Source organism: Brachybacterium subflavum (genome assembly GCF_009299795.1).
In the GTDB taxonomy this organism is placed as follows: domain Bacteria; phylum Actinomycetota; class Actinomycetes; order Actinomycetales; family Dermabacteraceae; genus Brachybacterium; species Brachybacterium subflavum.
Window position 1 is genome coordinate 628091 of sequence record NZ_VIGP01000001.1, and the last position, 54678, is coordinate 682768.

General features: G+C 70.9%; 62 protein-coding genes (2 of these 62 only partly in view). 49 read left to right on the forward strand and 13 right to left on the reverse strand.

Annotated features, from left to right (window positions below):
• From rpsG to tuf, 3 genes are all read left to right on the forward strand, one after another.
• Nucleotides 1-351 carry the 3' portion of a 30S ribosomal protein S7 gene (gene rpsG, locus FHG10_RS02700; RefSeq protein WP_109274669.1) on the forward strand. It extends 120 nt beyond the left edge of the window, so the window shows 351 of its 471 coding nt (coding positions 121-471); its start codon lies beyond the left edge, outside the window; it ends in the stop codon at nt 349-351.
• Between the two features lie 99 nt (nt 352-450).
• Entirely contained in the window at nt 451-2598 is a 2148-nt protein-coding gene (gene fusA / locus FHG10_RS02705; RefSeq protein WP_152351772.1) for an elongation factor G, read from the forward strand.
• Between the two features lie 129 nt (nt 2599-2727).
• The gene (gene tuf, locus FHG10_RS02710) at nt 2728-3915 is read left to right on the forward strand and encodes an elongation factor Tu (RefSeq protein WP_152351773.1); all 1188 of its coding nucleotides are present in this window, start codon (nt 2728-2730) and stop codon (nt 3913-3915) included.
• Between the two features lie 269 nt (nt 3916-4184).
• Here the strand turns inward: tuf and FHG10_RS17880 are convergent, their stop codons facing one another.
• The gene (locus FHG10_RS17880; RefSeq protein WP_193636172.1) at nt 4185-5096 is read right to left on the reverse strand and encodes a general stress protein; all 912 of its coding nucleotides are present in this window, start codon (nt 5094-5096) and stop codon (nt 4185-4187) included.
• Between the two features lie 274 nt (nt 5097-5370).
• On the opposite strand from FHG10_RS17880, the gene ngcE reads away from it, so the two are divergent.
• The 35 genes from ngcE (at nt 5371) to FHG10_RS02890 (ending at nt 29798) form a co-directional block, all read left to right on the forward strand.
• Nucleotides 5371-6828 (forward strand): N-acetylglucosamine/diacetylchitobiose ABC transporter substrate-binding protein, encoded by a 1458-nt coding sequence (gene ngcE, locus FHG10_RS02720; RefSeq protein ID WP_152351774.1) that lies wholly within the window; start codon nt 5371-5373, stop codon nt 6826-6828.
• A complete protein-coding gene (locus FHG10_RS02725) occupies nt 6828-7790 on the forward strand; it encodes a carbohydrate ABC transporter permease (RefSeq protein WP_152351775.1) in 963 nt (320 codons plus the stop codon). Before ngcE ends, FHG10_RS02725 begins: the two co-directional genes overlap by 1 nt.
• Nucleotides 7791-7813: 23 nt before the next feature.
• Entirely contained in the window at nt 7814-8710 is an 897-nt protein-coding gene (locus FHG10_RS02730) for a carbohydrate ABC transporter permease (RefSeq protein ID WP_406565148.1), read from the forward strand.
• Nucleotides 8711-9250: 540 nt separating this feature from the next.
• On the forward strand, nt 9251-9559 hold the full coding sequence (gene rpsJ / locus FHG10_RS02735) for a 30S ribosomal protein S10 (protein WP_050668652.1): 309 nt from the start codon (nt 9251-9253) through the stop codon (nt 9557-9559).
• Between the two features lie 11 nt (nt 9560-9570).
• Nucleotides 9571-10251 (forward strand): 50S ribosomal protein L3, encoded by a 681-nt coding sequence (gene rplC / locus FHG10_RS02740; RefSeq protein ID WP_152351777.1) that lies wholly within the window; start codon nt 9571-9573, stop codon nt 10249-10251.
• Nucleotides 10252-10256: 5 nt separating this feature from the next.
• A complete protein-coding gene (gene rplD, locus FHG10_RS02745) occupies nt 10257-10955 on the forward strand; it encodes a 50S ribosomal protein L4 (RefSeq protein WP_152351778.1) in 699 nt (232 codons plus the stop codon).
• On the forward strand, nt 10952-11254 hold the full coding sequence (gene rplW / locus FHG10_RS02750) for a 50S ribosomal protein L23 (protein WP_152351779.1): 303 nt from the start codon (nt 10952-10954) through the stop codon (nt 11252-11254). Before rplD ends, rplW begins: the two co-directional genes overlap by 4 nt.
• Before the next feature lie 46 nt (nt 11255-11300).
• Nucleotides 11301-12137 (forward strand): 50S ribosomal protein L2, encoded by an 837-nt coding sequence (rplB, locus tag FHG10_RS02755; RefSeq protein ID WP_152351780.1) that lies wholly within the window; start codon nt 11301-11303, stop codon nt 12135-12137.
• A 15-nt stretch (nt 12138-12152) separates the two neighbouring features.
• Nucleotides 12153-12434 carry a 30S ribosomal protein S19 gene (gene rpsS / locus FHG10_RS02760; protein ID WP_152351781.1) on the forward strand — a complete coding sequence of 94 codons (282 nt, stop codon included), beginning with the start codon at nt 12153-12155 and terminating at the stop codon, nt 12432-12434.
• Nucleotides 12435-12478: 44 nt separating this feature from the next.
• A complete protein-coding gene (gene rplV, locus FHG10_RS02765; protein WP_152351782.1) occupies nt 12479-12832 on the forward strand; it encodes a 50S ribosomal protein L22 in 354 nt (117 codons plus the stop codon).
• A 10-nt stretch (nt 12833-12842) separates the two neighbouring features.
• Nucleotides 12843-13676 carry a 30S ribosomal protein S3 gene (gene rpsC, locus FHG10_RS02770; RefSeq protein ID WP_152351783.1) on the forward strand — a complete coding sequence of 278 codons (834 nt, stop codon included), beginning with the start codon at nt 12843-12845 and terminating at the stop codon, nt 13674-13676.
• A gap of 5 nt (nt 13677-13681) precedes the next feature.
• The gene (rplP, locus tag FHG10_RS02775; protein WP_152351784.1) at nt 13682-14101 is read left to right on the forward strand and encodes a 50S ribosomal protein L16; all 420 of its coding nucleotides are present in this window, start codon (nt 13682-13684) and stop codon (nt 14099-14101) included.
• Nucleotides 14101-14331: a 50S ribosomal protein L29 gene (rpmC, locus tag FHG10_RS02780; RefSeq protein ID WP_152351785.1), complete on the forward strand. Its 231-nt coding sequence runs from the start codon at nt 14101-14103 to the stop codon at nt 14329-14331. Before rplP ends, rpmC begins: the two co-directional genes overlap by 1 nt.
• A gap of 20 nt (nt 14332-14351) precedes the next feature.
• Complete coding sequence (rpsQ, locus tag FHG10_RS02785) at nt 14352-14660, forward strand: 30S ribosomal protein S17 (protein ID WP_152351786.1); 309 nt, start codon at nt 14352-14354, stop codon at nt 14658-14660.
• A 387-nt stretch (nt 14661-15047) separates the two neighbouring features.
• A complete protein-coding gene (locus FHG10_RS02790; protein ID WP_227487992.1) occupies nt 15048-16808 on the forward strand; it encodes an MFS transporter in 1761 nt (586 codons plus the stop codon).
• 449 nt (nt 16809-17257) lie between these two features.
• Nucleotides 17258-17626 (forward strand): 50S ribosomal protein L14, encoded by a 369-nt coding sequence (rplN, locus tag FHG10_RS02795; protein WP_152351787.1) that lies wholly within the window; start codon nt 17258-17260, stop codon nt 17624-17626.
• Between the two features lies 1 nt (nt 17627).
• On the forward strand, nt 17628-18014 hold the full coding sequence (gene rplX, locus FHG10_RS02800; protein ID WP_152351788.1) for a 50S ribosomal protein L24: 387 nt from the start codon (nt 17628-17630) through the stop codon (nt 18012-18014).
• Complete coding sequence (rplE, locus tag FHG10_RS02805; protein WP_152351789.1) at nt 18014-18583, forward strand: 50S ribosomal protein L5; 570 nt, start codon at nt 18014-18016, stop codon at nt 18581-18583. Before rplX ends, rplE begins: the two co-directional genes overlap by 1 nt.
• 1 nt (nt 18584) lies before the next feature.
• A complete protein-coding gene (locus tag FHG10_RS02810; RefSeq protein ID WP_152351790.1) occupies nt 18585-18770 on the forward strand; it encodes a type Z 30S ribosomal protein S14 in 186 nt (61 codons plus the stop codon).
• A 76-nt stretch (nt 18771-18846) separates the two neighbouring features.
• Complete coding sequence (gene rpsH / locus FHG10_RS02815; protein WP_152351791.1) at nt 18847-19245, forward strand: 30S ribosomal protein S8; 399 nt, start codon at nt 18847-18849, stop codon at nt 19243-19245.
• Nucleotides 19246-19266: 21 nt separating this feature from the next.
• Entirely contained in the window at nt 19267-19809 is a 543-nt protein-coding gene (gene rplF, locus FHG10_RS02820) for a 50S ribosomal protein L6 (protein WP_152351792.1), read from the forward strand.
• A 2-nt stretch (nt 19810-19811) separates the two neighbouring features.
• Nucleotides 19812-20198, forward strand: a complete 387-nt coding sequence (rplR, locus tag FHG10_RS02825; protein ID WP_152351793.1) for a 50S ribosomal protein L18 — start codon at nt 19812-19814, stop codon at nt 20196-20198.
• A gap of 36 nt (nt 20199-20234) precedes the next feature.
• Entirely contained in the window at nt 20235-20933 is a 699-nt protein-coding gene (gene rpsE, locus FHG10_RS02830) for a 30S ribosomal protein S5 (RefSeq protein WP_152351794.1), read from the forward strand.
• Nucleotides 20930-21112 (forward strand): 50S ribosomal protein L30, encoded by a 183-nt coding sequence (gene rpmD, locus FHG10_RS02835; RefSeq protein ID WP_152351795.1) that lies wholly within the window; start codon nt 20930-20932, stop codon nt 21110-21112. Before rpsE ends, rpmD begins: the two co-directional genes overlap by 4 nt.
• 3 nt (nt 21113-21115) lie before the next feature.
• A complete protein-coding gene (gene rplO, locus FHG10_RS02840) occupies nt 21116-21571 on the forward strand; it encodes a 50S ribosomal protein L15 (RefSeq protein WP_152351796.1) in 456 nt (151 codons plus the stop codon).
• Between the two features lie 107 nt (nt 21572-21678).
• Entirely contained in the window at nt 21679-22980 is a 1302-nt protein-coding gene (gene secY / locus FHG10_RS02845; RefSeq protein ID WP_152351797.1) for a preprotein translocase subunit SecY, read from the forward strand.
• Nucleotides 22977-23612, forward strand: coding sequence for an adenylate kinase (locus FHG10_RS02850; RefSeq protein WP_152351798.1), 636 nt, complete (start codon nt 22977-22979; stop codon nt 23610-23612). The genes secY and FHG10_RS02850 overlap by 4 nt, the downstream gene beginning before the upstream one ends.
• Nucleotides 23613-23640: 28 nt before the next feature.
• Nucleotides 23641-24483: a type I methionyl aminopeptidase gene (map, locus tag FHG10_RS02855; protein ID WP_152351799.1), complete on the forward strand. Its 843-nt coding sequence runs from the start codon at nt 23641-23643 to the stop codon at nt 24481-24483.
• 236 nt (nt 24484-24719) lie between these two features.
• Entirely contained in the window at nt 24720-24941 is a 222-nt protein-coding gene (gene infA, locus FHG10_RS02860) for a translation initiation factor IF-1 (RefSeq protein WP_109274698.1), read from the forward strand.
• Between the two features lie 73 nt (nt 24942-25014).
• Nucleotides 25015-25128 carry a 50S ribosomal protein L36 gene (gene rpmJ / locus FHG10_RS02865; RefSeq protein WP_087105259.1) on the forward strand — a complete coding sequence of 38 codons (114 nt, stop codon included), beginning with the start codon at nt 25015-25017 and terminating at the stop codon, nt 25126-25128.
• Between the two features lie 275 nt (nt 25129-25403).
• Entirely contained in the window at nt 25404-25778 is a 375-nt protein-coding gene (gene rpsM / locus FHG10_RS02870) for a 30S ribosomal protein S13 (protein ID WP_152351800.1), read from the forward strand.
• Between the two features lie 86 nt (nt 25779-25864).
• Nucleotides 25865-26269 carry a 30S ribosomal protein S11 gene (rpsK, locus tag FHG10_RS02875; protein WP_109274700.1) on the forward strand — a complete coding sequence of 135 codons (405 nt, stop codon included), beginning with the start codon at nt 25865-25867 and terminating at the stop codon, nt 26267-26269.
• A gap of 112 nt (nt 26270-26381) precedes the next feature.
• Entirely contained in the window at nt 26382-27377 is a 996-nt protein-coding gene (locus tag FHG10_RS02880) for a DNA-directed RNA polymerase subunit alpha (RefSeq protein WP_152351801.1), read from the forward strand.
• A 33-nt stretch (nt 27378-27410) separates the two neighbouring features.
• Entirely contained in the window at nt 27411-28103 is a 693-nt protein-coding gene (rplQ, locus tag FHG10_RS02885; protein WP_152351802.1) for a 50S ribosomal protein L17, sunset domain variant, read from the forward strand.
• A gap of 177 nt (nt 28104-28280) precedes the next feature.
• Nucleotides 28281-29798, forward strand: coding sequence for a peptidoglycan recognition protein family protein (locus tag FHG10_RS02890; protein WP_152351803.1), 1518 nt, complete (start codon nt 28281-28283; stop codon nt 29796-29798).
• 11 nt (nt 29799-29809) lie between these two features.
• On the opposite strand, the gene rbsK is transcribed toward FHG10_RS02890, so the two are convergent.
• From rbsK to FHG10_RS02910, 4 genes are all read right to left on the reverse strand, one after another.
• Entirely contained in the window at nt 29810-30730 is a 921-nt protein-coding gene (gene rbsK / locus FHG10_RS02895) for a ribokinase (RefSeq protein WP_152351804.1), read from the reverse strand.
• Between the two features lie 200 nt (nt 30731-30930).
• Nucleotides 30931-33285 carry a phosphoribosylformylglycinamidine synthase subunit PurL gene (purL, locus tag FHG10_RS02900; protein ID WP_152351805.1) on the reverse strand — a complete coding sequence of 785 codons (2355 nt, stop codon included), beginning with the start codon at nt 33283-33285 and terminating at the stop codon, nt 30931-30933.
• Between the two features lie 118 nt (nt 33286-33403).
• On the reverse strand, nt 33404-35620 hold the full coding sequence (locus FHG10_RS02905) for an acyl-CoA dehydrogenase family protein (RefSeq protein WP_152351806.1): 2217 nt from the start codon (nt 35618-35620) through the stop codon (nt 33404-33406).
• On the reverse strand, nt 35617-36354 hold the full coding sequence (locus FHG10_RS02910; RefSeq protein ID WP_227487993.1) for a TetR/AcrR family transcriptional regulator: 738 nt from the start codon (nt 36352-36354) through the stop codon (nt 35617-35619). The genes FHG10_RS02905 and FHG10_RS02910 overlap by 4 nt, the downstream gene beginning before the upstream one ends.
• A gap of 121 nt (nt 36355-36475) precedes the next feature.
• On the opposite strand from FHG10_RS02910, the gene FHG10_RS02915 reads away from it, so the two are divergent.
• The 4 genes from FHG10_RS02915 (at nt 36476) to FHG10_RS02930 (ending at nt 41643) form a co-directional block, all read left to right on the forward strand.
• Nucleotides 36476-37873 carry an acetyl-CoA C-acetyltransferase gene (locus tag FHG10_RS02915; protein WP_152351807.1) on the forward strand — a complete coding sequence of 466 codons (1398 nt, stop codon included), beginning with the start codon at nt 36476-36478 and terminating at the stop codon, nt 37871-37873.
• A gap of 28 nt (nt 37874-37901) precedes the next feature.
• Complete coding sequence (locus FHG10_RS02920) at nt 37902-39242, forward strand: 3-oxoacyl-ACP reductase (RefSeq protein WP_152351808.1); 1341 nt, start codon at nt 37902-37904, stop codon at nt 39240-39242.
• Nucleotides 39239-40264, forward strand: a complete 1026-nt coding sequence (locus tag FHG10_RS02925) for a MaoC/PaaZ C-terminal domain-containing protein (protein WP_152351809.1) — start codon at nt 39239-39241, stop codon at nt 40262-40264. The genes FHG10_RS02920 and FHG10_RS02925 overlap by 4 nt, the downstream gene beginning before the upstream one ends.
• Nucleotides 40265-40338: 74 nt before the next feature.
• Nucleotides 40339-41643 (forward strand): class I SAM-dependent methyltransferase, encoded by a 1305-nt coding sequence (locus FHG10_RS02930; RefSeq protein ID WP_152351810.1) that lies wholly within the window; start codon nt 40339-40341, stop codon nt 41641-41643.
• Between the two features lie 58 nt (nt 41644-41701).
• On the opposite strand, the gene FHG10_RS02935 is transcribed toward FHG10_RS02930, so the two are convergent.
• On the reverse strand, nt 41702-42664 hold the full coding sequence (locus tag FHG10_RS02935) for a nucleoside hydrolase (protein ID WP_227487994.1): 963 nt from the start codon (nt 42662-42664) through the stop codon (nt 41702-41704).
• A gap of 198 nt (nt 42665-42862) precedes the next feature.
• Here FHG10_RS02935 and FHG10_RS02940 point away from each other — a divergent pair, with 198 nt between their 5' ends.
• From FHG10_RS02940 to FHG10_RS02950, 3 genes are all read left to right on the forward strand, one after another.
• Nucleotides 42863-43384: a hypothetical protein gene (locus tag FHG10_RS02940; RefSeq protein WP_193636188.1), complete on the forward strand. Its 522-nt coding sequence runs from the start codon at nt 42863-42865 to the stop codon at nt 43382-43384.
• Complete coding sequence (locus FHG10_RS02945; RefSeq protein ID WP_152351812.1) at nt 43381-43698, forward strand: winged helix-turn-helix domain-containing protein; 318 nt, start codon at nt 43381-43383, stop codon at nt 43696-43698. Before FHG10_RS02940 ends, FHG10_RS02945 begins: the two co-directional genes overlap by 4 nt.
• A 140-nt stretch (nt 43699-43838) precedes the next feature.
• Nucleotides 43839-44387, forward strand: coding sequence for a DUF805 domain-containing protein (locus FHG10_RS02950; protein ID WP_152351813.1), 549 nt, complete (start codon nt 43839-43841; stop codon nt 44385-44387).
• A gap of 16 nt (nt 44388-44403) precedes the next feature.
• On the opposite strand, the gene purQ is transcribed toward FHG10_RS02950, so the two are convergent.
• Nucleotides 44404-45129 (reverse strand): phosphoribosylformylglycinamidine synthase subunit PurQ, encoded by a 726-nt coding sequence (purQ, locus tag FHG10_RS02955; RefSeq protein WP_152351814.1) that lies wholly within the window; start codon nt 45127-45129, stop codon nt 44404-44406.
• Nucleotides 45129-45386 carry a phosphoribosylformylglycinamidine synthase subunit PurS gene (gene purS / locus FHG10_RS02960; protein ID WP_152351815.1) on the reverse strand — a complete coding sequence of 86 codons (258 nt, stop codon included), beginning with the start codon at nt 45384-45386 and terminating at the stop codon, nt 45129-45131. The genes purQ and purS overlap by 1 nt, the downstream gene beginning before the upstream one ends.
• 157 nt (nt 45387-45543) lie before the next feature.
• Here purS and FHG10_RS02965 point away from each other — a divergent pair, with 157 nt between their 5' ends.
• Entirely contained in the window at nt 45544-46260 is a 717-nt protein-coding gene (locus tag FHG10_RS02965) for an MBL fold metallo-hydrolase (RefSeq protein ID WP_152351816.1), read from the forward strand.
• A 69-nt stretch (nt 46261-46329) separates the two neighbouring features.
• Here the strand turns inward: FHG10_RS02965 and FHG10_RS17885 are convergent, their stop codons facing one another.
• The 3 genes from FHG10_RS17885 to purD form a co-directional block, all read right to left on the reverse strand.
• Entirely contained in the window at nt 46330-48699 is a 2370-nt protein-coding gene (locus FHG10_RS17885) for an HNH endonuclease (protein WP_193636173.1), read from the reverse strand.
• Between the two features lie 225 nt (nt 48700-48924).
• Nucleotides 48925-49926 carry a phosphoribosylaminoimidazolesuccinocarboxamide synthase gene (locus tag FHG10_RS02975; protein ID WP_152351817.1) on the reverse strand — a complete coding sequence of 334 codons (1002 nt, stop codon included), beginning with the start codon at nt 49924-49926 and terminating at the stop codon, nt 48925-48927.
• Entirely contained in the window at nt 49923-51236 is a 1314-nt protein-coding gene (gene purD / locus FHG10_RS02980; protein ID WP_152351818.1) for a phosphoribosylamine--glycine ligase, read from the reverse strand. Before purD ends, FHG10_RS02975 begins: the two co-directional genes overlap by 4 nt.
• A 108-nt stretch (nt 51237-51344) precedes the next feature.
• Between purD and truA the strand changes: the two genes are divergently transcribed.
• From truA to rpsI, 3 genes are all read left to right on the forward strand, one after another.
• The gene (truA, locus tag FHG10_RS02985) at nt 51345-52199 is read left to right on the forward strand and encodes a tRNA pseudouridine(38-40) synthase TruA (RefSeq protein ID WP_152351819.1); all 855 of its coding nucleotides are present in this window, start codon (nt 51345-51347) and stop codon (nt 52197-52199) included.
• A 393-nt stretch (nt 52200-52592) separates the two neighbouring features.
• Nucleotides 52593-53036 carry a 50S ribosomal protein L13 gene (gene rplM / locus FHG10_RS02990; protein WP_152351820.1) on the forward strand — a complete coding sequence of 148 codons (444 nt, stop codon included), beginning with the start codon at nt 52593-52595 and terminating at the stop codon, nt 53034-53036.
• Between the two features lie 51 nt (nt 53037-53087).
• Entirely contained in the window at nt 53088-53579 is a 492-nt protein-coding gene (rpsI, locus tag FHG10_RS02995) for a 30S ribosomal protein S9 (protein ID WP_152351821.1), read from the forward strand.
• 131 nt (nt 53580-53710) lie between these two features.
• Here rpsI and FHG10_RS03000 read toward each other — a convergent pair whose 3' ends face one another.
• Complete coding sequence (locus FHG10_RS03000) at nt 53711-54436, reverse strand: 4'-phosphopantetheinyl transferase family protein (protein ID WP_193636174.1); 726 nt, start codon at nt 54434-54436, stop codon at nt 53711-53713.
• A protein-coding gene (locus tag FHG10_RS03005; RefSeq protein WP_152351823.1) for an ABC transporter permease crosses the window boundary here: on the reverse strand, nt 54433-54678 show its 3' portion. It continues 552 nt past the right edge of the window; the window shows 246 of its 798 coding nt (coding positions 553-798); the start codon falls outside the window, past its right edge — the gene reads right to left on this strand; it ends in the stop codon at nt 54433-54435. The genes FHG10_RS03000 and FHG10_RS03005 overlap by 4 nt, the downstream gene beginning before the upstream one ends.

The window sequence follows — 54678 nt, forward strand, 5'->3', positions numbered from 1 at the left end:
TCGATCGTCTACGGCGCCCTCGAGGGCTGCCGCGAGAAGAACGGCCAGGACCCGGTCGCGACCCTCAAGAAGGCCCTGGACAACGTCAAGCCCAGCCTCGAGGTGCGTTCGCGCCGCGTCGGCGGTGCGACCTACCAGGTCCCCGTCGAGGTCAAGCCCGGTCGTTCGACGACGCTGGCCCTGCGCTGGCTCGTCAGCTACTCGCGCGCCCGCCGCGAGCACACGATGACCGAGCGGCTCATGAACGAGCTGCTCGACGCGTCCAACGGTCTCGGCGCCGCGGTCAAGCGCCGGGAGGACACGCACAAGATGGCCGAGTCCAACAAGGCCTTCGCGCACTACCGCTGGTGAGACGGCAGGGCCCGCCCGCCGGATCCCCGGATCCGCGGCGGGCGGGCCCCGCCTCCCACCGCACTCCAGACCAGCAGCCCTCCAGAAAGGCCCAAGTCAGTGGCACTCGCAGTGCTCAGCGACCTCACCAAGGTCCGAAACATCGGCATCATGGCCCACATCGATGCCGGTAAGACCACCACGACCGAGCGCATCCTCTACTACACCGGTGTCAACTACAAGATCGGCGAGACGCACGACGGCGCCGGCACGATGGACTGGATGGAGCAGGAGAAGGAGCGCGGCATCACCATCACGTCGGCCGCGACGACCTGCTACTGGCATGACAGCCAGATCAACATCATCGACACCCCCGGTCACGTCGACTTCACCGTCGAGGTGGAGCGCTCGCTGCGCGTCCTCGACGGCGCCGTCGCCGTGTTCGACGGCAAGGAGGGCGTGGAGCCCCAGTCCGAGACGGTGTGGCGCCAGGCCGACAAGTACGACGTGCCCCGCATCTGCTTCGTCAACAAGATGGACAAGCTGGGCGCGGACTTCTTCTTCACCGTGCGCACCATCGTCGAGCGCCTCGGCGCCAAGCCGCTGGTGATGCAGGTCCCGATCGGCGCGGAGAACGACTTCCGCGGCGTCGTCGACCTCGTCGAGATGAAGGCCTACGAGTGGCCGGACACGTTCCCCGAGGACGCCCCCGAGTTCGGCAAGAAGAAGGGCGATGCGGCGCTCGGCCAGTACCAGGCCGAGGTCCCGATCCCCGCGGAGCTCCAGGACACCGTCGACGAGTACCGGGCCAAGCTCGTCGAGGACGTCGCCGAGAGCACCGAGGAGCTCATGGAGGCCTACCTCGAGGAGGGCGACCTCACCGTCGACCAGCTCAAGGCCGGCATCCGCCACCTCACGGTGAACTCCGAGGCCTACCCGGTCTTCGCCGGCTCCGCGTACAAGAACAAGGGCGTGCAGCCCATGCTCGACGCGGTCGTGGACTACCTCCCCTCGCCCCTCGACGTCCCGCCGATGGTCGGCCACGACGTCAAGGACGAGTCCAAGGAGCTCACCCGCCGGCCGTCGACCGACGAGCCCTTCTCGGCTCTGGCCTTCAAGCTCGCGACGCACCCGTTCTTCGGCACGCTCACCTACGTGCGCGTGTACTCCGGTCACGTCAAGAGCGGCGACCAGGTCATGAACTCGACCTCGGGCAAGAAGGAGCGCGTCGGGAAGCTCTTCCAGATGCACTCCAACCAGGAGAACCCCGTGGACGAGGCCTTCGCCGGCCACATCTACGCGTTCATCGGCCTGAAGGACACCACCACCGGCGACACCCTGAGCGATCTGCAGAACCCGATCGCCCTGGAGTCGATGACCTTCCCCGAGCCCGTGATCTCCGTGGCCATCGAGCCCAAGACCAAGGGCGACCAGGAGAAGCTCTCCGCGGCGCTCCAGAAGTTCCTCAAGGAGGACCCGACCTACCAGGTCGAGCTGGACGACGAGACGGGCCAGACCGTCATCCGCGGCATGGGCGAGCTGCACCTCGACATCCTCGTGGATCGCATGCGCCGCGAGTTCAAGGTCGAGGCCAACATCGGCAAGCCGCAGGTCGCGTACCGCGAGACCATCAAGCGGACGGTCGAGAAGTTCGACTACACGCACAAGAAGCAGACCGGCGGCTCCGGCCAGTTCGGCAAGGTGCAGATCACCTACGCGCCCCTCGAGGACGCGGAGGAGGGCGTGTTCTACGAGTTCGAGAACCTCGTCACCGGTGGTCGCATCCCGCGTGAGTACATCCCGTCCATCGACGCGGGCATCCAGGACGCGCTGCAGTCCGGCGTCCTCGCCGGCTACCCGGTCGTGAACGTCCGGGCGCAGCTGATCGACGGTGCGTACCACGACGTCGACTCCTCGGAGATGGCCTTCAAGATCGCCGGCTCCATGGCGACCAAGGAGGCCCTGCGCCTCGCGAACCCGGTCATCCTCGAGCCGCTCATGGCGGTCGAGGTCCGGACTCCCGAGGAGTACATGGGAGATGTCATCGGCGACCTGAACTCGCGTCGCGGGCAGGTCCAGTCGATGGAGGACGCGAGCGGGGTCAAGATCGTCCGTGCTCTCGTCCCGCTGTCGGAGATGTTCGGATACGTCGGCGACCTGCGGTCCAAGACCCAGGGTCGCGCGGTGTACTCGATGCAGTTCGACAGCTACGCGGAGGTCCCGAAGACCATCTCGGACGAGATCGTCGCGAAGACCCGGGGCGAGTGAGGCAGCGGAGGGGAGGCGGGTACACTCGATCCGCCTCTCCTCCGACCCCGCGGCGGAGACCCGCAGGCCGGGCGCCCGCCGTCCCGAACCAGTAGTACCCAGATGAGACAGTCCTAGGAGGACACCACAATGGCCAAGGCCAAGTTCGAGCGGACCAAGCCGCACGTCAACATCGGCACCATCGGTCACGTCGACCACGGCAAGACCACGCTGACCGCTGCGATCTCGAAGGTCCTGTACGACCAGTACCCGGATCTCAACCAGAAGCGGGACTTCGACCAGATCGACAACGCGCCGGAGGAGAAGCAGCGCGGCATCACGATCAACATCTCGCACATCGAGTACGAGACCGAGAAGCGCCACTACGCGCACGTCGACGCCCCCGGCCACGCCGACTACATCAAGAACATGATCACCGGTGCGGCCCAGATGGACGGCGCGATCCTCGTGGTCGCGGCGACCGACGGCCCCATGGCCCAGACCCGCGAGCACGTGCTGCTCGCCCGTCAGGTCGGCGTCCCCTACCTGCTGGTTGCGCTCAACAAGTCCGACATGGTCGACGACGAGGAGATCCTCGAGCTCGTCGAGATGGAGGTCCGTGAGCTGCTCGGCTCCCAGGAGTTCGACGAGGACGCCCCCGTCATCCGCGTGTCCGCTCTCAAGGCCCTCGAGGGCGACGAGAAGTGGGTCAAGTCCGTCCAGGACCTGATGGCGGCGGCCGACGACAACATCCCGGACCCGGTCCGCGATCTCGACAAGCCCTTCCTCATGCCCGTCGAGGACGTCTTCACCATCCAGGGCCGCGGCACCGTCGTGACCGGCAAGGTGGAGCGCGGCAAGCTGCCGATCAACTCCGAGGTCGAGATCGTCGGCATCCGCCCGGCGCAGAAGACCACGGTCACCGGCATCGAGATGTTCCACAAGCAGATGGACGAGGCGTGGGCTGGCGAGAACTGCGGCCTGCTCCTTCGCGGCACCAAGCGCGAGGACGTCGAGCGCGGCCAGGTCGTCGTGAAGCCGGGTTCGATCACCCCGCACACCAACTTCGAGGCGCAGGTCTACATCCTGTCCAAGGACGAGGGCGGCCGTCACAACCCGTTCTACTCGAACTACCGTCCGCAGTTCTACTTCCGCACCACGGACGTCACCGGCGTCATCACGCTGCCCGAGGGCACCGAGATGGTCATGCCCGGCGACAACACCGAGATGTCGGTGGAGCTCATCCAGCCCATCGCCATGGAGGACGGCCTCGGCTTCGCCATCCGCGAGGGCGGCCGCACCGTCGGCTCCGGCCGCGTCACCAAGATCATCAAGTGATGATCGCGGGCGCGAGCCCGCAGATGTGAGCCGATCCCCCGCGGGAGAGCTCGAAGGCCCCGGATCCATCCGCCGCACGGCGGAAGGGCCCGGGGCCTTCGTCATGCCCGGCCGCCTGGTGTCTCCGCAGGCGGAGCTGCGCCCGGAGCCGCCCCCACCTGACGGTCAGCGCACGCGCACGAAGGCCCGCCCACCGCGTGGTGCAGCGGTGGGCGGGCCTTCGTCGTGGGGGAGCGGTGAGCGCGACGCGCCCGGAGGAGCTCAGCGGCTCAGGGGCGCGGATCCCGGTGGGGCGCGTCGGCGCCGTCGTCGGTCTGCTCCGGATCCGCGGTCGGGGCCGACGCGGGCCTGCCGTACTGCGGCCGGGACGGGCTCGCGGCGGAGGCGCTGCGGGTGGGCGCGGGCGCCGCGGGCCTGCCGTACTGCGGGCGATCACCGGCGGACGGGGAGGTGCCGGTGGCGACCGACGCCGCGTCGTCGCTCCGGGTGCCCTCCGCGCCGTACGCGGACGAAGGGGCGGAGGAGTCCCGGAGCTGCTGGGGACCGGTGCCGCCCGCCGATCCGGTGGCGCTCTGCGCACCGTAGTCGCCGTGCGGCGGGCGTGCGGGCTGCGGGGAGCCCGCGGCGGAAGGCACGACGGGCGCGCCGTTCGCGCCGCGACCCGCGCCCTGCGGTGTGGCGGGACCGGGCGGGGTCGCGCCGGCCGCGAGCAGGATGCTGCGGGCGGCCTGTGCGTGGCTGTGCTCGACCATCAGCTCGTACTGCATGGGGATCGTCGCGGTCATCGAGGTGAAGTCGCGGTTCCCGCCCGTCGAGGCGTAGCCGATCGCCGACCAGATGGTGAAGAAGACGACGCCGAACAGCACGCCCGAGATCACCGTCTGCAGCAGATGGCCGGAGAACAGGGCGAGCAGCAGCCCGATGAACAGGCCCATCCAGACGCCGCTCAGCGCACCGTTGCGCAGCACCTTGCCCCAGGTGCGCCGTCCCGTGACCCGCTCCATGAGCTTGAGGTCGGTGCCCACGATCATGGTGTTCTCCACCGGGAACTCGGCATCCGCGAGCGCATCCACCACGGCCTGCACCTCGGCGTAGGTGCTGTACGTGCCGAGCGAGCGCGGATACTCGAGCTTGTAGAGCCGCGCCGTCAGAGGTGAGGGCTGCTGCTGAGGCTGTGTCATGGGTGCGAGCCTAGAGGACGGATCAGGGCGGCACCGAGGTATCGCCTGGACGCCCGCTGGATGCTGACGGAGCGTCGGCGCTCGAGAGCGACCGCAGCAGGCTCCGCCGCACCCGTGCCGTTACGTGTTCGTGACCGACTGGGCGCCGATCCGATCAGATCTACGCATCACCGGCATTATGATCGTGGCACGAGGCACACCGACGACGTCGTCCCGCTGCCTCGTCCCACGGTCCGACGACACCCTGTCCACTCGATGATGAAAGCAGGAGACCATGGACTCCTCCCAGGACTCTTCCGACACGATGACACCTCTCGAGCGTCTCGCGTCCTCGCGGCGCAGCTTCCTCGCGCTCGCGGGCGCGGGCGGCGGAGCGGTCGCGCTCTCCGCCTGCGCCGGCGGCGCTGGGGGAGATGACTCCTCCTCCGGCGGCGATGCGGCCGACGGCGGCGGCGACAAGACCGACGACAACCCGTTCGGCGTGAAGTCCGGGTCGAGCGTGGACGTCGTCATCTTCGACGGCGGCTACGGCGACGATTACGCGAAGGACGCCGGCAAGGCGTTCGAGAAGCTCCACGACGGCATCACCGCGAAGGTGAACTCGACTGTCAACATCCAGCCCGAGCTGCAGCCGCGGTTCGTCGGCGGCAACCCGCCCGACGTGTTCGACAACTCCGGCGCCCAGTCCATGAACATCTCGGCGCTCATCAACCAGGGCGAGCTCGCGGAGATCCAGCCGCTGCTGGATGCCAAGGGCGTGGACGGCACCGCCATCAAGGACACGCTGCTGCCCGGCTCGACCGATCCTGGCACGTATTCGGGCAAGGTCCTCGCGATGAACTACGTGTACACCGTGTACGCCCTGTGGTTCTCCCAGAAGCAGTTCGAGGACAAGGGCTGGTCGGCTCCGAAGACCTGGGACGACATGATGTCGCTCGGCGAGGAGATCAAGAAGGCCAAGGCGTACCCCTTCTCGTACGGCGGTCAGAACGCGTCGAACTACTACCAGGAACTCGCGTTGACGATGGCCATCAAGGAGGGCGGCGACGAGGTTCGCAAGAGCCTCGACTCGCTCGATGCGAAGGCCTTCGAGCAGGATGCCGTGGTCAAGGCCTTCGCCGCTCTCGAAGAGGCCGTGAAGGCGAAGTTCTTCGCACCCGGCGGCGAGGGCATCAAGCACACGCAGGCGCAGACGGACTGGGTCACCGGGAAGTCCGTCCTGTACCCCTCGGGCTCCTGGATCGAGAACGAGCAGCGCGACGTCACCCCGAAGGACTACGCGATGTCGGCCGCTCCGGTGCCGCTGCTGAGCTCGGGCGCCTCCATGCCCTACGAGGCCATCCACGGCACGGCCGGCGAGCCCTTCGTGGTGCCCGCGAAGGCGAAGAACGGAGCGGGCGGCTTGGAGTTCCTGCGTGTCATGCTCTCCAAGGAGCAGGCCACGAACTTCACGAAGCTCACCGGCTCGCCGACGGTCGTGAAGGACGCGGCGCCCTCGGACGAGGACGCCTCGACCGCTCTGCAGGCGACCCTGAAGATGATCAGCGACGCCGGCGAGAACACGTTCACCTTCAACTTCGTCGACTGGTACAACCTGGGTCCCGACACCGTCACCCAGTGGACCGAGTTCCTCTCGGGCGCGATCGGCGCGGATGAGCTGCGCGAGAAGCAGCAGAAGATGATCGACAAGGTCCGCGAGGACGACTCGATCGAGAAGTTCGACGTCAAGTGATGGTCGCTGTCCCCACATCTGCGCCGACCTCGGAGGCCCCGCGCTCCCGGGGTCGGCGTCAGAAGCTCACCCTCGAGCGCGTCATCTTCTTCGCGCTCTTCCTCGGGCTCCCGCTGCTGGTGTACGTGCTGTTCGTGGTCTCGCCCTTCGTGCAGGCGTTCTACTACTCGCTGACCGACTGGCGGGGAGTGAGCGCGGAGCAGACCTTCGTGGGCCTGAAGAACTACGTCACGCTGTTCGAGGACGAGAACTTCCGCAGGGCTCTCTGGCACAACGCGATCCTGCTGGTCGTGCTGCCGCTGGTGACGATCTCGCTCGCCTACGCGCTCGCCGTGCTCGTGACGATCGGCGGGGACAGCCGCGGCGAGGTCAAGGGGATCCGGGGCGCGAGCGTCTACCGCGTCATCAGCTTCTTCCCCTACGTGATCCCGGCTGTGGTCATCGGCATCCTGTTCGCGTTCATCTACGCGCCCGGGGGAGGGCTGCTCAACGGCCTCCTCTCGCTGATCGGCATCGACTCGCAGATCGCGTGGCTCGGCGACCCGCGCTTCGCGATGATCGCGGTGCTCGTCGCTGTGGTCTGGAACATGGTCGGCTTCTACATGGTGCTCTTCGTCGCGGCGATCAAGGCGGTCCCCTCGGAGGTCATCGAGGCCGCCCGCCTGGACGGCTGCGGGAGACTGCGCCTGTCGGTGCAGATCGTGCTGCCCATGATCCGGGAGAACGTCTCCACGGCGCTGGTCTACATGGGGATCATGGCGCTGGACCTCTTCGTCTTCATCAACGTGATGACCCCGAACGGCGGCACCTCCAAGAGCACGGAGGTCGTCGCCCGCTACCTGTACGAGACCGCCTTCCAGAAGTCGAACTTCGGCCTCGCCTCGGCGATGGGTGTGGTGATGGCCGTGTTCACCATGATCATGGCGGTCATCGTGCTGCTGGCAAGCCGGAAGAAGGACTGATGAGCACGACGCAGACGACGCAGATGACGCAGCCGGCACCTCCCGCGGACGCGGGGTCCGGCGTACCCCCGACCCGTCGGCAGAAGAGGTCGACGGGGGACAGGGTCTTCGCGGCCGTCGCCCACACGATCCTCGTGATCTGGGCCCTCATCGTCATCTTGCCCCTGATCTGGACGGTCTTCAGCTCCTTCAAGGACTCCCGCTCGATCCTCGCCTCGCCCTTCTCGCTGCCGGAGACCTGGAACTTCGACAACTTCGTGCGGGCGTGGACCACGGCCGGCATCGGCCGTTATTTCCTGAACACCGTGATCGTGGTGGGCGCCTCGCTGATCCTGGTGATGATGCTGGGGGCCATGTGCGCCTACGTGCTCGCCCGGTTCCAGTTCCCGGGGCGCAGCCTCATCTACTACGGACTCATCGCGGGACTCACCTTTCCGCTGTTCCTCGCCGTGGTGCCGCTGTTCTTCGTGCTGAAGAACATGGGGCTCCAGGGAAACTACGCGGGTCTGATCATCAGCTATGTGGGATTCGCGCTGCCCTTCACGGTCTTCTTCCTGTACGCGTTCTTCCGGCAGCTGCCCGAGGAGATCGGGGAGGCCGCGCAGATCGACGGCGCCGGGGACTTCCGCACGTTCTTCCAGGTGATGCTGCCGATGGCGAAGCCGGGACTCGTCTCGATCGCGATCTTCAACTTCCTGGGGCTGTGGAACCAGTTCCTGCTGCCGATCGTGCTGAACACCGACCCCGACAAGTACGTGCTGGCCCAGGGGCTGGCCAACATGCAGGCCCAGCAGGGCTACCAGACCGACTGGTCGGCCATGTTCGCCTCGGTCACCATCACGATCATCCCCGTGCTCGTCGTGTACGTGATCTTCCAGCGCCAGCTCCAGGGCGGCGTGGGGCCGAGTACGAACAAGTAGGCGCGTCCCGCAGCGCACGTCATGGACGGGCCGACGGTGAGGAGCCATGGCGATATCGCCACCGTTCCTCACCATCGGCCCGTCCGCGACATCGGGCCTCTCCCGCGCACCAGCAGCCGCCCGCACCTTCGCGTCCGGAGCCGCGCGCACCATCGCGCCCGACTGCGCTGCCGGCGTGCTCTCGCACTCGGGCGGATCCGCCCCGCCCTGTGCCGTGTGACTCGCTCCACCTGCCCTGCCCTCGACGGGAGGCATGCGGGATGGCAGACTGGGGGAGTTGTCTGTGCGGGCCGACATGCCCGGTTCCGTTCTCCGCTCCCGCGCTCTGCGCGACGCGGCGAATGATCACCGGATGAGGCCCAGCCCCAGGATGCGAACGGCGCCACCGCGTCGAGAGCGCATCGTGACGAGGGCGAGCACGGACCAGCCGGCAACGGTCACTCGCCCATGGGGCTTCGTCCCCTAGGGAGTGCGACACGCCCGTCCTCGGGTACCGGGGCCGACTGCATGAATGTCCAGACGAGAGAGAGACAGGACGCCATGGCGGGACAGAAGATCCGCATCAGGCTGAAGTCGTACGACCACGAGGTCATCGATAGCTCGGCGCGCAAGATCGTCGACACGGTGAGCCGTGCGGGTGCGACCGTTGTCGGCCCCGTGCCGCTGCCGACCGAGAAGAACGTGTTCTGCGTGATCCGTTCGCCCCACAAGTACAAGGACTCCCGCGAGCACTTCGAGATGCGCACGCACAAGCGTCTGATCGACATCGTCGATCCCACGCCCAAGGCCGTGGACTCGCTGATGCGCCTCGATCTGCCGGCGGACGTCAACATCGAGATCAAGCTCTGAGGCAGGCCGATATGAGCAACGAACTGACAGGGCAGGCTGCCCGCGCCGTCGCCGGCGTGCTCGGCACCAAGCTCGGCATGACGCAGGTCTGGGACGAGAACGGCAAGCTCGTGCCGGTCACCGTCGTCCAGACCGACTCCAACGTCGTCACCCAGGTGCGCTCCGTGGAGAACGACGGCTACGACGCGGTCCAGATCGCGTACGGCCAGATCGATCCCCGCAAGGTGAGCAAGCCGCTCAAGGGCCACTTCGAGAAGGCCGGCGTGACCCCGCGCCGTCACCTCGCGGAGCTGCGCACCTCCGACGCCGCGGACTACACCGTGGGCCAGGAGCTCGACGCCTCCGTGTTCGAGGCCGGCCAGAAGGTCGACATCGTCGGCACCACCAAGGGCAAGGGCACCGCGGGCGTCATGAAGCGCCACGGGTTCGCCGGTGTCAGCGCCTCCCACGGTGCGCACCGCAACCACCGCAAGCCCGGCTCGATCGGCGGCGCCTCCACTCCTGGTCGCGTGTTCAAGGGCCTGCGCATGGCCGGCCGCATGGGCAACGTCCGCACCAGTGTCCAGAACCTGACCGTGCATGCGGTCGACGTCGAGAAGGGCCTCGTGCTCGTCAAGGGTGCCGTCCCCGGCCCCAAGGGCGGTCTCGTGCTGGTCCGCTCGGCCGTCAAGAGCCCCGTGAAGGAGGCCTGAGCCCGATGGCAGAGAACCTGACCGTCGACGTCCTCGACCCGGCCGGGAAGAAGTCCGGCACGGCCGAGCTCCCCGCGTCGATCTTCGACGTGCAGACCAACGTCCCGCTCATCCACCAGGTCGTCGTCGCCCAGCTCGCGGCCGCCCGTCAGGGCACGCACAAGGCGAAGACCCGCGGTGAGGTGGCCGGCGGCGGCAAGAAGCCGTACAAGCAGAAGGGCACCGGCCGCGCTCGTCAGGGCTCGATCCGCGCTCCTCAGTTCGCCGGCGGCGGCATCGTCCACGGGCCGGTCCCGCGCGACTACAGCCAGCGCACCCCCAAGAAGATGAAGGCCGCCGCGCTGCGCGGTGCCCTCTCGGACCGGGCGCGCAACGGCCGCGTCCACGTCCTGAGCTCGCTGCTCGAGGGCGACGCGCCCTCGACGAAGGCCGCCCGCACCGCGCTGGGCCGCATCTCCGAGCGCGAGCACGTCCTCGTCGTGATCCGTCGCGATGACGAGCTGGGCGCCCTGAGCACCCGCAACCTGCCCACGGCGCATGTCCTGTTCGCCGACCAGCTGAACACCTACGACGTCATGCTGAGCGACGACGTCGTGTTCACCTCCGGCGGTCTCGAGGACTTCGTCGCGCGCGCCACCCTGTCCCTGCCCACGTCCTCCTTCGCCGCGGCGAAGAACGCGGGCGTCGAGGAGGAGTCCAAGTGACCACGCTGAACAAGGACCCGCGGGACATCGTCCTGGCCCCGATCGTCTCCGAGAAGAGCTACGGGCTGATGGACGAGGGCAAGTACACCTTCGAGGTGGACCCCCGCGCCAACAAGACCGAGATCAAGATCGCGATCGAGAAGATCTTCGACGTGAAGGTCGCCTCGGTGAACACGATCAACCGCCAGGGCAAGGCGCGCCGCACCCGCTACGGGACCGGCAAGCGCAAGGACACCAAGCGCGCTGTCATCACCCTGACCGACGGAACCATCGACATCTTCGGAGGGTCGGTCGCCTGAGCGACCGATCGCCGAGGATCCGAAGAGAGTCAGAGGGAAACCCACCATGGGAATTCGCAAGCACAAGCCGACCACGCCGGGCCGTCGCGGCTCGAGCGTCGCCGACTTCGTCGAGATCACTCGCAGTGAGCCCGAGAAGTCGCTGGTCCGCCCGCTCTCCAAGAGCGGCGGCCGCAACTCCAACGGCCGCGTCACCTCGCGTCACCGCGGCGGTGGCCACAAGCGCGCGTACCGCGTGATCGACTTCCGCCGCGCCGACAAGGACGGCGTGAACGCCAAGGTCGCCCACATCGAGTACGACCCCAACCGCACCGCTCGCATCGCACTCCTGCACTACGCGGACGGCGACAAGCGCTACATCCTCGCACCCGCGAAGCTCCGTCAGGGCGACTGGGTCGAGAACGGCGCGGGCGCGGACATCAAGCCGGGCAACAACCTGCCCCTGCGCAACATCCCGCTGGGCACCGTGGTGCACGCCATCGAGCTGCGCCCCGGCGGCGGCGCGAAGATCGCCCGCTCGGCCGGCGCCTCCGTGCAGCTGGTCGCCAAGGAGGGCCGCTTCGCGCAGCTGCGCATGCCCTCCGGCGAGATCCGCAACGTCGATGCGGACTGCCGCGCGACCATCGGCGAGGTCGGCAATGCCGAGCAGTCGAACATCAACTGGGGCAAGGCCGGCCGCATGCGCTGGAAGGGCAAGCGCCCGCACGTGCGCGGCGTGGTCATGAACCCGGTCGACCACCCGCACGGCGGCGGCGAGGGCCGCACCTCCGGCGGTCGTCACCCGGTGTCGCCCTGGGGTCAGCCCGAGGGCCGCACCCGGCGTCCGAACAAGGAGAGCGAGAAGCTCATCGTCCGTCGTCGCCGCACGGGCAAGAAGCGCTGATAGGGAGCCAGAAGTATGCCTCGCAGTATTGCCAAGGGCCCGTTCATCGACGACCACCTTCAGAAGAAGGTCGACGTCGCCAACGAGAAGGGCACCAAGAACGTCATCAAGACCTGGTCGCGTCGTTCGGTCATCACACCGGACTTCCTCGGCCACACCTTCGCAGTGCATGACGGCCGCAAGCACGTCACGGTGTTCGTCACCGAGTCGATGGTGGGCCACAAGCTCGGCGAGTTCGCCCCCACGCGGACTTTCAAGGGCCACGAGAAGGACGACCGGAAGGGCCGTCGTCGCTGACGCGAGTCAGTGACGGCAGCACTTCTCTCGAAGAGAGGACAGCAATGGAAGCCAAGGCGCAGGTGCGGTATCTCCGCATGTCGCCCATGAAGGCCCGGCGCGTTGTGGACCTGATTCGTGGCAAGAGCACGGTGGAGGCTCAGGACATCCTGCGGTTCGCACCGCAGGTGGCCTCCGAGCCCGTCCTGAAGCTCGTGCAGTCCGCGATCGCCAACGCCCGGGTGAAGGCCGATCAGGCGGGGGAGCGTTTCGACGAGCAGGATCTCGTCGTCTCCGCCGCGTACGTCGACGAGGGTCCGACCATGAAGCGGTTCCAGCCGCGAGCTCAGGGTCGTGCCTTCCAGATCAAGAAGCGCACCAGCCACGTCACCGTGGTGGTCGCTCCCGTGAACAAGTAAGGAGTCCCGTATGGGCCAGAAGGTCAATCCCAATGGGTTCCGCCTCGGGATCACCACGGAGCACACCAGCCGGTGGTTCGCCGACTCCACCAAGGAGGGGCAGCGGTACCGCGACTACGTGAAGGAAGACGTCGCGATCCGCAAGCTCATGTCCAAGGGTCTCGAGCGTGCCGGCATCTCCAAGGTCGAGATCGAGCGCACCCGTGATCGTGTCCGCGTCGACCTGCACACCGCCCGCCCGGGCATCGTGATCGGGCGCCGCGGTGCGGAGGCCGAGCGCCTCCGCGGCGAGCTCGAGAAGCTCACCGGCAAGCAGATCCAGCTGAACATCCTCGAGGTCAAGAACCCCGAGGCCGACTCGCAGCTGGTCGCGCAGGGCATCGCCGAGCAGCTCGCCGCTCGCGTGTCCTTCCGCCGTGCGATGCGCAAGGGCATGCAGTCCGCGCAGCGCGCCGGCGCCAAGGGCATCCGCGTGGCGGTCTCCGGCCGCCTCGGCGGCGCCGAGATGAGCCGCAGCGAGTTCTACCGCGAGGGTCGCGTGCCTCTGCACACCCTCCGCGCGAACATCGACTACGGCTTCTACGAGGCCCGCACCGCCTTCGGCCGTATCGGCGTGAAGGTGTGGATCTACAAGGGCGACGTCACCGCCAAGGAGCTCGCGGCCCAGCAGGCCGCCTCGCAGGGTCCCCGCTCCGGTCGGGGCCCGCGTGCCGAGCGTCCGCGCGGCCGTCGCAACGAGCGCAACGCCGCCGCCCGTCAGCAGCGTCCCGAGCAGGCCGAGCAGGCCGCTCCCGCCGCCGCCGAGCAGAGCGCTGCGCCCGCTGAGTCCGGAACGGAGGCCTGAGGGACATGCTGATCCCCCGCAGGACCAAGCACCGCAAGCAGCACCACCCCACCCGCAGCGGCATGTCCAAGGGCGGCAACGATCTCGCGTTCGGCGAGTACGGCATCCAGGCGCTCGCGCCGGCGTACGTCACCAACCGCCAGATCGAGGCCGCACGTATCGCCATGACCCGCTACATGAAGCGCGGCGGCAAGGTGTTCATCAACATCTACCCCGATCGACCGCTCACCAAGAAGCCTGCCGAGGTCCGCATGGGCTCGGGCAAGGGCTCCGTGGAGTGGTGGGTCGCCAACGTCAAGCCGGGGCGCGTCATGTTCGAGGTCGCCGGTGTGTCCGATGAGGTGGCTCGTGAGGCGCTGCGCCTGGCAGCTCACAAGCTTCCGATGAAGTGCCGCATCCTGAGCCGAGAGGGTGGTGACATCTGATGGCAGCGACCAAGCTCACCGCCGAGGAGCTCGACAAGCTGGACGACCAGAAGCTGGCCGACGAGCTGTCGAAGGCCAAGGACGAGCTGTTCAAGCTCCGCTTCCAGTCCGCGACCGGCCAGCTGGAGAGCTCCGGCCGCCTGCGGTCCGTCAAGAAGGACATCGCGCGGATCTACACGATCCTGCGTGAGCGCGAGCTGGGGATCCGCCAGGCCCCGACCGCCGAGTGACCGCGAAGCGAGGAGAACACATGAACGACAACGTCCACGAGGACGCAGCCGTCGAGGGGCACCACGCCTCCTCGCACGACCGTCCCTATCGCAAGACCCTGCGCGGGTACGTCGTCTCCGACAAGATGGACAAGACCATCGTCGTCGAGGTCGAGGAGCGCGTGAAGCACTCCCTGTACGGCAAGGTCATGACCAAGACCAAGAAGTTCAAGGCGCACGACGAGGAGAACACCGCCGGCATCGGCGACCAGGTCCTCCTCATGGAGACGCGCCCGCTCTCGGCGTCGAAGCACTGGCGCCTGGTCGAGATCATCGAGAAGGCCAAGTGATCCGTCGATCCTCGTGATCGTCGGCGCCCCGCGCCGCTGAGGCCGGCCGCCCCCACCCGGGGGCGGCCGGCCTCTCGCATGTCCGGGGGCGGCCGCGGACCATCCGCAGCCCCTGCGGAGCACCCCGAGAAGCCGGCGGATGTGAAGCGCGACACGCCGGGTGAGACATTCGCGTATGCACTGGTCAACCCCCGGTTTCGAGCATTGGTCCAGGTCATGGAGCTGACATCGGGCTCGAAACCTGTTTTCCTGGTGCGCCGTGCCCGCCCCTCGGGATCTCCGACGGCTCTTCGCCGGACATCACCCGGGGCACGAGGAAGGAAGCGTCGACCGCTCTCTCGGCAGAGCGACGACCCCTCGGCACCGCAGCCCCACGAAGGCAGGTCCATGTCCTCTTCAGAGCCCTCATCTCTGTCCGGCGCCGAGTCCACGCTCGGTGCCGACCCCCAGCTCGACCCCGAGACCGGTGCGCCGCCCGAGGCCCGGTCGGAGGGCGACCGTCCGGGCGGATCGCGCCGCCCGGGCCGTCGGCTCCTCGGACGCAAGCCTGAGCAGCCGCGCCTCGAGGTCGACGACGTGCTCGTCGTCAAGGGCTCCAAGGTGCGCACCGCGATCGGCGGCACCGTGGTCGGCAACGTCATGGAGTGGTTCGACTTCGGCGTCTACGGCTACATGACGCTGATGCTCTCCGAGCTGTTCTTCCACACGGGCAGCAAGTCGCTCGACACCATCCTCACCCTCCTGGGCTTCGCCGTGAGCTTCCTGGTGCGTCCCTTCGGCGGCCTCGTGCTCGGACCGCTCGGCGACAAGATCGGCCGCCAGAAGGTCCTCTTCTTCACGATGGCGATGATGGCGATCGCGACCGCCCTCATCGGCGTGCTGCCCACCCACGCGCAGATCGGCATCTGGGCCGCCTTCCTCCTCTACGCCCTCAAGCTCGTCCAGGGCTTCTCGACGGGCGGCGAGTACGCGGGCGCCACGACGTACGTCTCGGAGTACGCGCCCGACAAGAAGCGCGGCTTCTACGCCTCCCTGCTCGACGTGGGCTCGTACTTCGGGTTCGCGCTGGGAGCGGGCTCGGTGGCCCTCACCCACCTCATCACCTCGTCGATCTGGGGCCCCGACGCCATGCTGGCCTGGGGGTGGCGCGTGCCGTTCCTCATCGCGATCCCGCTGGGCGCCGTCGCCATCTGGTTCCGTGCCCGCATCCCCGAGACGCCCGCCTTCGAGGCCACCGAGGCCGAGCAGGAGGCCGAGGCCGAGCAGTCCCACGAGGACGCGAGCTCGGTGCACGCCCGCAAGGGTCCGATCGGCATCATCCGCTACCACTGGCGCGAGCTGCTGATCGCGGTCGCGATCGTGGCGGCGACGAACACCGCCGGCTACGCGCTCACGAGCTACATGCCCACCTACCTGGGCACCCAGTTCGGGTACAACGAGATGACGAGCGCCGCGACCACGATCCCCGCGCTGCTCATCCTGTGCGTGATGATCCCGTTCGCCGGGAAGGCGTCCGACCGCTTCGGCCGCCGCGCCGTCTACTTCACGGGCTCCGCGACCGCGGTGCTGCTGATGCTCCCGGCGTTCTGGCTCATGCACCAGAGCTCGTTCCTGGAGATCCAGATCGCCATGGTGATCGTCGCTCTGCCCGTGGCCATGTTCATCGGGCCGTCGGCCGCGGCGCTGCCGGCGCTGTTCCCGACGGCCGCCCGCTACGGCGCGATGGGCATCGCCTACAACATCTCGGTGTCCCTGTTCGGCGGCACCACCCCGGTGATCTCCCAGACGCTGATCAAGTGGACGGGCAACAGCTACATGCCCGCCCTCTGGATCATGTTCTTCGGTCTGGTCGCCGGCATCGCCGTGATCTTCATGCGCGAGAGCGCGAAGCGTCCGCTGCTCGGCTCCTTCCCCTCGGTCGAGTCCGAGGAGGAGGCGCGGGAGCTCGTCGCCCACCAGGACGAGAACCCGCTGCTGGACACCTCGGAGATGCCCATCGTGGTCGATCCCGAGATGGAGGCGGAGATCGAGGCCGCGATGGATGTCCCCGGTGCGGGGCTCCCGTTGGACGCGGACGCGGAACTCGAGGGCGATGACCGCGACGGCAGCGGCGCCCCGGGCGCGGATCGTGTGGGGGCCGGTTCCTGACGCATCCGGTGCCCGACGCCCCGTGAAGGACGCGGGGGAGCGACCCACGCGATCATGGGCCCGGCCGACGAACGCCCGTCGACCGGGCCCATCGGCGTCCCCGCGCCCTGGGCACATGAGCAAGGACACAGAGCCGCCGTCGGCCCTGCCCTTCCACCGGACCCCGCGCAGCGCCTACACTTGAACGGTTGCTGATCTCGTGCACGCCCTCGGGCGCGCACGGAGGATGCGGACCGCAGCGTCCATCCCCCGTCGGAGACCGCGCACCATCGGCTCCTCGTGAGCCCCGGGTGTGTCCGAGTCCGCCGGAGGGTTTTTTGATGCCCGCCGTGCTCCGCACCGCGCTCCGGCCCCGAGGCCGGGGATGCGGGCAACGGTCCATATCCGTTCCGCAAGGCTGGCTCCCCCGTCCCGGGTGGCGAGAACCGGCGAGACGACAGGAGTACTGAGTGATTCAGCAGGAGTCGCGACTGAAGGTCGCCGACAACACGGGTGCGAAGGAGATCCTCTGCATCCGCGTTCTCGGTGGCTCCGGTCGCCGTTACGCAAGCATCGGCGACACCATCGTGGCGACCGTCAAGGACGCCATCCCCGGTGGCAACGTCAAGAAGGGCGATGTCGTCAAGGCCGTCGTCGTGCGCACCACCAAGGAGCGCCGCCGCGCCGACGGTTCCTACATCCGTTTCGATGAGAATGCCGCCGTGATCCTCAAGACGGACGGCGAGCCGCGAGGCACGCGCATCTTCGGCCCCGTGGGCCGCGAGCTGCGCGACAAGCGGTTCATGAAGATCATCTCGCTGGCGCCGGAGGTGCTGTGACATGGCAGGCATGAAGATCAAGAAGGGTGACCTGGTCCAGGTCATCACCGGCCGCACGAGCGATGGCGACAAGGCCGCCAAGCGCGGGCTCGAGCCGGGCGACAAGGGCAAGCAGGGCCGTGTGCTCGAGGTGTTCACCGACACGCAGCGCGTGCTGGTGGAGGGCGTCAACCGCCGCACCCACCACCTGCGTCCGACCCAGCAGGGCGGCGCCGGTGGCATCGAGCAGCGCGAGGCTCCGATCCACGTGTCGAACGTGGCGCTCGTCGACCCCGAGGACAACCGTCCCACCAAGGTCGGCTACCGCGTGGAGACCCTCGAGCTCGAGAACGGCCGCACCAAGCAGGTCCGTGTGCGCTACGCCAAGCGCTCCGGGAAGGACATCTGATGAGCACCGTGACGACCGAGGCGCCCACCCCGCGCCTGAAGAGCACCTACCGTGACGACATCAAGGCCAAGCTCACCGAGCAGTTCGGCTACGAGAACGTCATGCTGGTCCCCGGCCTGACCAAGATCGTCGTGAACATGGGCGTCGGCGACGCCGCTCGCGACTCGAAGGTGATCGACGGCGCGATCCGCGACCTCGCCACCATCACCGGTCAGAAGCCCCAGGTGACCAAGGCCCGCAAGTCCATCGCCCAGTTCAAGCTGCGCGAGGGCATGCCGATCGGCGCCCACGTGACGCTGCGCGGCGACCGCATGTGGGAGTTCCTGGACCGTCTGCTGTCCACCGCGCTGCCCCGCATCCGCGACTTCCGCGGTCTGTCGGCCAAGCAGTTCGACGGCAGCGGCAACTACACCTTCGGTCTCACGGAGCAGGTCATGTTCCATGAGATCGACCAGGACGAGATCGACCGCGTCCGCGGCATGGACATCACGGTCGTGACCACCGCGAAGACCGACGACGAGGGACGCGCCCTGCTCAAGCTGCTCGGCTTCCCCTTCAAGGAGAACTGACATGGCAAAGACAGCGCTGATCAAGAAGCAGGAGCGCAAGCCGAAGTTCGGCGTGCGCGCCTACACCCGGTGCCAGCGGTGCGGTCGTCCGCACTCGGTGTACCGCAAGTTCGGGCTCTGCCGCGTGTGCCTGCGCGAGATGGCTCACCGCGGTGAGCTCCCCGGCGTCACGAAGAGCAGCTGGTAAGGACTATCACCACAGGTCCTGCGAAGAGCGCCACGGCGCCGCGGCAGGAAACCAGGTGAGGAAGAAGCACTAAGACATGACCATGACCGACCCGATCGCGGACATGCTGACGCGTGTCAGGAACGCCTCCGGCGCCTACCACGACTCCGTCACCATGCCGTACTCGAAGCTGAAGAGCGGCATCGCGAACATCCTGAAGTCCGAGGGGTACATCCTCGGCTGGCACGAGGAAGAGGCCGAGGTGGGCAAGAACCTCGTTCTCGAGCTCAAGTACGGCCAGAGCCGCGAGCGCGCCATCTCCGGCGTCCGTCGCATCTCGAAGCCGGGCCTTCGCGTGTACGCCAAGTCCACCAATCTGCCCAAGGTCCTCGGCGGCCTGGGCGTGGCGATCCTGTCCACGTCCTCCGGCCTCCTGACCGACAAGCAGGCTGCCAAGAAGGGTGTGGGTGGGGAAGTCCTCGCCTACATCTGGTGAGCGGGAGAGGAGCACACCGAAATGTCCCGCATCGGATTCCGACCGGTCCCCGTGCCGGCAGCCGTCCAGAACGTCACCATCGATGGCCGCACCGTCACGGCGACGGGTCCTAAGGGCGAGCTCTCGCACACCGTGCCTGAGCCCCTGACCATCGAGCGCAACGACGCCGGCGAGCTCGTCGTGCGCCGTCCCGACGACGAGCAGGAGAACCGTGCGCTGCACGGTCTCACCCGCACGCTCGTCAACAACATCCTCCTCGGCGTGACCGAGGGGTATGAGAAGAAGCTGGAGATCGTGGGCACGGGCTACCGTGTGACCGCGAAGGGCACCGACCTCGAGTTCGCGCTCGGCTTCTCCCACCCCGTCATCGTGAAGGCTCCCCAGGGGATCTCCTTCTCCGTCGAGTCGCCCACCAAGTTCGCGGTGGCCGGCATCGACAAGCAGCAGGTGGGCCAGGTCGCAGCGAAGATCCGCGGTATCCGCCCGCCCGAGCCGTACAAGGGCAAGGGCGTGCGCTACGCGGACGAGGTCGTGCTGCGCAAGGCCGGAAAGGCTGGTAAGTGATCATGGGTTACGCAGAGAAGCACACGACCGGCTCCCGCGGCAGCCGGCTGCGCGCCCGCGGCCGTCGCCACCTGCGCGTGCGCCGCCGCATCGTCGGCTCCGCCGAGCGCCCCCGTCTGGTGGTCACCCGCTCGCAGCGCCACATGTTCGTCCAGGTCGTGGACGACGCCAAGGGCATCACCCTGGCATCGGCCTCCACCATGGAGCAGGACCTGCGCGGGGCCGAGGGCACCAAGTCGGACAAGGCCCGCACCGTCGGGACCCTCGTCGCCGAGCGCGCCAAGGCCGCCGGCATCGACGCGGTCGTCTTCGACCGCGGTGGCAACAAGTACCACGGCCGCGTGGCCGCCGTCGCGGACGGCGCTCGCGAGGCCGGCCTGGCACTGTGATCGCCCCCCGGACACAGGACGAGAAGAGGAACTGATATGGCTGCACAGCAGCGGAACAGCGGTCCCGCGGCCTCCGGCCGTCGGGGCGAGAACTCCAACAACGATTCGCGCAGCGGCGGCAACGACCGCGGGCGCGGTGGGCGTCGCGGCGAGGGCCGCGGCCGCCAGCAGGACGCGGAGAAGTCCGCGTTCCTCGAGCGCGTGGTGAACATCAACCGCGTCTCGAAGGTCGTCAAGGGCGGCCGCCGCTTCTCCTTCACCGCTCTCGTGGTGGTGGGCGATGGCGACGGCACCGTCGGCGTCGGCTACGGCAAGGCCAAGGAGGTCCCCTCGGCGATCTCCAAGGGTGTCGAGGAGGCGAAGAAGAACTTCTTCCGCGTCCCCCGCATCCAGGGCACCGTCGTGCACCAGGTCCAGGGCCACGACGCCGCGGGCACCGTCCTGCTGCGTCCCGCCGCCCCCGGCACCGGTGTGATCGCCGGCGGCCCGGTCCGCGCCGTCCTCGAGTGCGCGGGAGTGAACGACGTGCTCTCGAAGTCGCTCGGGTCGAGCAACCAGATCAACATCGTGCGTGCGACCATCGACGCGCTCAAGCAGCTCGAGGAGCCGGAGGCCGTCGCGGCCCGTCGCGGTCTCCCGGTCGAGGACGTCGTCCCCGCCCCGCTGCTGCGCGCCCAGGCCGCAGGCCGCGCCGCCGCTCGCGAGGCCAAGGCCTCCGAGAAGGTGGGTGCGTGATGCAGCTGAAGGTGACCCAGACCCGATCCCTCATCGGCGAGAACCAGATCCAGCGTGCGACCCTGCGCGGCCTCGGCCTCAAGCGCATCGGTGACACGGTGGTGAAGGAGGACCGCCCTGAGATCCGCGGCATGATCCGCGCCGTCACCCACCTGGTGACGGTCGAAGAGGTGGACTGACACATGACTGATTCGCAGAACCCGATGAAGCTCCACGACCTGCGCCCCGCGCCCGGTTCCAAGACCGCGCGCACCCGCGTCGGCCGTGGTGAGGCCTCGAAGGGCAAGACCGCCGGCCGCGGCACCAAGGGCACCAAGGCCCGCTACCAGGTGCCCGCGGGCTTCGAGGGCGGCCAGATGCCCCTGCACATGCGGCTCCCGAAGCTGCGCGGCTTCACCAACCCCTTCCGCGTCGAGTACCAGGTCGTGAACCTGGCGACCCTGTCCGAGCTGTTCCCCGAGGGCGGCACGGTCACGGTCGAGGAGCTCGTCGCCAAGGGCGCCGTGCGCAAGAACCAGCCCGTGAAGGTGCTGGGGACGGGCGACGTGAGCGTGAAGCTCGACGTCACCGCGCAGAAGTTCTCCGCCTCGGCGGAGCAGAAGATCACGGCGGCTGGCGGGACGGCCCGCACCGCGTGAGCGCGCTCGCGCTTCTTTGACGGGGCGCCGCAGGGGGAAATACTCTTCCTGCGGTGCCCTGTCGGCATGTCCGGGCCCCATCGACGGGCCCCTGAGAAGGGAGTCACGTGAACGCGTTCGTCCGAGCGTTTCGCACCCCCGAGCTGCGGGCGAAGATCTTCTTCACCCTGGCTCTGATGGCGATCTACCGGCTCGGTGTCTTCGTGCCCACCCCCGGGTTCGACTACACCAACGTCACCGCGTGCGCCGAGCAGGCCTCCACGGGCAGCGGCAGCGTCCTGGGGATGGTGAACCTGTTCTCGGGCGGCGCGCTGCTGCAGATGTCGGTGTTCTCCCTGGGAGTCATGCCCTACATCACCGCCTCGATCATCATCCAGCTGCTGCGCGTGGTGATCCCTCGGTTCGAGGAGCTGCACAAGGAGGGCCAGGCGGGCACCGCCAAGCTCACCCAGTACACGCGCTACCTCACCATCGGCCTCGCCGTGCTGCAGGCCACCACGATCATCACCATGGTGCGCACCGGCAGCTTCTTCGCCGGCTGCAACCTCCAGGTGATCCCCGACCAGGCGATCCTGACGCTGGTCCTGATGGTGCTCACGATGACCGTCGGCACCGTGCTGATCATGTGGATGGGCGAGCTCATCACCGAGCGCGGCATCGGCAACGGCATGTCCCTGCTGATCTTCACCTCGATCGCCGCGGCGTTCCCGTCCTCCATGGGCCAGATCTGGCAGCTGCAGGGCTGGATGACCTTCTCGCTGATCATCCTCGTCGCGCTCCTCGTGATGGTGGGCGTCGTCTTCGTGGAGCAGTCCCAGCGCCGCATCCCCGTCCAGTACGCCAAGCGCATGGTGGGTCGGCGCATGTACGGCGGCACCTCCACCTACATCCCGGTGAAGGTCAACCAGGCCGGCGTGATCCCGGTGATCTTCGCGAGCTCCATCCTCGCCCTCCCGCAGCTGATCTCCTCGTTCGGGGACCCGTCGGCCGGATGGGTGCAGTGGGTCAACGCCCACCTCGTGATGGGCGCGACCTTCTCCTGGATCTACGCGACGGTCTACGTGGCGCTCATCGTCTTCTTCGCGTTCTTCTACACCTCGATCACCTTCAACGCGGAGGAGATCGCGGACAACATGAAGAAGTACGGCGGTTTCGTGCCGGGCGTGCGCGCGGGCAAGCCCACGGAGCGGTACCTGCAGTACGTCATCAACCGCATCCAGACCCCGGGCGCCGTCTACCTCGCGGTGATCTCCCTGATCCCGCTGTTCGCGCTCGTCTACCTGGGCGCGAACCAGAACTTCCCGCTCGGCGGCGCGTCCCTGCTCATCATCATCGGCGTCGGCCTCGACACCGTGAAGCAGGTCGACGCGAAGCTCCAGCAGCACCACTACGAAGGGATCCTCCGATGACCGATCAGCCCACCACGAGCGCGCAGGGCTCCTCCCCGGAGTCGTCGGCCGCCGCGGCCGGCGCCCGCCGCCTGCTGATCATCGGCGCCCCCGGTGCGGGCAAGGGCACCCAGGCCGGTCGGATCGCCGACGCCCTCGGCATCCCGGCGATCTCCACGGGCGACATCTTCCGCGCGAACGTCTCCCAGGAGACCGAGCTCGGCCGGCTCGCGAAGTCGTACATGGACAAGGGCGAGTACGTCCCCGACTCCGTCACCAACGACATGGTCCGCTCCCGCCTCGCGGAGGACGACGCGAGCCGGGGCTTCCTGCTCGACGGCTACCCCCGCACCCTGGACCAGGTCGAGGCGCTCGACGGCATCCTCGCGGCGGGCGACGGAGGCGTGGACGCCGTGCTCATGCTCGAGGTCGACTACGACGCCGTCATCCAGCGCCTCGTCGCGCGCGGCGCCGAGCAGGGACGCTCCGACGACACCGAGGAGACCATCCGCCACCGACTCGAGGTCTACGCGGAGCAGACGACGCCGCTCGTCGACGTCTACGAGCGCCGCGGCATCCTGCACCGCGTCAACGGCATGCGCTCCATCGACGAGGTCACCGAGGAGCTGCTGAGCGTCCTCGGCGCACGCTGAGTCCGCGCACCGGAGCCGGGTCGACCCGATGAGCCTGCTGCGCCGCGAACGCCCCGAGATCAAGACCCCGGAGCAGATCGCCCTCATGCGGCGCAGCGGACTGCTGCTCTCGCGCGTGCACGACATGCTCGCCGACCACGTCCGGCCCGGCGTCACCACCGGCGAGCTCGACCGCCTCGCCGAGGAGATGATCCGCGACGAGGGTGCGCTGCCGAACTTCAAGGGATACCAGGGCTACCCGGCCACCGTGTGCATCAGCGTGAACGAGGTGATCGTCCACGGCATCCCGGGCGCGCAGGTGCTCCAGGAGGGCGACCTGGTCTCGATCGACGGCGGCTGCATCGTCGAGGGCTGGCACTCCGACGCCGCCCGGACCCATGTGGTCGGGGAGTTCCGCTCCGCGGCGGACCGGCACCTCGTCGAGGTGACCCGCGAGGCCCTCTGGCAGGGCATCGTCGCTCTCGCGAGCGCGCGCCGGGTCGGCGAGATCGGCGCCGCCATCGAGGACCACGTGGACGCCGAGGCGCTCGGCGAGCTCAGCCATCTCGAGGAGTTCGGCGGCCACGGCATCGGCACGGCCATGCACCAGGCCCCCGACGTCATGAACTTCCGCACCCGCGACCGTGGCCCGAAGATCGTCCCCGGGATGTGCCTCGCGATCGAGCCGATGCTCGTCCAGGGCCCGGCGGAGTGGGAGATGCTCGCCGACGACTGGACGGTGCGCGCGACCGGGGGCGGCCGCGCCGCCCATGTCGAGCACTCGACCGCGGTCACCGAGCAGGGGCTCGTGGTGCTCACCGCGGCCGACGGCGGGGCCTCCGAGCTCGCCGCCCGCGGGGTGGCCGCCGCGCCGGACCCGCTCGGGAGCTGACCCGGACCTGCGAGGGGCCGGCCCCGCGCCCGCGGCGTGACGGGGTTCATCCCCTCCGCCTCTCGGTCCTGCGCGACTTCGACGGTAGGATGGTCGATCGGGTGTGCTCCGTTCGCGTTCGGGCGCGCCCAGGCGCCTCTCACCGGAACCGGGTCCGCCCGGCCCGTGTGCGATGCGCCCGGAGACCGACGCGAAACCCCGCCCCGCGACCGCGGCGGCGAGGAGATAGGGGAGGCATGGCCAAGAAGGACGGCGTGATCGAGGTCGAAGGCACGGTCAAGGAGGCGCTCGCCAACGCGCGTTTCCGGGTCGAGCTGGACAACGGGCACAAGGTGCTTGCGCACATCTCCGGGAAGATGCGGCAGCACTACATCCGCATCCTGCCCGAGGACCGCGTGGTCGTCGAGCTCAGCCCCTATGACCTCGACAAGGGCCGCATCGTCTACCGCTACAAGTGATCCCGGCGCCGCGCACCCGTGCGCGGTCCGCCGGGTGGGGAAGAGATTCCCCTGAACCCGCGAGAAGGAAGTCATGAAGGTCAAGCCGAGCGTGAAGCCGATCTGTGACAGCTGCAAGGTGATCCGTCGCCACAGCGTGGTCATGGTCATCTGCAAGAACCCGCGGCACAAGCAGCGTCAGGGCTGATCGGGTCCCCCGAGAATCCCTGGCCGCGCGAGCAGCCGCGCCCGCGCCGCGTCCCGAGATCCGCGTTCCTGCGGATCGACGAGGGAGGCGGGCGGGCTTCCCGGTGATCCGGGAGCCCCGGAGCATCCGGGGCACGGGGCCACGGCCCCGACACAACAGAAGAGCCGACACCGCCGACGGGGGAGACCCCGACGGACACCCGCAGACGGAGGCTGCGGCGCACCACGGGTGCGGGGTGTCGTCTCAGGCCTCCGAGACAGTAGGAGAACTGCACCATGGCACGTCTGGTTGGCGTTGACCTGCCGCGCGACAAGCGCGTCGAGGTCGCCCTGACGTACATCTTCGGCATCGGGCGCACCCGCGCCCTCGAGACCATCGCCGCCACCGGCGTGGACCCGAGCATCCGTGTGCGCGACCTCAGCGACGAGGACCTCGTCAAGCTGCGCGATCACATCGAGGCGAACTACCAGCACGAGGGCGATCTGCGCCGCGAGGTCGCCGCGGACATCCGCCGCAAGGTCGAGATCGGCAGCTACCAGGGCCTGCGCCACCGTCGTGGCCTGCCCGTGCACGGTCAGCGCACGAAGACCAACGCGCGCACCCGCAAGGGCCCCAAGCGCACCGTGGCCGGCAAGAAGAAGGCCCGCTGATCAGCGCCCCGCGCGCCCTGCAGCAACTCCGCGCCGCCCCTTCACGGCGCATCGATCACCTGAACTGAACCGAGGAGCTCCGCCTCATGGCTACGAAGACCCGCCAGGCGGCGGCGCGCAAGCCGCGCCGCAAGTCCAACAAGAACATCGTGAACGGCCAGGCTCACATCAAGAGCACGTTCAACAACACCATCGTCTCCATCACCGACCCCACCGGCGCCGTGATCTCCTGGGCCTCCGCGGGCCAGGTCGGCTTCAAGGGCTCGCGCAAGTCCACCCCCTACGCCGCGCAGATGGCCGCCGAGGCCGCCGCCCGCCGCGCGCAGGAGCACGGCCTGAAGAAGGTCGACGTCTTCGTGAAGGGCCCGGGCTCGGGCCGCGAGACCGCGATCCGCTCGCTCACCGCGACCGGCCTCGAGGTCGGCTCCATCCAGGACGTCACCCCCCAGGCCCACAACGGCACCCGCCCCCCGAAGCGTCGTCGCGTCTGATGCAGCCGCTGTTCCCGCGCACTCCCGCTGAGGGAGGACGCAGGGACGGCGACCCGTGGTCATCCACCCCTCATGAGCGTCATATGGCGGACGCTCGCAGAAAGGACACACCGTGCTCATTGCACAGCGCCCCACGCTGACCGAAGAGGTCGTGTCGGAGTACCGCTCCCGGTTCGTCATCGAGCCGCTCGAGCCCGGGTTCGGCTACACGCTCGGCAATTCGCTGCGCCGCACCCTCCTGTCCTCGATCCCCGGTGCCGCGGTCACCTCGATCCGCATCGACGGCGTGCTGCACGAGTTCAGCACCGTCCCCGGGGTCAAGGAGGACATCACCGAGGTCATCCTGAACATCAAGGGCCTGGTCGTCTCCTCGGAGAACGACGAGCCCGTCGTGATGTACCTGCGCAAGGAGGGTGAGGGCGACGTGACCGCCGCCGACATCACCCCGCCGGCCGGCGTCGAGATCCACAACCCGGATCTGCACATCGCGACCCTGTCCTCGAAGGGACGCCTGGAGATCGAGCTGGTCGTCGAGCGCGGCCGCGGCTACGTCTCCGCCGCGCAGAACAAGGGCGTGGACGCCGAGATCGGCCGCGTGCCGGTCGACTCGATCTACTCGCCCGTGCTCAAGGTGACCTACAAGGTCGAGGCGACCCGCGTCGAGCAGCGCACCGACTTCGACCGTCTCATCGTGGACGTCGAGACCAAGCCGGCCATCTCCCCGCGCGACGCGCTGGCGTCTGCCGGGAAGACCCTGGTCGAGCTGTTCGGCCTGGCCCACGAGCTGAACAACGAGGCCGAGGGCATCGAGATCGGCCCGTCGCCGACGGACCAGGCGCTCGCGCAGGACCTCGCCCTGCCGATCAGCGACCTGAACCTCACGGTCCGTTCGTACAACTGCCTCATGCGCGAGGGCGTGCACACCGTCGGTGAGCTCACCTCCCGCTCCGAGGCCGATCTGCTGGACATCCGCAACTTCGGGCAGAAGTCCATCGACGAGGTCAAGGCGAAGCTCGCCGACCTCGGTCTGTCGCTCAAGGACTCGCCGGCCGGTTTCGATCCGTCGGCCATCGCGACCTACGACGACGACTACGGCGACCAGTACTGACCTTCCGTCTTTCCATCTTCTAGGAGAACGACCATGCCTGCTCCCACCAAGGGTGCTCGCCTCGGTGGATCCCCCGCCCACGAGCGGATGATCCTCGCGAGCCTCGCGACCGAGCTGTTCCGTCACAAGTCCATCACCACCACCGAGACCAAGGCGAAGCGGCTGCGTCCGTACGCCGAGCGTCTGGTGACCTTCGCGAAGAAGGGCGACCTGGCCTCGCGCCGTCGCGTCATGCGCACCATCCGCGACCGCGGCGTCGTGCACGTGCTCTTCGAGGAGATCGCCCCGACCCTCGCTGAGCGTCCCGGCGGCTACACCCGCATCACCAAGGTCGGCCCCCGCAAGGGCGACAACGCCCCCATGGCCGTCATCGAGCTGGTCAGCGAGGCGTACTCGCCCAAGCAGGCCGTCGTGAAGGAGGCCGAGGGCGCCGCCAAGGGCGCTGCCAAGGCCGACGCCGCGAAGGCCGACGAGGCCGCGACCGAGGCGCCCGCCGCCGACGCCGCGACCGAGGCGCCCTACGGCGAGGACTCCTTCCGTGGCGAGAACCCGCCCGAGGGCTTCGACATCAAGGGCAACGAGGACTCGATGAAGTTCCACGCCCCGGAGTCGCCCTGGTACGGCCGCACCGTCGCCGAGGTCTGGTTCCGCACCGCCGAGGCCGCCGAGAAGGCCGGCTTCGTCAACGCGGTGAAGAACACCGACGAGGAGTCCGAGGAGGCCTGATCCAGGCCACCCGGAGTCCGCGTCGTCCGACGCACGAAGGGCCCGCCGAGCAGCTGCTCGGCGGGCCCTTCGTCATCCGGGGCAGGTCCGTGGCCGTCCCAGGCAAGGCGCCGCCTCGCCCTCGTCCGCTAGCGTGGGGAGCGTCCGAGCCGGATCCCTTCCCCCAGGAGACCTGCCATGACCCCGCGATCCACGACCCCGCACCACACCGTCCCCGAGTCCACGTCCCCCGAGTCCACGACGCAGGACATCGGCCGCCGCGGTCTGCTGCGCGCCGGCGCCCTCACCCTTCCCCTCGCGCTCGCCGGAGGTGGCGCCCTCGCCCTCGCTGCTCCCGTCCACGCCGATCCCTCCGTCACGGGCGGCGAGACCCGCACGCGCGACGTCCCCCTCGCGGACCTGCCCCGACGCGCGAGCGACCAGGGCGCCCGAGCTCGCGTGATCGAGGACGCCGCCGGAACGATGGTCGGCGCCAGCTGGAGCGGCACGGAGCCCGACGTCCTGCGGGTGCGCGGCCGCGCGAGCGGGGCGGAGTGGAGCTCCTGGTTCCCGCTCGAGATCGCCGAGGATCCCGAGGACGGGACGTCCCTCGGCGCCGCGGAGCCCGCCTGGCTGGGCGCGGCCGACGAGATCGAACTGGTCGCGGTCCGCGACGGCGAGGATGTCAGCGACGAGCTCACCGCCCATGTCCTCACCACCTCCCCGCGCGAGGAGGAGAAGGACGGCGCCGCCCCGTCGGCCCTTCAGCGCATGAGCACCCGGGCGGTCGCCACCGGCGATGCCGTGGAGCTCGGACCCGGCGCCCCCACGATCGTGCGCCGCAGCGCCTGGGGCGCCGACGAGTCGCTCGTGGGCTCGGTGAGCTCCGCGAGCGAGCTGCGGGCCGTCGTCGTCCACCACACCGCGGGCTCGAACTCGTACGCGAAGGCCGATGCGCCCCAGCTCCTGCGGGGCATCCTGAGCTACCACACGAAGACGCTGGGCTGGGCGGACATCGGCTACAACCTGCTCGTCGACAGGTACGGCACGATCTACGAGGGGCGCCACGGCGGGCTGCACAAGCACATCATCGGGGCGCACGCCTACGGCTTCAACACCTTCAGCTGCGGGGTCAGCGTGATGGGCACCTTCACCTCGAGCGCGCCGCCCAGCGCAGCGATCTCCGCGGTGCAGAAGGTCGCCGCCTGGAAGCTGCTCGGCGCCTTCCGCACGAACGCGAGCCAGCAGTTCGACTGGGTCTCCACCGTGACCGGCGGCGGCAGCCTGTACGACGAGGGCGAGACGGCGCACCTGCGGCGCATCTTCGGCCATCGGGACGTGAACGCGACCGAATGCCCGGGCAACGCGTTCTACCCGAAGCTGTCCGGGATCCGCAGCAACACGACCTCCGCGATCTCGAGCGCGTGGAGGCTGCACCTGGACGCCTTCGCGAGCCCGGGGGAGAAGACGCTGGGCACCGTCACCCAGGTCGTCCACGTCGAGGGGGCGTACTACGTCACGCGCCTGACCAAGGGCTTCGTCATCTCCAGCGCCTCCGGCGCGAAGGATGCCCGCGCGACCCGGTTCCGCACCTGGACCACGGCATGGGGTCTCCCGCTCGCCGCCTCACGGGTCGTGGACGGCCGCCGCATCCAGGACTTCTCGAACGGCCAGGCCGTGCGCGAGGACGGCGAGGAGACGTTCACGCGCTCCTGATACCCGGGCGCTCAGGCCCACGCGTACGAGGACTGGGTGCCCTGGCGGGTGACCGAGTCCGCCGCGTAGGCGGTGCCTGCCCGGATCGCCCCGGCGACGTCGCGCGTGCGCACCCACTGCGTCGCGAAGCAGCCGATGAACGCGTCGCCGGCGCCCGTCGTGTCCACGGCCCGCACCGCCGGGGCGCCGATGATCTCGCGACCGCGCTCGCGGATCCACAGGGCGCCGCGCGCACCGAGGGTGACGATGACGTTGCGGATGCCCGCGGCGAGCAGGCCCTCGGCGGCGCGCTGGATGTCCTCGAGCCCGTCGACCGGCATCCCGGTGAGCAGCTCGAGCTCCGACTCGTTGGGCACGAGGAACTCGACCCCGGTGATGCGGGAGAGGTCCAGGTCGGGGGAGGCGGGAGCGGGGTTCAGCAGCACGGGGATGTCGAGCTCGGCCCCCAGCGCCATCGCGGCCGCGACGGTCTCCAGCGGGATCTCCAGCTGGAGGACGATGAGCTCGCAGCGCGCGATCGCGTCCCGCGCGTCCTCGACGTCCTGCGGGGTGAGCAGGGCGTTCGCCCCCTTGATGATGAGGATCGAGTTGCGCGACTCGGGGTCCACGAAGATCGGGGCGACCCCGGAGGAGGCCCGTGTGCGCAGCACGTGCTCGGTGCCGATGCGGTTGTCCTCGAAGTTCTTCAGCGTGGTCTCGGCGAAGACGTCGTCGCCCACGCGCGTGACCATCACGACCTCGGACCCCAGCCGCGCCGCGGCCACCGCCTGGTTCGCGCCCTTGCCGCCGCAGCCCATGCGGAAGTCCGGCGCCTCGACCGTCTCGCCCTCGCCGGGCATCCGGTGGATGTAGGAGATGAGGTCGACCATGTTCGAGCCGACGACGGCGATCCGACCCGTCGGCCCCTCGGGAGCGCTCGTCGCGTGCGTCATCTCAGCGGTCCTCGAGGGTCGTCGTCCGCCGGCTGCGACGGCGCAGGATCAGGACGTACACCAGCACGGCGGCGAAGCAGAACAGGTCCGCGATGAAGCTGGAGCGCATCGTGCCCGCGGTGTCGGAGACGCGGGGATCACGGCGCCGGCGTCGGGAGTCCCGTCGCCCGGTGCCCTGCCGGCCGCCTCGTGCATCGCGCTCAGCCGAAGTGCTGCGGCAGCGTCCCCTCGCGCAGGGAGCGCAGCTCGGAGAGGGGGAGCGCCTCGAGGGAGGAGATCGAGAGCGCCTCGCCCCCCGTGGTGCCGATGACCAGCGCCGGCACGCCGTGCTCGCGCGCGAGCTCGAGCAGCTCGCTCTCGCGCGCCGCGTCGACGGCCACGAGGGCGCGGGCCTGGGACTCGGAGACGAGCGCCGTGAACAGGTCGATCCCATCGCGCGCGAGCACGTCCGCGAGATCGACCTGCGCGCCGACGCCGAACCGGGTGGTCGACTCCACGAGCGCCTGGACGAGGCCGCCCTCGGAGAGGTCGTGCGCGGCGGCCGCGAGACCGCTCGCGCCGGCGCCGATCAGGACCTCCGCGAGCTCCCGCTCGGCCTCGAGGTCGACCTGCGGGGGCAGCCCGCCCAGGTGGTCGTGGGCGACCTGTGCCCACGCCGAGCCGGAGAGCTCCTCGCGGGTGGCGCCCAGCAGCACGACGGACTGACCGGCCTCGTGCCAGCCCGAGGGGGTGCGTGCGGTGACGTCGTCCATCACCCCGAGCACGCCGACGACGGGCGTCGGGTGGATCGCGGAGTCGATGCGCCCCGCCTCACCGGTCGAGTTGTACAGGGAGACGTTGCCGCCGGTCACCGGGACGCCGAGCGTCTGGCAGGCTTCGGCGAGCCCGTGGATCGCCTCGACGAGCTGCCACATCGGGCCCGGGTCCTCGGGGGAGCCGAAGTTCAGGCAGTCCGTGACCGCGAGCGGCCGGGCGCCCACGGTCGCGACGTTGCGGTAGGCCTCGGCGAGGGCGAGGCGGGCGCCGGTGCGGGGGTCGAGCTTCGTGTAGCGGCCGTTCGCGTCAGTCGCGATCGCGACCCCGCGGTGCGTGGTCTCGTCCACGCGCAGCACGCCCGCGTCGTCGGGCATGGCGAGCGCCGTCTGCCCGCCCACGTAGCGGTCGTACTGGTCGGTCACCCAGTGGGAGGAGGAGAGGTTCGGGGAGGCGACGAGGGCGCGCACGGCGGCGCCGATCTCCCCGGCCGAGGCGGGGCGCGCCAGGTCCTCGGCGCGGTCGGCCTGCAGCGCGTCCTGCCAGTCGGGGCGCGCGAAGGGACGGTCGTAGGTCGGGCCGCCGTGGGCCACCGTCACCGGGTCGACGTCGACGATGCGGCGGCCGTGGTGGTCGATGGTGAGGCGGCCGTCGCCCGTGACCTCGCCGATCACCGCCGTCTCCACGTCCCATTTGGCGGTGATCGCGAGGAACGCCTCGAGGTTCTCGGGCGTCACCACCGCCATCATGCGCTCCTGCGACTCGCTCATGAGGATCTCGCCGGCGTTCAGCGTGGGGTCGCGCAGCAGCACGTTCTCGAGGTCCACGTGCATGCCGGAGCCGCCGTTGGAGGCGAGCTCGCTGGTCGCGCACGAGATGCCCGCCGCACCGAGGTCCTGGATGCCCTCGACCACTCCGCCGTGGAACAGCTCGAGGCAGCACTCGATGAGCACCTTCTCCATGAAGGGGTCGCCCACCTGCACGCTCGGGCGCTTCACGGGGCCGCCCTCCTCGAAGGTCTCCGAGGCGAGGATCGAGGCGCCGCCGATGCCGTCCCCGCCCGTGCGGGCGCCGAACAGCACCACCTTGTTGCCGGTGCCGGTGGCCGACGCCAGGTGGATGTCCTCGTGGCGCAGCACGCCGACGGCCAGCGCGTTCACCAGCGGGTTCGTCTGGTAGGCGGCGTCGAACACCGTCTCCCCGCCGATGTTCGGCAGGCCCAGGGAGTTGCCGTAGCCGCCCACGCCGGAGACCACGCCGTGGACCACGCGCGCGGTGTCCGGGTGGTCGATCGCGCCGAAGCGCAGCTGGTCCATGACTGCCACGGGCCGCGCGCCCATGGCGATGATGTCGCGCACGATGCCGCCCACGCCCGTGGCCGCGCCCTGGTGGGGCTCGACGTAGGAGGGGTGGTTGTGGGACTCGACCTTGAACGTCACCGCCCAGCCGTCGCCGATGTCGACGACACCCGCGTTCTCGCCCATGCCCACCAGCAGGTGCTCCGTCATGGCGGGCGTGATGTGGTCGCCGAAGGTCTTGAGGTGGATCTTCGATGACTTGTACGAGCAGTGCTCGGACCACATGACCGAGTACATGGCGAGCTCGGCGTTGGTGGGACGCCGCCCCAGGATCTCCCGGATGCGCGCGTACTCGTCGTCCTTCAGGCCGAGCGCCGCGAACGGCTGCTCCTGCGCGGGCGTCGCGATCGCGTCCTCGACGGTGTCGATGTCGGAGCGGGCGTCGGCCGCATCGAGCGGGTCGTGCGGGTCGTGGTGCTCGGAGAGGGGTGCTGGGGCGGTCATCGCTTCGTCTGCGTCCGTTCGTCGCGCACGGTGGAGGGAACCGGGCCAGTCTACGGGCGCGCGCGTGCGGCGGGCGCGCCCGCCCACCGCACGGGATCGGTCTCCTGCGCGGCCCGCCTCAGCGCCGGACGCTCTTGGGCGCCTGCTTGTCCCGGGCCTTCTTCTCGGCCTTCTCCTTCGCGCGCAGCGCCTTCTCGCTCACCGGCGCATCGGCCGATGCGCGCTGGGCGCGGAAGAAGGCCGCCGCCTCGTCCTGCCGCTCCTGCTCCGCGCCCAGCGCGATGGGGGCGCGCACGTGGCCGGGTCGCACGTCGAAGGCGTCGACGAGGTCCAGCACGTGCGGGCGCAGGCGCCACAGCAGGCGCTTGATGTCGGCGGAGACCTGCCGGCCGCGCTGGGCGGAGAGCTGGCCGTTGAGCAGGTACCAGGCCAGGTCGTCCTGCAGGAGGGAGAGGCCGAACAGGTCGCGCACGTCGGTGAGGACCTCTCGCGATCCCGCGTCCCCGACGGACTCGATGCCCGCGGTGAAGGCCCTCAAGCGCACGAGGTCCGCGTGGGCGCGCGCCGCCTCGAGCATCTCCACCTGGTGCTTGTTCACGAGGGCGGCGGCGTCGGCCGGATCCATCTTGGCGCCCGCGCGCAGGGCGAGCGCGACCTCCTCGACCTTCACGCGTGCCCGCTCGGCCAGCAGGTGCTCCTGGACGTCCGCCTGCCGCAGCGTCTCGGAGGACCGCCGTGCGTTGCCCGCGTCCGAGGCGGTCTGCACGAGGCGCCCCCAGGGGGTGTGGCGGTGGGCGAGGACGTCGGCCCGCTGCGCGATGAAGCGGCCGATCCCGGCGCGGTCGATGCTGCGCAGCTCGCTCGTGTAATCGGCGAGCAGGCGCTTGGCGACCAGCTGCAGCAGCACCGTGTTGTCGCCCTCGAAGGTCGCGTACACGTCGAGGTCCTGGTGGAGGCCCACCAACTGGTTCTCGGCCATGAAGCCCTGCCCGCCGCACGCCTCGCGGCATTCCTGGATGGTGTCCAGGGCGAGCCTCGTGGAGGTCGGCTTGAGGGCGGCCGCGAGGGTCTCCAGGTCCTCGCGACCCTCGGGGGTGTCCCCGCGGCCCGAGAAGACGTCGTCGAATGCCTGCAGCAGCTGCTCGTGGGCGAAGGCGCCCGCGTAGGTCGCGGCGAGCTTGGGCAGCAGTCGCGCGAGGTGGCTCTGGTAGTCCAGCAGCACCGTCTCCTGGGTGGGCCAGGCGGCCGTGAACTGACGGCGCTGGGAGGCGTAGGTCAGCGCGATCGTGAGCGCGAGCTGGCTCGCCCGGTTCGCCGAGCCGTCGAGGGAGACCCTGCCCTGCACGAGCGTGCCGAGCATCGTGAAGAAGCGCCGGCCGGGCGACTCGATGGGGGAGGAGTAGGCGCCGTCGGCCGCGACGTCCCCGTAGCGGTTCAGCAGGTTCGTGCGGGGCACGCGGACGTGGTCGAAGGCGAGGCGGCCGTTGTCGATGCCGTTGAGGCCGCCCTTCTCGCCGTCGTCCTCGCTGCGCACGCCGGGGAGCATCTCTCCCGCCTCGTCGCGCACGGGCACGTAGAAGCAGTGCACCCCGTGGTCGACGCCGCGCGTGATCAGGCGCGCGAACACGGTCGCGGCCCGCGCATTGACCGCCGCGTTGCCGAGGTAGTCCTTGGTGGCGGCGCGGAAGGGCGTGTGGATCACCCATTCCCCGTCGTCCCCGCCCTCGGGGTCGAAGGTCGCGGTGGTCCCCAGCGACTGCACGTCCGAGCCGTGGCCGATCTCCGTCATCGCGAACGCGCCGGGGATCTCCAGGCTCATGGCGGCCGGCACCCAGCGCCGCTGCTGGTCCTCGTCGCCGAGCTGGACGATCGCCGAGGTGAACAGGCCCCACTGCACGCCGGCCTTGATCTGCAGGGACGGGTCGGCGACGACGAGCTCCTCGAAGCCCGCGACGTTCGCGCCGTTGTCGTTGGGACCGCCCAGGTGCTCGGGGAGCATGGGCAGCGAGACCTGCTCCTCGGCGAGGGTCCGCAGCTGCCCGAACACGCGGTCACGGTGCTCGGCGACGCTCGCGTCCAGCGGCCGGTGCATCTCCGGGCGCGCCGCGCGGTCGCGGGCCTCGAGGCGGGTCTCCGCCCATTTCCCGAGCAGGGCACGGGTCACGGCGTCGACGTCGAGGCGCGGGTCGCCGTCGCGGGGGACCGGGATCGGCCCCGTCGGCGTGGTGGACGGCGTCGCCGCGCGGCCCGGCGTCGGGCCGGCGGTCGAGCCCGGTGCCTGGTCCTGGGTGGGGTCCGTGGGGTTCTGAGCGTGGTTCTGGGTCGAGGTGGTCATCGCATGCCCTTCATCAGCCATGTCACGAGGTGGTCGGAGAGGTCGTCGGCACTGGGACGGGAGTCGTCCTCGCCGCGCATCCAGCGGTCCACGGCGCGCTCGACGAAGCCGACGGCGCCGGCCGCCCAGATGCCGGGCGCGGGGTGGCCCGCGGGGAGCGCGGCGGCGGCGAGGCGCGTCGCGGAGTCCAGGAAGTGGTTCAGCCCGTCGCTGGGCCGGGTGACGAACGCGTAGACGTGCGGGGATCGCTGCGCGGTGTCGACGTAGGTGGAGATCATCGCCCGCAGATGGGCCTCGGGGGAGACGCCGCGCTCGCCCGCGCTCGCCGCGGTGCTCGCGAGCCCCCGCACCTCCTCGGTGAGGCGCTTCTGCATCGCGCTGAGGATGTGCAGGCCCAGTGCCCGCTGCAGATGGGCCTTGTCGGAGAAGTAGCGGTAGATGATGGACTTCGAGGTCCCGGAGGCCGAGGCGATCTCCTCCATGGTCACGTCGGGCCCGCGCTCGTGGATGAGGTGGCGGGCGACGTCGAGCAGGTCGGCGCGGCGCTGCTCGCGATGGCGCGCCCAGCGGGCCGTGCGCCCGTCGCCCTCCACCGGGGCCGGCGGAGGGACGGCCGACGGGGAGCCGACCGACGGGGAGGCGTCCGACGGGGAGACAGCCGACGGGGAGCCCGCGGCGGACGGGGCCGCCGGGGTCGTCGTGGCGGCGTCGGCCGCGTGCATCCTTGCGTTCACGAAACCAAAGGTATCAAGTACCGGCGGTTGCATGTAAAGTCTCCGTCGAGGCGCAGCGGGGCGGACCCTCGTCCGCTCCGCGACAGCGCCGCTCCGACTCGCAGACCCGAAGAGGTGTCCCGTGACCGACGCTCCCGCGTCCCCGACCGACTCCGCCCGCAGCGACGCCACGCGCTCCGATGCCGCCCGCTCCGACTCCGGCGCCGCCGGGTCCCCGCGCGACGCCGTGGTCCTCGGCGGCAACCGCCTGCCCTTCGCCCGCTCCGGCGGCGCCTACGCGGGGGTCTCCGAGCAGGACATGCTCACCGCCGCGCTCGACGGGCTCGTCGCCCGCTTCGGGCTCCAGGGCGCACAGCTCGGCGAGGTCGCCGGCGGCGCCGTGCTCAAGCTCGCCGGCGACCTCAACCTCACGCGCGAGTGCGTGCTGGGCACGCCCCTCGACGCGCGCACCCCCGCCGTCGACATGTCGAAGGCGTGCGCGACGGGCCTGGAGACGGTGATGCACGTGAGCAACCGGATCCGGCTCGGGCAGATCGACGTGGGCGTGGCCTGCGGGGTCGACTCCGCGTCCGACGCGCCCATCGAGGTCTCGGTGCGCCTGCGCCGCCTCCTGCACCGCCTCAGCCGCGCCCGCACGCCGATGCAGCGCGCGAAGACCCTGGCGGCGCTGCGCCCCGGCGATCTCGCGCCGCTGCCTCCGCGCAACGCCGAGCCGCGCACCGGCATGTCGATGGGCGAGCACCAGGCCATCACCACCTCGCAGTGGGGCATCACCCGCGAGGCGCAGGACGAGATCGCGCTCGCCAGCCATCGGAACCTCGCCGCCGCCTACCAGGCCGGCCTGCTCGACGACCTCGTCACGGGCTACCGCGGGCTGGGACGCGACGAGAACCTGCGCCCCGATTCCTCGATGGAGAAGCTCGCGAAGCTGAAGCCCGTCTTCGGCACCTCGAACCCCGCCGTGGCCGAGCCGACGATGACCGCCGGCAACTCCACGCCCCTGTCCGACGGCGCCTCGAGCGTGCTGGTATCCAGCCGCGAGTGGGCGGCCGCGCACGGTCACACGCCGCTCGCGCGGATCGTCGACACGCGCGCCGCCGCCGTCGACTACGTGCACGGCGACGAGGGCCTGCTCATGGCCCCCGCCTATGCCGTCCCCGCCCTGCTCGACGCGCACGGTCTGGGCCTCGACGACCTCGACCTGATCGAGATCCACGAGGCCTTCGCCTCGACGGTCCTGACCACCCTCGCCGCCTGGGAGTCCGAGGAGTTCGGGCGCGAGCGCCTGGGCCGCGACGGCGCCTACGGCACCGTGGACCGCAGCCGGCTGAACATCGCCGGATCCTCCCTCGCCGCCGGCCACCCCTTCGCCGCGACCGGCGGCCGCATCATCGCGACCCTCGCGAAGCTCCTGCACGCCCGCGCCCGCGAGAAGGGCGCCGTCCAGCGGGGCCTGGTTTCCGTGTGCGCCGCCGGCGGGCAGGGGACAGTGGTCCTGCTCGAGTCCGACGGCGAGTGACCCGCCCCGCACAGAGAGGAGAGCGTCGATGACCGACGCCTACACCCGATTCACCCGCTCCGCCCTGGGGCGACCGCTCGTCAAGCGGACGGGCCTGCCGAACCCGCCGCGCCTCCCGCGCCACGCCGACCGACCGCAGCCGGTCCTCGGCCCCGTCGTCGTCCTCGGCGCCTCGCCCGGGGCCGACGAGGTCGCGGCTCTGCTCCTGGACTGGGGCGCCGACGTGCGCCGACGCTTCGAGGAGACCGCGACCGTCGGCTCCGTGGTCGTGGTGCTCGACGACCCGGCGAAGCCCGCCGACCTCGGCACGACCGTGCTTCCCCTCGCGGGCGCCATGCGCTCCCTGCAGCCCGGCTCGCGGGTGGTGACGATCTCGCGCCCGCCGACGGGCGAGGACCTCGCCCGGGATGCCGCGCGCGGCGGCGTCGAGGGGTTCGTGCGCACGCTCGGCCACGAGATGCGCAAGGGCGGCACAGCGAACGGCATCCAGGTCGCCGACGGGGTGCCGCTGACGGCGCCCGGAGTGGTGAGCACCCTGCGCTTCCTGCTCTCGGCCCGCAGCGCCTTCGTCGACGGGCAGATCGTCGGCGTCGCCCGCCAGGACGGAGCCCTCCCCGAGGACTGGGAACGACCCCTCGCGGGACGCACCGCACTGGTCACCGGGGCCGCGCGCGGCATCGGCGCCGCCATCTCCCGCACCCTCGCCGGACTCGGCGCCGAGCTCGTGCTCCTGGACGTGCCCGCCTCCGGCAGCGAGCTGAGCGGTGTCGCGAACGAGCTGCGCGCGACCCCGCTGCAGCTCGACGTGACCTCGGCGCAGGCCGGCGACCGCGTCATCGCCTTCCTGCGCGAGCGCGGCATCGTGCTCGACGTGCTCGTGCTGAACGCGGGCATCACCCGCGACAAGATGTTCGCGAACATGACGGCGGACCGCTGGGACGCCGTGATCGCCGTGAACATCTCGAGCCAGATCGCCCTCGCCGAGGCGCTGCTGTCCAGCGACGAGCCCGTCGTCGGCCCCGATCTCCGGGTCGTCTCGCTGGCCTCGACGAGCGGCATCGCGGGAAACCGCGGACAGGCGAACTACGCGACCTCGAAGGCCGGCGTGATGGCCTTCGTCGACGCCCTCGCGCGCCGACTCGGCGAGCGCGGGACCGCGAACGCCGTCGCGCCCGGCTTCATCGAGACCGACATGACCGCGAAGATCCCGCCGCTGCAGCGCGAGATCGCCCGGCGCGCGAACTCTCTGCAGCAGGGCGGCCTCCCGCTCGACGTCGCCGAGACCATCGGCTTCCTCGCCTCGCCCGGCGCGGGCGGCGTGCGCGGCCAGACCGTGCGCGTGTGCGGCCAGAACCTGGTGGGCCGATGAGCCGGGAGAGCACCGGGAGCGCGGGGAGCGTCGAGAGCACGGGGACCACGGGGAGCGCCGCGCGGAAGGGGAACGGCACCCTGCAGCAGGGGGAGAGGATCCGGGATCTCGCCGACGTCCCCTCGTTCCCCGCCGTCTACGCGGCGGCGCTGAGCCGCCGGCCCGGCGCCCGGCGCTCGCGCGAGCTGCCCGAGGTCGCCCACCGCGTGCGCCGCGTGCGGATCGACCCGGCGCGAGCCGCGGCCTTCGACCACCTGATGGGCGGAGCCGCGACGGACCTCGTCCACCCGGGCGTGCTGCACGTGCTCGCCTTCCCCGTGAGCCTCTCGCTGATGGCCCGCTCGGACTTCCCCGTGGGCCTGCTCGGGCTCGTGCACACCGAGAACCGCCTGCTGCAGCATCGGCCGGTGCGGGTCGGAGAGCTCGTGGACGTCGAATGCCGCACCCGCGATCTGCGGCCCCACCGCAGGGGCCGCACCTTCGAGGCGGTGACGACCTTCCTCTCCGCGGACGGCGAGATCGTCGCGACAGACGTCTCGACGTACCTGGCCAAGGGCGCGGGCACGGGCTCGGGGCCCGGCGACGGGTCGGGATCGGGGAGCCGGTCGGGCTCCGGCGAGGGGGCCTCCGGCCGTTCGCGCCGCGATTTCGTCCCGCCGGCCCCGACGGGCCGCTGGCGCCTGGACGCGGGGACGGGCCGACGCTACGCAGAGGTCTCGGGCGACGCGAACCCGATCCACATGTCCGCGCTCTCGGCGCGCGCCTTCGGGTTTCCCCGGGCGATCGCCCACGGGATGTTCACGGCCTCGCGCGCCTTCACCGAGTCGCGTCCCGACCTCACCCGGCCCCTGCAGTGGGACGTGCGCTTCGAGGCGCCCGTGACGCTGCCCGGCACCGTGCTCGTGCGCTACGAGGACGACGAGGACGGCACTACCCGCTGCGTGGGCTGGAAGTCGGCGCGCAGCGGGAAGCCCGCTCGTCGGCACTTCACCCTCGCGGTGAGCCCGGCCGATCGCGGGTGAGTGCCTGAGCACCTCCGGACAGCGGGGGAGCGGTGGGAGTGGACCCCGGTCCACTGAGGCGACAGACTGACCGGATGGATTCCGCCGCCCCTTCACCCGCCCCCGCACCCGTGCCCGCTCCTGGGGTCGGGACCGACCTCGCCGATCAGACCGATCGCGTCATCCTCGAGAGCGCCCGCGCGGAGCTGGGGCCGCTGGGCGTCGGCGACCTGGTGATCCTGGACGACGCGACCGGCGCACTGACCTCCGCCGCCCTGGTGGAGGTCGCGAGCGGCGCCTGCCGGGTCCTCGTGCACGAGGCCTCCGCCCAGCGGGCGCTCGCGCTCGCCGAGGCGCATGCGGAAGCGCGCAGGGAGGGACGGCTCGTGATCGCGGGGCTCGATGGGGCCCCCGAGGACATCGGCGGGCTGTTCGAGGGGAGCGCCCCGCAGGTCGCCCTGGCGCGACTGCCCAAGGCGCTCGCCGCCCTCGACCACCGTGCGCACGCGCTCGCCCGCGCCGGCGTTCCCGCCCTCGTCGCGGGTGGGCGCGTCAAGCACATGACGCGCACCCAGAACGACGTCCTGGCCGGGGCGTTCGACGAGGTCCACGCGACGCGCGGCATCGGCAAGTCCCGGGCGCTGGTCGCTCGCGCTCCGCGCGCCGAGGTGCAGTCTGCGTCCGTCCACGAGGGCGGGGCCGACGTCCTCATCCGCGGCGAGCAGGTCCGGGTCCCGCTGCGCGGCATCGGCGGGGTGTTCGGGGGAGCGTCGGCCGACGCGGGCAGCATGCTGCTGCTCGACGCCCTCGATCGCGCGGTGCTCGCGGGCGAGGCCGCCGGGGCGGCGGACGCGGAGGACGCGGGAGACGCGCCGAGAACGCAGCGCACGGCAGACGCGCCGGGCGCTGCCGGCGGCGGCGCTCCCGCCGCTGTGGATCTGGGCTGCGGCAACGGGCTGCTGACCGCCTACCTGCGGCGTGCGTTCCCCGAGGCGCGAGTGCTCGCGACCGACGACGACCTCGACGCCGTCGCCTCCACGCGCGCGACAATCGAGGCAGATGCGGATGCGGATGCGGGTGCGGCCGCCGATGAAGGTGCAGGCGAAGCGGCAGGTGCCGGCGTGCGCGTGCTCTGGGAGTCCTCGCTCGCGGGCCAGGCGGCGGACAGCGCGGACCTCGTGCTGCTGAACCCGCCGTTCCACGACGGCACCGCCGTGGACGCGACGCTCGTGCACGGCCTGCTCGATGCTGTGGCCCGCGTGCTGCGCCCCGGCGGCGCGCTGTGGTTCGTCCACAACTCCCATCTGCGCTACCGCAGCGAGGTCGAGCATCGCGTCGGCCCCGTCCGCCAGCGCGCTCGGGACCGGCGCTTCACCGTGCTGCAGGCCACCCGCGGTTGATCCGCGCGCGCGGGGGAGCTGGCGCGCCTGATCCGTGCGCGGGGAGGATCCGCGCAGTTCAGGCGCCGAAGCGCGCCCGGAGCACCGCCAGCAGGTGCGCGACGAAGCAGTCCGCGTCGACCTCGGTCATCACGTCGACGTTCGGCTCCCTGCCCCAGCGGCCCAGCCAGTCGCCGACGGTCTGGCCCCGGGTCAGCGTGCCCTCGAGCTCGACGTCGACGGCGAGCGGAGCCGTCCCCGCGAGCTCCGGCACAAGGGCGTGCGCCGCGACCAGCGGGTCGTGCACGTGCGCCATCCAGCCGAAGCCGTCGGCCTCGTGGAACTCGAAGTACCAGCGCAGCGCCTCGGCGAGGGCCGTGATCACCGGATGATCGGAGATCCCCCGCAGGGCGTCGAGGGTCGACTGCGTGAAGCGCACCGACTCGGTCGCGTCGAGCGGCGCGAGCACCGGTCTCCGGGGCGCCGAGGAGAAGGCCGCGAGAACCCGCTGGGCGGCCTCGGGGTCCACGGCGATGTTCCACTCGGTGGTGGGCAGGGTGTTGCCGCGGTGAGTGATCGCGCCGCCCATGATGTGCAGGCGCGAGAGCAGGCGCGGCAGCTCGGGCTCGATCTCGAGGGCGAGCGCGAGGTTCGTGTGCGGGCCGAGGACCAGGCCGACGAGCTCTCCGGGATGCGCGCGGGCCGTGTCGACCCAGAGCTGCGCACCGCTGCGGGCATCGGCCGCGCGGGTCGTCGCGGGCAGCTGTGCGTGGCCCATGCCGGTGGGGCCGTGGGTGTCCTCGGCCGTCATCCGCTCCTGCGCGAGCGGGGCGTCGGCCCCGCGGGCCACCGGGGCATCGAGCTCGAGCATGTCGGCGAGGGCGAGATTGTTGCCGAGCACGTGCTCCGTGGTCACGTTCCCCGCTGTCGACACGATGCCGGCGAGCTCGACCTCCGGCCTGCTGGCCAGGTACGTCAGGGCGATGGCGTCGTCGATGCCGGTGTCGCAGTCGAGCAGGAGCGGGATGCGCGGGGAGGTCACCGGGTCATCGTACGGGCCGCGCTCCGGGGCCCCCGGAGGGGAGCGGTGACGGCGTGCGCACGAAGAGATCTTGAGAAAGTACTTGACGAATTGGAAAGTACTTGATGTGATGACTTCATCGGAGGTCGCGAGGCCCCGAGCGATGACGCCGCGGCCCCGACCAAGGGCCCGGGAGGACCGAGACGAGAGGAACCCACCATGAGCACCACGGACGACAGGACGCCCGATCCCGTCCCGGGCGACGCACCGGGCGCAGTCGATGACCACCAGGCCCGTCGCCTCCTCGCCGAGGCCGAGGGGCGCTCCCGCACCCTCCCGGCCGCTGTCCCGGCGGCCTTCATCACCTTCGGCATGCTGTGCGTGATCGGTGCCTTCGCCGTGATCGGCCTGCACCTGGCGGCGCTCGTGCCCGAGTCGACCGACTTCTCCCCGCGCCTGCTCGTGCTCGTGCTCTCCCTGGTCTGGGTGGGAGTCGCGATGATCCCGCTGTGGATCTTCCGCGATCGCTGGCGCCGCGGACTGGGGCGTCGCTGGGTCGCGCTGATGGCGATCTGGGGCGTGCTCTGGATCGCCGGGATGATCCTCGCGACCACGACGCTCGCCCTCGTCATCACCCCGCTGTTCTTCGTCCTGTTCGTCGTCGCCGTCACCGGTGAGGCGGCGGCGTCGAAGGCGAGGCGCCGTCAGGGAGCCGGGCGCGGGGAGGTGCAGGCACGATGAGCGCGACCGCGAAGGATCACCCCCGCTTCCACCTCGAGTCCGAGCTCGCGCACCCGGTCCGGTTCTCGATCGTCGCGGCTCTCGCCCCTGTCGAGTCGATCGCCTTCGGCGAACTGCGAGACGAGCTGCAGGTCAGCGACTCCGTGCTCTCCAAACAGATCACCGAGCTCGAGGGGGCAGGATTCGTGAAGGCCGCGAAGGGGTTCGTGGGCAAGCGCCCGCGCACCACCCTCTCGCTCACCAAGGACGGGGTGCGCCGGTGGCGCGCTCACCTGGCGAATCTGCGGGCGATCGCGGGGCCGCCCGGGCAGTGACGCGGGGCCCGCGCCGACCGGGGCCCGGTCCCGGTCCGGATCCCGGTACCCGTGCCGGGCCGATCGACCGCCGCCGGCGCCTCCTCCGGTAGGGTGCTGGGCAGCATGCTCGCAGCACGTCCGAACCGGAGGATCGATCGGTGAACCGACCTGTCCCGAAGCGCGTCGCAGCGCACCTCGACCGGCCCGTGCACGTGTCCGGACCGATCCGGGCGCTCTCGCGGATGGTGGGGAACTTCGCGACGTTCTCCGGGCGCGCGAGCCGCTCGGAGTTCTGGTGGGTCCAGCTCGCGGTGCTCCTGCTGTTCGTCATCCCCGTGCTTCTGTGCATCATCGGGGGAGCGGTCGGCAGCGCGTGGGTCGAGCAGAAGGCGAAGGAGACGGAGGCGGGAGGAGAGCCCGCGTTCATGGGCCCCACTTTCGGGGACAGCCCGGGCATGGCGCTGGTGGTCATCGGCGTGATGCTGATGGTGATGCTAGTGATCGTCCTGATCGTGCCGAGCCTGTCCCTGCAGTGCCGGCGTCTGCACGACGCCGGTTTCTCGGGCCTCTTCCTGCTGCTGAACCTGATCCCGTACCTCGGCCCGCTCGTCCTTCTCGTCTTCGCGTTCCTGCCGAGCGCACCGGAGGGTGCACGGTACGACGTCCCGCAGCGACGAGCGGCGACGCAGGTCGCTGCGGGATCCTAGAGCGCGGTCGCGCAGGTCAGGCGACCAGCGACCCCAGCACCGAGGTGAAGAAGCGGCGGCCGTCGGTCCCGGTGCGGGTGCCGCGGCCGGGCTCGTCGGGGCCGAAGCCGGGCTCGACCGCGTGCTCGGGGTGCGGCATGAGGCCGACGACGTTCCCGCGCTCGTTGCGGACGCCGGCGATGTCGTGCCGGGAGCCGTTGGGGTTCTCCTCGAATCCCTCGGGCCCGTGCGTGGCGCCGGCGACGTAGCGGAAGACCACGCGGCCCTCCTCCTCGAGCTGGGCGAGGGTGCGCTCGTCGGCCACGTACTGGCCGTCCTGGTTCTTCAGCGGGATGCGGATGACCTCGCCCTCGGCGAACTCCGAGGTCCACGCGCTCGCCGTGCTCTCCACGCGCAGCGGCTGGTCGCGGCAGATGAAGGCGCGGTGGGCGTTCTTGATCATCGAGCCGGGCAGCAGGTGCGTCTCGCAGAGGATCTGGAAGCCGTTGCAGATGCCGAGGACGGGCATTCCGCCGTTCGCGGCGTCGACCACGCGGTCCATGACCGGGGCGAAGCGGCTGATGGCGCCCGCGCGCAGGTAGTCGCCGTAGGAGAAGCCCCCGGGCAGGACCACGGCGTCGACGTCCCGCAGGGAGTCCTCGCCGTGCCAGAGGGCGACGGGCTCGCCGCCCACCTGCTTGATCGCGCGCAGCGCGTCGCGGTCGTCCAGAGTGCCCGGGAAGGTGACGACGCCGATGTGCATCAGGCCTGCTCCTCGACGGTCTCGACGGCGACGACGTCCTCGATGACAGGGTTCGACAGCAGCGTCTCGGCGGCCTCGCGGACCCGCGCGAGCGCGGCCTCGTCGGCCGGGCCCTCGAGCTCGAGCTCGAAGCGCTTGCCCTGTCGCACGGAGGCGATCCCCTCGAAGCCCAGCCGGGGGAGCGCGGCGGCGACCGCCTTGCCCTGGGGGTCCAGGATCTCGGGCTTCGGCATGACGTGGACCACGACGCGTGGCATGGGTTCTCCTGTCGGGGTGGCGGGCTCCGGCGGACCAGCGAGGGCGCGCACGTGCGCGCCCGCGCGGCGGTGTGCGAGTCTTCATCCTAGAGGCGCACGGACCGCGGATGCGCACGGTGTCCGCGGGGCGTCTGCCAGAACGTCGAAGGAGCGCACGATGAAGATCCGTCACCTGGGACATTCCTGCCTCGCGGTCGAGGCCGCGGGTCGGCGGCTGCTCGTGGACCCCGGGTCGTTCAGTGACCCGGACACGGTGCTCGCCGCGGGGCCCTACGACGCGGTCGCCATCACCCACCAGCACGCCGACCATGTCGCGCCCGCGCTGCTCGCCCGCGTGCTCGAGGCCTCGCCCGAGGTGCGCGTGCTGGCGGAGCCGCAGACCGCGGCGGGGCTGCGCGGGGAGCGGGAGCTGCCGGGAGGCGCGTTCGAGGGCGAGCTCGGTGCCGATCAGCTGGTCGAGCTGCCCGCGGGAGCAGCGGAGCGGGTCGGCGAGATCGAGGTGGGGGCCGTCGGCGGCGAGCATGCGATCATCCACCCGGACATCCCCCGGGTCGGCAACTCGGGCCTCGTCATCTCCGCGCCGGGCGAGCCGCGGCTCGGCGTGACCGGTGACTCCCTCGAGGTGGTGCCGGAGTTCTCGGGCATCGACGTGCTCGCCTTCGCCGTGGTCGCCCCCTGGTCGAAGATGCAGGAGACCATCGATTTCCTGCGTGCGGTCCGTCCGGTGCTCGCGCTGCCGGTGCACGACAGCGTCGTCAGCACGCAGGGTCGGACGATCTTCATCGCCCAGTCCACCAACCTCGCACCCGAGGGCACCGAGGTCCGCGACTGGCCGGAGGGCGAGCGGGTCGTGGAGGTCGCCGCCGCCGGGTGACAGGGCCCCGGGGCGGGCCCTGGGAGCGCGGCGGGCGCGGGCACTGTTCCCCAGTCGGCGTCGCGCCGTTCAGCCGACGTCGCGCCGTCGGATCGACGTGCTGGGCACCGGAGCCGACGCGCTGGATGCTCGGGCCGACGAGCGGAGGCTTCCCAGGTCTTCGTCGGGCCGGCCGAGGGCGTCGAGCCGGTCGAGTTCATCGAGGATGTCGAGCTCGTCCCAGTCGTCATCGGAGCCGGAGAAGGCCGGGCCGAAGGCGTCCATCGCCGCCTGGTGCATGCGGCCCTCGTCGGAGGCGGAGCGCCCCGCGCAGGGATCGCGGGCGATGAGGTCCTCGACGGGCTCGAGTTCGGGCTCCTCGATGAGGAGGCGCAGGTGGGAGCGGCCCTTCACGGGGGACCGGCCGTCGACCGCGTCGCGATCGAACCAGGGCCGGGGATCTGCGTCCAGCGCGTGCGCCTGCACTGCGGTCCGCGCCATCGGAAGCCCGGTCTGGGCGCCGGGCGTCACGGTCGCCGTGGCGCCGAGGCGGGAGGTCCAGGTGACGCGGTGGCTGCCGTCCTCGGCCGGAACGTGCTCGGCGCGGCCCAGCGCCTCCTTGGTGAGGTTGCAGTGCGCGCACAGCGCCTGACCGTTGAGAGCGCTGGTCAGGCCGCCCTCGGCATGGGGACGGATGTGGTCGGCATGGCGGATCGACGCGTCGCAGTACGGCCCGGCGCAGAGGACCTCGCGGATGCGCATGTACCGAGCGAGGCCCTGAGGATAGGCGCGCGAGCGCGACTCCATCGCCACCAGTTCACCCGTGGTGGGGTGTGTGAACAGACGGCGCAGCTCGTCGGCCATCTCCTCCTCGGCCTCCAGCAGCTGCAGTGCCCGCCGATACCGCTCGCCGGGGCTGAGCTCCGCGGTCTCGGTGCCGGAGCGGTCCGGGTCCGGATGTTCGGCCTCGTCGCGGAGCGCATTCGGCGGGTTCGTCGTCGACGAGCCCGACCCCGGCGGGCCCAGAGCCCGCAGTTCCTCCGCGGGCGGGGCGCCGCGCGCTGCACGCAGGTGCGCCGTGATCGCGTCGACCTGCTGTGTGCGGATCCGTGCGGGCGAGAGGGAGCCGTCGCCGCTCGTGTCGGAGGTCGGTTCCGCTGCATGGTGGTGCGGACCCTGCGGGGCGGGCGGATCGGGATCCGCGAGGTCCGCGAGGTCCGCGAGGTCAGCGATCGCGTCCGGCAGCGGGAGGTCCTCGTCGAGGGTCGGCTGCACGGACTCCATCTGCGGCGGCTGGCCGAGTAGGGAGTGGTGCGCGCGCCCGCGTCGGGTATCGATGTCCTGGCCGAGCACGTGGTCGCGCACCTGACCCGAGTCGATCACCCCATAGCCCTCGATCGTCGCGGGCTCGCCGTGCGCGGGGGAGAAGAGCGCGCGTTCGGAGATGACGACGCCGATCTGCAGGGTCACCGGATCCACGGCGCCGTGGCGGCCCAGGATCGTGTCGGAGAGCAGGTCGGCCATGAGCTGGCCATGGGTGCGGTCCTCGCCGGCGGCGCGCATCTTCTCCGCCTCGAGTGACAGCCGCCGACGGATCGCCTGGCAGTCGAGTCCCGAGAGGTGGGCGGTCACGGTGCCCATGCCGTGCGCACCGGCCCGCACGGTCACGGAGCGCTCCTGCTCGGCGCGGCGGTGGCGGCGCGGGGCGCCCTGCGGGTCGAGGGTCTGGGCGAGCGCGTCGACCTCCCGGGACCAGCGCGAGGTGCTCGCCCCTTCGAGGTCCGGCAGGTGCTGGTCCAGGACCTCGTCGACCTCCGAGCGGAGATCCGTCTGGACGGGGCCTGCGGCACGACCGATCGCGTAGGCGGACTCGGAGGTGATCGCACCGGTCGCGAGGGCCTCGAACATGCGCGGCATCTCCCGCACCAGGCGCTCCCCGGCGCGAAGGCGGCGGGACGCGAGCGCGGGCGAGATGCGCGATGCCATCCGCACTTCGTCGGCGGTGCGGCGGCCCTGGTCCCGGGCGGGCGCGCCCTCCGCGGTGTCCTGGACGCGCACGGCGGCGTCGAGGGCGGTCATGGTGCGCATCTCGAGCGCGGAGAGCGCCGAGTGCGCACGGTCGATGACGGCGAGGACCTGCGAGAGCTCGGCGGCATCGAGACCGGGGCCAGCGCCCGTGAAGGACGCGTCGGTCGAGAGCGCGACCCGGCCGAGGGCTTCGGCGACGGCGCCGAGGTCGAGAGTCCCATCGCTCCCGGGGGAGTCGTCAGCGGCCGAGGGAAGAGAGGCCGAGGTGCCGGTGGCCGAGGGGAGAGACGTCGAGGCAAGAGCGGCCGAGGGGGCAGGGCCTGGATGCAGGAGGACCCGGCCATCGGCCGTGACCGAGGCCGAGGTGGCGGTGGCCATCCCGCCGTTCCTCGGTGCTCGTGCGCTCGTCGCGCCCTGGTCTTCCTCGTCCATGCACCCATGCTCCTCGGGGGCACCGACATTCGAAGGGCTGAGGAGCCGGATGTGGAAAGCGGTCTGCGTCACGTCTCGCAGGGGGCGGTCGAAGAGGGGCGGCGAGGGAGGGAGGGGCCCGCGGAACGCGCGATGGAACCGAGGGGCGCGGAGCACACGGGGCGCAGGGAGCAGCGCGGGCGGAGGTCCGGGGCACGACACTCGCCAGCCCTCATCCCCCATGCCTCATCCCTCGGGGTCGAACTCCCGACCGGTCAGGCGCTCGAACGCCTCGACGTAGCGGTCGCGGGTCTGCGCGACCACGTCGGCCGGCAGCTCCGGAGGCTCCTGGCCCGAGGCCCTCTCCCAGCCGGAGGCGTCGGACGTCAGCCAGTCGCGCACGAACTGCTTGTCGAGGCTGGGCTGGGCGACGCCCTCGCGGTAGGCGTCGGCCGACCAGAAGCGCGAGGAATCGGGGGTGAGCACCTCGTCTCCGAGCGTGAGCGTGCCGTCGGCCCGCGAGAAGCCGAACTCGAGCTTCGTGTCCGCGAGCAGGATCCCGCGCTCGGCCGCGATCTGCTGAGCGCGCACGTAGACGGCGCGCGTGAGCTCGTCCAGGCGGTCCACGAGCTCGCCGCCCAGGCGCTCACGGGCCTGGTCGACGGTGATGTTCTCGTCGTGCTCCCCCTGCTCGGCCTTGGTGGACGGGGTGAACAGGGGGCGCGGCAGCCGCGAGGCCTCCACGAGGCCCGCGGGCAGCGTGTGGCCGCCGACGGCGCCGTCGCGCTCGTAGTCCGCGCGGCCCGAGCCCGTGAGGTAGCCGCGCACCACGCACTCGAGCGGGATCATGTCCAGCGCACGGCAGCGCAGCGCTCGGCCCCGCACCTGCTCGGGGACGTCGTCGGCCGAGATCACGTGGTGCGGGACGATGTCCGCCAGCTGCTCGAACCAGAACAGCGAGATGCCCGTGAGCACGCGTCCCTTGTCGGGGATCCCGGGGGCGAGGGAGAAGTCGTACGCGCTGATGCGGTCGGTCGCGACCACGAGCACCTCGCGGGCGCGGGCGAGGTCCTCGCCCGCGGGCACGTAGAGCTCGCGGACCTTGCCGCTCACCGCGAGGTCCCAGCCCGGCAGTGCGGGGGCCGTGGTCAGGGGCGCGGTGCGCGGTGCGCGGTCCGGGGCCGACGGGACGTCCGGGCCTGATGGGAGGTCCGGGGTCGATGGGAGGTCCGGGGTCGCCGGGCTCATGCCCCGGCCGCCTCTGACCCTGCCGCCTCTGACCCTGCCGCCTCGTCCGCAGCTGCCTGCTGCGCGATGTCGGTGCGGTGGTGCGAGCCGGGGAGGTCGATCCGATCGATGCCCGCGTAGGCGACCGTCCTCGCGGCCTCGAGGGTCGGGCCGACGCCGACGACCGAGAGCACGCGCCCGCCGGAGCTCACCAGGTGGCCCTCGGGGTCGACGTCGGTGCCGGCGTGGATCACGACGGCGCCCTGCGCGGCGGCCTCGTCGAAGCCGGAGATGTGGTCACCGGTGCGGGGCCGACGGGGGTAGCCGGGGGCCGCGAGGACCACGGTGACCGCGGCGTCGTCCGACCAGGCGGGCTCGGCGACGGCGCCCAGGTCGCCGTGCGCGGCCGCGAGCAGCAGTTCGCCGAAGGGGCTGGTGAGACGCTCGAGGACGACCTGCGTCTCGGGGTCGCCGAAGCGCGCGTTGAACTCGACCACGCGCACGCCGCGCGCGGTGAGCGCGAGGCCGCAGTAGAGGATGCCGACGAAGGGCGTGCCGCGCCGGGCGAGCTCGTCGATCGTGGGCTGGGCGACGGTGGCGACGACCTCGCGGGCGAGGTCCGCGTCCGCCCAGGGCAGGGGCGAGTAGGCGCCCATGCCGCCCGTGTTCGGGCCCTCGTCGCCGTCGAGGGCGCGCTTGAAGTCCTGCGCAGGGGCGAGCGGCACCACGCGCGTCCCGTCGCTCACGCAGAAGAGGGAGACCTCGGGGCCGTCGAGGTACTCCTCGACCACGATCGATCCGCCCGCGCCGATGACGGCGCGGCCGTGCGCGATCGCGTGCTCGATGTCGTCGGTGACCACGACGCCCTTGCCCGCGGCGAGGCCGTCGGCCTTCACCACGAAGGGCACGTCGCGCAGCGGGTTCACCCGGTCCAGGCCGGCGATCACGTCGTCGCCGGAGGAGACGGACACGGACCGGGCCGTGGGCACGCCCGCGGCCTCCATGATCTCCTTCGCCCAGGTCTTCGACCCCTCGAGGCGGGCCGCCTCGGCCGACGGCCCGAAGACGGCGATGCCGTCCTCGCGCAGCACGTCTGCGAGGCCCGCGACCAGTGGGGCCTCGGGTCCGACGACGACCAGGTCGACCTCGAGCTCGCGGGCGAGGGCCAGGAGGCCCTCGTGGTCGTCGAGCGCGACGTCGTGGCATGTCGCGTGGTCGCCGATGCCGGGATTCCCGGGAGCGGCGTGGAGGACCGGGGCAGGGGTGTCGCGGGAGAGGCGGCGCACGATGGCGTGCTCGCGGCCCCCGGAGCCGATGACGAGGATCTTCACGCGGCACACCCTACCGGCCGACCGGTGCGCGGCCCGGGGCGGCGCCGGGGAGCGGGACGGCGCGACGCCGGGATCGCGGCCCCGACCGGGACGACTACGCTCGATCCCATGCGTCTGCGCCTCGATCTCGCCTACGACGGCACCGACTTCCACGGATGGGCCGCCCAGCCGGGTCAGCGCACCGTGCAGGGAGTGCTCGAGGAGGCGCTGCAGCGCGTGACGCGCACGGACCTCCGGGTCACCGTCGCCGGACGCACCGACGCGGGGGTCCACGCCCAGGGGCAGGTCACCCACCTCGACCTCCCGGAACGGGCCGTCGCCGCGCTCCCCGGGCGCAGCGACCGCTCTCCCGCCGACGCCCTCGTCACGCGCTTGGGCGGCGTGCTGCCGCCGGACGTCGTCGTCCGCTCCGCGCGCGAGGTCCCCGAGGCCTTCGACGCGCGCTTCGGGGCGATCGCCCGGACGTACCGCTACCGCATCTCCGACGGGCCGCTCGTCCACGACCCGCTGCGGCGCGACGTGCTGCGCCATCGCCGCCCGCTCGACGTCGACGCGATGGGGGAGGCGAGCGCCGCCCTCCTGGGCGAGCACGACTTCCTGTCCTTCTGCCGCCCGCGCGAGGGGGCGACCACGATCCGCACCCTGCGCGAGCTGTCCTGGCAGCGCCCCGGCGTGGGCAGGCGCGACCAGCACCTGGTGGTCGCGACCGTGAGGGCCGATGCCTTCTGCCACCACATGGTGCGCTCCCTGGTGGGCGCGATGCTCGCCGTCGGCGAGGGCCGACAGGGCAGCGACTGGCCGCTCGAGATCCTGCGCGCCCGCACCCGCGAGGCCGCGACCCGCACGGCGCCCGGCGCCGCCCCGATGGCGCCGCCGGAGGGGCTCACGCTCGAGAGCGTCGCGTACCCGGCCGACGGCGATCTCGCCGCGCAGGCGGAGGCGGCTCGGCGGCTGCGCGGGTGACGGCCCGGCGACCGCGCGGGCGAGAGCTCGGAGTGGAATCGACCACAGCGAGCGTTCCCGCAGGTCGGCAGGCACGGGCGGCATTGACCGGCCTCTGCCCGCCCGGCTATCATGGCGAGTCGTCGTGCCCAGATGTGCACCCGAACCGCAGCCGAAGCTCACGCCGGCGCGAGAAGGGTTCCTCACACACATCGAGGGTCTCACCGTCAGCAGCGATCCGCGCTTCATCACCGCGGCCCGCGACCGACGGGGCGGGGTCCAGGCACGACGAGACGGCCATGCTTTAACCGAAGGAAGCGTGTCCACGGTCCAGATCGAATCGTGCCCCCGGGGGCGTGCATCCGCGCGCCCCTGATCCATGCGGGGCACACACGACGAGAGAAGAAGGCACGAGTGCGTACGTTCACCCCGAAGCCCGACGATGTCGAGCGCTCCTGGTACGTCATCGACGCAACGGATGTCGTCCTCGGCCGGCTCGCTTCCCAGGCTGCTCAGCTCCTGCGGGGAAAGCACAAGCCGGTCTTCGCACCCCACGTGGATGCAGGCGACTTCGTCATCATCATCAACGCTGACAAGGTTGCCCTGACCGGCAACAAGCGCGAGGCCAAGCTGGCATACCGCCACTCCGGCTACCCGGGCGGCCTCCGCGCCATCCCCTACTCCGAGCTCCTCGAGACCTACCCCGAGCGCGCGGTCGAGAAGGCTGTCCGCGGGATGCTCCCGAAGAACAAGCTGGCGACCCAGCAGGCCAAGAAGCTCAAGGTCTACGCCGGCCCGGAGCACCCCCACAAGGCACAGCAGCCCACCGAATTCACCTTCGACCAGGTGGCGCAGTAAGCGGGCGCGCCCCGCGCTCGCCCTGCCGCACGGAACATACTGAGGAGAACCGTGACAGAGACCACCGAGACCGTCGAGACCCTCGACGAGACCCCGACCAACTTCACGACCGAGTCCACCGCTGAGGCGGCTGTCGGCACCGGCCAGTCGATCACCGCCCCCGGTGGCGGCACCGGTCGCCGCAAGCAGGCCGTCGCCCGCGTCCGCCTGGTGCCCGGCACCGGCACCTGGACCGTGAACGGCCGCAGCCTCGAGGAGTACTTCCCGAACAAGGTGCACCAGCAGGAGGTCAACGAGCCCTTCAAGGTGCTCGACCTCCAGGGCCGCTTCGACGTCGTCGCCCGCATCAACGGCGGCGGCGCCTCCGGCCAGGCCGGCGCCCTGCGCCTGGGCGTGGCCCGCGCGCTCAACGAGATCGACCGGGACAACAACCGTCCCGCGCTCAAGAAGGCCGGCTTCCTGAGCCGCGACGCCCGCGTCATCGAGCGCAAGAAGGCCGGTCTCAAGAAGGCCCGCAAGGCCCCGCAGTACTCGAAGCGCTGATCGACCCGATCACGTCTTCTCACAGGACCCCGGCACCGCTTCGGTGCCGGGGTCCTGTGCGTCCGGCGACGGTGGACCCGTGCGGGCGGCGAGAACGAGCTGCGCGTGCGGAGCGGTGCACCTGGGGCCGGTCATCGTGCAGCGGGCACGAGCGGGCCGAGGTCGTGCGCGCGCATGGGCCGACGGATGTCGGCGCGCGTCGCGAGCGCACAGGGGACCTCCCCGGGCAGGTCCTCGACGACGAGACCGGTGGTCGGGCGGGGAGAGCACTCGTGCACTGCCCACTGCCGCACGCCGCGCGTCCGGCGGGGCACGAGGCGGAGCCGGTGCGGTTCGATGCGGAGGCCGACGCCCGCGGCCTTCAGGACGGCCTCCTTGCGGGTCCACAGGTCCACGCGGGCCCGCGGACCAGCGGGTTCTGTGAGGTGCTCGTCCGGGTGCAGGACCGCGGCGTCGAAGCCGTCCCACAGCGCCCGCGGCAGCTCCTGGATGTCCACGCCGAGCGGAGGCGGTTCCTTCGCGCCGTCCTCGCACGCCGCCACGGCGACGAGGACATGCGGGCCGGAGGTGGATCCGGAGAGAGAGGCACCGGCGGTCCTGGGTCGGCCATGGGGTTCGCCGCACACGTCGCATGTGCGATCGATCGGCAGCAGCGGCGCCTCCGCAGCAGGAGCGCCCAGCACGTGCGCGAGCAGAAGACGCAGCGCGACGCGACCGGCCAGGGTGCGCTCGGCATGGGCCCCTTGCCGTGCGCCCGCTGCGACGAGGTCCTCGGGCGCGGCGAGCGACGGCAGGCCGCCGAGGGGGAGCGCAGCCTCCGCGACGGCGCCGACCGTGGTCCGCAGGGTGGCGATCACCGACGGCCGATGCTCCGATAGCGCACGACCGCCAGGGGCGCGAACACCGCGATGAGGGCGATGCAGCACAGCGTCGCGTAGAGCGCGGGATGGTCCGCCGGCCAGCCGCCGGGCGCCACGAAGCCCGCAGGGGCCGAGTTCCCGAAGCCGTCTCGTGCGGCGGTCGCGACCGCCGTGACGGGGTTCCAGCGGGCGACGGCCTGCAGCGCGGAGGGGAGCATGTCGGCCGAGACGAACGCGCC

Excerpts from the sequence above, each read along its gene's own strand:
- tuf (WP_152351773.1), top strand. The coding sequence starts at position 2,728 with ATGGCCAAGGCCAAGTTCGAGCGGACCAAGCCGCACGTCAACATCGGC.
- purS (WP_152351815.1), bottom strand. The coding sequence starts at position 45,386 with ATGCCACGCGTCGTGGTCCACGTCATGCCGAAGCCCGAGATCCTGGAC.
- FHG10_RS02725 (WP_152351775.1), top strand. The coding sequence starts at position 6,828 with ATGGTCGCTGTCCCCACATCTGCGCCGACCTCGGAGGCCCCGCGCTCC.
- FHG10_RS02975 (WP_152351817.1), bottom strand. The coding sequence starts at position 49,926 with ATGAGCCCGGCGACCCCGGACCTCCCATCGACCCCGGACCTCCCATCA.
- rplB (WP_152351780.1), top strand. The coding sequence starts at position 11,301 with ATGGGAATTCGCAAGCACAAGCCGACCACGCCGGGCCGTCGCGGCTCG.
- FHG10_RS02905 (WP_152351806.1), bottom strand. The coding sequence starts at position 35,620 with ATGACCACCTCGACCCAGAACCACGCTCAGAACCCCACGGACCCCACC.
- rpsE (WP_152351794.1), top strand. The coding sequence starts at position 20,235 with ATGGCTGCACAGCAGCGGAACAGCGGTCCCGCGGCCTCCGGCCGTCGG.
- purL (WP_152351805.1), bottom strand. The coding sequence starts at position 33,285 with ATGACCGCCCCAGCACCCCTCTCCGAGCACCACGACCCGCACGACCCG.
- rplP (WP_152351784.1), top strand. The coding sequence starts at position 13,682 with ATGCTGATCCCCCGCAGGACCAAGCACCGCAAGCAGCACCACCCCACC.
- rpsH (WP_152351791.1), top strand. The coding sequence starts at position 18,847 with ATGACCATGACCGACCCGATCGCGGACATGCTGACGCGTGTCAGGAAC.
- infA (WP_109274698.1), top strand. The coding sequence starts at position 24,720 with ATGGCCAAGAAGGACGGCGTGATCGAGGTCGAAGGCACGGTCAAGGAG.
- rplR (WP_152351793.1), top strand. The coding sequence starts at position 19,812 with ATGGGTTACGCAGAGAAGCACACGACCGGCTCCCGCGGCAGCCGGCTG.
- FHG10_RS02790 (WP_227487992.1), top strand. The coding sequence starts at position 15,048 with ATGTCCTCTTCAGAGCCCTCATCTCTGTCCGGCGCCGAGTCCACGCTC.
- FHG10_RS02925 (WP_152351809.1), top strand. The coding sequence starts at position 39,239 with ATGAGCCGGGAGAGCACCGGGAGCGCGGGGAGCGTCGAGAGCACGGGG.
- rplC (WP_152351777.1), top strand. The coding sequence starts at position 9,571 with ATGAGCAACGAACTGACAGGGCAGGCTGCCCGCGCCGTCGCCGGCGTG.
- rpsM (WP_152351800.1), top strand. The coding sequence starts at position 25,404 with ATGGCACGTCTGGTTGGCGTTGACCTGCCGCGCGACAAGCGCGTCGAG.
- rpmC (WP_152351785.1), top strand. The coding sequence starts at position 14,101 with ATGGCAGCGACCAAGCTCACCGCCGAGGAGCTCGACAAGCTGGACGAC.
- ngcE (WP_152351774.1), top strand. The coding sequence starts at position 5,371 with ATGGACTCCTCCCAGGACTCTTCCGACACGATGACACCTCTCGAGCGT.
- rpsJ (WP_050668652.1), top strand. The coding sequence starts at position 9,251 with ATGGCGGGACAGAAGATCCGCATCAGGCTGAAGTCGTACGACCACGAG.
- FHG10_RS02965 (WP_152351816.1), top strand. The coding sequence starts at position 45,544 with ATGAAGATCCGTCACCTGGGACATTCCTGCCTCGCGGTCGAGGCCGCG.
- rpsQ (WP_152351786.1), top strand. The coding sequence starts at position 14,352 with ATGAACGACAACGTCCACGAGGACGCAGCCGTCGAGGGGCACCACGCC.
- FHG10_RS02920 (WP_152351808.1), top strand. The coding sequence starts at position 37,902 with ATGACCGACGCCTACACCCGATTCACCCGCTCCGCCCTGGGGCGACCG.
- rplE (WP_152351789.1), top strand. The coding sequence starts at position 18,014 with ATGAGCACCGTGACGACCGAGGCGCCCACCCCGCGCCTGAAGAGCACC.
- FHG10_RS02730 (WP_406565148.1), top strand. The coding sequence starts at position 7,814 with ATGACGCAGCCGGCACCTCCCGCGGACGCGGGGTCCGGCGTACCCCCG.
- rplV (WP_152351782.1), top strand. The coding sequence starts at position 12,479 with ATGGAAGCCAAGGCGCAGGTGCGGTATCTCCGCATGTCGCCCATGAAG.
- rpsC (WP_152351783.1), top strand. The coding sequence starts at position 12,843 with ATGGGCCAGAAGGTCAATCCCAATGGGTTCCGCCTCGGGATCACCACG.
- FHG10_RS02940 (WP_193636188.1), top strand. The coding sequence starts at position 42,863 with ATGAGCACCACGGACGACAGGACGCCCGATCCCGTCCCGGGCGACGCA.
- map (WP_152351799.1), top strand. The coding sequence starts at position 23,641 with ATGAGCCTGCTGCGCCGCGAACGCCCCGAGATCAAGACCCCGGAGCAG.
- rplD (WP_152351778.1), top strand. The coding sequence starts at position 10,257 with ATGGCAGAGAACCTGACCGTCGACGTCCTCGACCCGGCCGGGAAGAAG.
- rplQ (WP_152351802.1), top strand. The coding sequence starts at position 27,411 with ATGCCTGCTCCCACCAAGGGTGCTCGCCTCGGTGGATCCCCCGCCCAC.
- rplO (WP_152351796.1), top strand. The coding sequence starts at position 21,116 with ATGACTGATTCGCAGAACCCGATGAAGCTCCACGACCTGCGCCCCGCG.
- FHG10_RS02850 (WP_152351798.1), top strand. The coding sequence starts at position 22,977 with ATGACCGATCAGCCCACCACGAGCGCGCAGGGCTCCTCCCCGGAGTCG.
- rplX (WP_152351788.1), top strand. The coding sequence starts at position 17,628 with ATGGCAGGCATGAAGATCAAGAAGGGTGACCTGGTCCAGGTCATCACC.
- FHG10_RS02945 (WP_152351812.1), top strand. The coding sequence starts at position 43,381 with ATGAGCGCGACCGCGAAGGATCACCCCCGCTTCCACCTCGAGTCCGAG.
- purQ (WP_152351814.1), bottom strand. The coding sequence starts at position 45,129 with ATGCACATCGGCGTCGTCACCTTCCCGGGCACTCTGGACGACCGCGAC.
- FHG10_RS17880 (WP_193636172.1), bottom strand. The coding sequence starts at position 5,096 with ATGACACAGCCTCAGCAGCAGCCCTCACCTCTGACGGCGCGGCTCTAC.
- rpsS (WP_152351781.1), top strand. The coding sequence starts at position 12,153 with ATGCCTCGCAGTATTGCCAAGGGCCCGTTCATCGACGACCACCTTCAG.
- truA (WP_152351819.1), top strand. The coding sequence starts at position 51,345 with ATGCGTCTGCGCCTCGATCTCGCCTACGACGGCACCGACTTCCACGGA.
- rbsK (WP_152351804.1), bottom strand. The coding sequence starts at position 30,730 with ATGACGCACGCGACGAGCGCTCCCGAGGGGCCGACGGGTCGGATCGCC.
- FHG10_RS02890 (WP_152351803.1), top strand. The coding sequence starts at position 28,281 with ATGACCCCGCGATCCACGACCCCGCACCACACCGTCCCCGAGTCCACG.
- FHG10_RS02930 (WP_152351810.1), top strand. The coding sequence starts at position 40,339 with ATGGATTCCGCCGCCCCTTCACCCGCCCCCGCACCCGTGCCCGCTCCT.
- rplF (WP_152351792.1), top strand. The coding sequence starts at position 19,267 with ATGTCCCGCATCGGATTCCGACCGGTCCCCGTGCCGGCAGCCGTCCAG.
- rpmJ (WP_087105259.1), top strand. The coding sequence starts at position 25,015 with ATGAAGGTCAAGCCGAGCGTGAAGCCGATCTGTGACAGCTGCAAGGTG.
- FHG10_RS02810 (WP_152351790.1), top strand. The coding sequence starts at position 18,585 with ATGGCAAAGACAGCGCTGATCAAGAAGCAGGAGCGCAAGCCGAAGTTC.
- rpsK (WP_109274700.1), top strand. The coding sequence starts at position 25,865 with ATGGCTACGAAGACCCGCCAGGCGGCGGCGCGCAAGCCGCGCCGCAAG.
- FHG10_RS17885 (WP_193636173.1), bottom strand. The coding sequence starts at position 48,699 with ATGGACGAGGAAGACCAGGGCGCGACGAGCGCACGAGCACCGAGGAAC.